Raw genomic sequence first — 54987 nt, 5'->3', positions numbered from 1 at the left:
AGGAACTCTCTCTGCTGCCCAACATGACGATCGCGGAAAACATGTTCCTCGGCCGTGAACCGACCGGTTGCTTCGGCGGAATTGACCGTCGGCGCATGCGCGTGGGTACGAAGGACGCGCTCGCCCGCCTCGGCCTGACGCTCGATCCCGACACGCTGGTATCGGAGCTTTCCATTGCTGAGCGCCAGTTTGTCGAGATCGCCCACGGCATCGACTCGGACGCCGACGTCTTTATCCTTGACGAGCCGACGGCGGCACTGAATGCCGCCGATGTCGAAGTCCTCAACCGGCATATCCGGTCGCTTCGCGAAGCCGGCAAGGCCATCGTCTACATCTCCCATCGCATGGACGAGATCTTTGCCATCTGCGACGTGGTGACGGTGCTGAAGGACGGACAACTGGTGGGCACGCGACCGCTCTCGGAAATGACGCCCGCCTCGCTGATCGCGATGATGGTTGGGCGCGAGCTGGAAGACCTTTTTCCCGAGCGCGGTCAAGGCGAAGGTGCCGCGGCGCTCTCCGTATCCGGCCTTCGGCTTCACACGGATTCTCAGCCCTTCTCCTTCACGGTGAGGAAGGGCGAGATCGTCGGCTTCGCTGGTCTCGAAGGGCAGGGACAACAGAAGGCGGTGCGCGCGCTCGTCGGGCAGTTTGCCCCTGTCGAGGGCACAGCGTCCCGGCGGGGAGAGACTATCCAGCTTCCTGTGCCGAAGGAGAGCGGGGTCCGTCGCTGGCAGGCGCTGGGCGGCGCTTTCGTGCCGGAGGACCGCAAGGATGAGGGCTTGTTCCTCGGCCATTCCGTTGGGCAGAACATCGTTGCAGCCTTGCATGCGGGCCGGCCGACGCTGAAGGCGGCGAAGCGGTACGGCGACGTCATTACCGAAACCATGCGTCGGCTGAACATCAAGGCATCAGGGCCGTCCGCCATTGTCGGTGCGCTCTCGGGCGGCAATCAGCAAAAGGTGCTGCTCGGCCGCTATCTCGCGACCGATGCCGATCTCCTCCTGATTGAGGAGCCGACGCGCGGCGTCGATGTCGGCGCCAAGGCGGAAATCTACCGTATCTTGCGCGATTTCGCGAAAGCCGGCGGTGCGGTGCTGGTTTTGTCACGCGAGACGATCGAACTGATCGGCCTCTGCGAACGCCTCTATGTGATCCACGGTAACACCGCCGTCTCGGAAATACGGGCTGTGGATGCGACTGAACACAGCATTCTCAACGCCGCCCTCAGCGCCTGACGGACTGGACGACTTGATGACATCCTCTTCCTCCACCTTCGAAAAATTGCTTACCAGCCGAGGCAGCCGGCGGGGCCTCTGGCTGCTGCCGCTCGTGATCGCGATCGCGATGGCGCTTTGGCTGGCCGCGACCACCAGCCAGTTCGGTCAGTCGAGCAATCTAGCGAATCTCGTCGCACAAGGCATGCCGCTGCTGATAACGGCGGTCGGGCAGATGTTCGTCGTGCTCGTCGGCGGGCTTGATCTGTCCATCGGCTCAGTCGTCAGCTTTACCACGGCGATCCTGGCGCTCGACCTGCCGGGCTTCGTCACCATTCCCGCCGTTTTCGTGCTCGCCGGCCTCATCGGCGCGACCAACGGCTACTGCGTCACGCGCCTCAGCGTGCATCCGATCGTCGCGACGCTCTCCATGCAGTACATCGTGCTCGGCATCACCCGCGTGCTGCGTCCAGTCTCGGGTGGCGCGGTGCCCGATAGCGTGCGCTGGATGGTCGAGGGTTCGCTCTTCGGCATTCCCCTGCCTGTGTTCTGGGGCATCGTCACGATGCTCGTTGCGTGGAAGCTACTCTACGGGTCGCGCTACGGTCTGCATCTTTTCGCCATCGGCGGAGGCGTCGCCTCGGGCTCGGCTGATGCAGCGCGCAATTTCGGCATTCCTGCCAACCGCAACATCCTGCTTGCCTATGTGATCTGCACACTATTCGCCGCCCTTGCCGGTGTGTTCCTCGCGGGCCGCATCGTCTCCGGCGACCCGAACGTCGGCCTCCTGATGGAACTCGACGCCATTACGGCGGTCGCCATCGGCGGCACCCAATTGTCCGGCGGCGTCGGCAGCCTGCACGGCACGGTCATCGGCGTTGCAGCGCTGGCGCTGCTGTCCAACGGCATGAACCTTCTCAACGTCACGCCTTTCGTGCAGACGGCGATCAAGGGGATACTGCTCATGGCCGTCGTCGCGCTGCAGTCGCGCAAGAAGATAGGACTCTGATCATGTCGGCTCTCGTCAATTCGACCGGCTTCCGGCGCATCTCCAAGGTCCCACCGTCCTATTACCTGCTCGCCATGCTGCTGGTGATCCTGTTCGTCGCGCGCCCGCAGATGCTGAACGCCAATGTCCTCGGTGTCTTCGTGCGGCAGGTCGTGCCGCTCGGCATTCTCGTGCTCGGCCAGCTCCTTGTGATGCGGGTGAAGTCGATCGATCTGTCGGGCGGCGGCGTCATCCTTCTCATCAATTACTGCATCTCGTCCGGCATTTTCCCCGGCGCCTCGCTCGGTTTCTATGTCGCACTGGCGCTGACGACCGGCCTAGTCATCGGCCTCTTCAACGGGGTGATGGTGGCCAAGCGCCGCGTCTCTGCCGTCATAGTCACGCTGGCGCTTTCCATCGTGCTCGTTGGCTTCGTGCAGTATCTTTCGAGCGGCAAGCCACCAGGCGACGTGCCGAAACTCTTTGCTGATCTCTTCAACACGCGCTTTGCCGGCCTGCCGAGCCCGGTCATCCTCTGGATCGCAGTCACCGCGCTGATGGCACTGCTGCTATCGCAGACTGTCTTCGGCCGCTTTGTCGCCGCGGTCGGAGAAAGCATGCCGGCCGCGCATTTTTCCGGTGTTCCGGTGGAGCGCACGGTTATCCTCGCCCACACACTCGCCGGCCTGATGGCCGCTATCGCCGCGCTGGTCCAGACGGCGTCTATCGCCGTTGGCAGCGTGCGTGTCGGGCTCGACCTGCCGGTTCTCTCAGTGGCCGCGACCATTCTCGGCGGCGTCGTCTTCGGGCGTGGTGAGGGTGGCGTCTGGGGACCATTCTTCGGCGTGCTCTGCTTCGCCTTCCTCTTTGTTGCCATGACGACGTTCGGTGTCGGCGATGCCGGCAAGCTCGTCGCTCAGGGCATGATCATCCTGCTCGCGGCCATCTTCTACGGCCTTCGTGCCGGCAAATGACAATCAACAGCCATTCATGGAGGACGTTAATGGTGGAAAAGCGCTCAGTACTGTGCTTTGGGGATTCGCTGACATGGGGCTGGATTCCGGTGAAGGAATCCTCACCGACCTTGCGCTATCCCTATGAACAACGGTGGACCGGCGCAATGGCCGCGAGGCTTGGCGACGGTTACCACATCATCGAAGAGGGGCTGAGCGCCCGCACCACCAGCCTCGACGACCCCAACGACGCGCGGCTCAACGGCAGCACCTACCTGCCCATGGCACTCGCCAGCCACCTCCCACTCGACCTCGTCATCATCATGCTGGGCACGAACGACACGAAATCCTATTTCCACCGCACGCCTTACGAGATCGCCAACGGCATGGGCAAGCTAGTCGGCCAGGTGCTGACCTGCGCCGGTGGCGTCGGCACGCCATATCCCGCGCCGAAGGTGCTTGTCGTCGCTCCGCCGCCGCTCGCGCCGATGCCCGACCCGTGGTTCGAAGGCATGTTCGGCGGCGGCTACGAGAAGTCGAAGGAACTCTCCGGCCTCTACAAGGCGCTTGCCGATTTCATGAAGGTCGAGTTTTTCGCCGCCGGTGATTGCATTTCCACCGATGGGATCGACGGCATTCACCTCTCGGCGGAAACCAACATCAGACTCGGGCACGCGATCGCGGACAAAGTTGCGGCGTTGTTCTGAGCGACGCCACTCCGGCGCCTCGCTGCCGGAGTGGTGTTCTTTTGGCGTCCACGGTAGTCTGACGCTCGCCTACCGCCAGCTACGGAGGTCGATGGCGTCGACCGTCATCGGGCGGAGCGGCGGTCGGCTCCGTCCGATTCAGATCTTGCTGGCGCTCGCGGCACTCGGCGATCCCGAACCGGTCGGCGATCGGGTGTGCGGACACCGCAGTCTGAGGCACTCGTCACGACCACTTCGATTGAACGGTAAATTGCGCGTGCCCTCTGTCGCGACTAGCCGATAGTCTCAAATGATCGCACCGAAGGAAACGCCAATTCATCGGACACGCCGATGGGCGGTACGGTGAAGGGAACTACGATCGCCGCAACGGCACTACGCCGACAGGCGCGCCTCGGCAAAATGGTCGGCGGCTTCTTCCAGCACCTCTTCTGCCCACTGGTTGAGACTCTTTCCCGAAAGCTCAGCAGCAAGAGCTGCTCGGCGATGGACTTCGGGAGCGACACGAAACATCATCTTCCCAGAATAGGGTCGCTGAGGCTCTTTGCCGATTTTCCTGCAGGTCTCAAGGTAGTCATCGACCGCCTCATGGAAGGCTTTCTTGAGTTCAGCGACACTGTCACCGTGAAAGCCGATTACATCGGAGATACCTGCAATCTTGCCGAAAAACACTTCGTCCTCAGCGTCGAATTCGATGCGAGCGTGATACCCGTTGTAGGTCATGGTGTTCATGGCGTTACTCCAATCTGCATCAGGAACTCGCGAGCATCGCGCACCTGATAACGCTTTGCTTCCTTGTCCGGATGAGGTCGATGAAAGCTCGCAATGATGCCGTCTTTTTCAAACTTAACGCGGGAACCGTTCCCCTCAATGACGTCCGCTCCGGCAGCCACAAGCAGATTCTCTATAGCGGCCCATTCAATCGTTCCCGAGGCCGGGTCCTTGAATACGGCCGCGAGGGTCTTTCTCTGCTTGCTGTTCATGCTAGCAAATATAGAGACGCTTGCTGATTATGCAAGCACAAACTCAACAGCATCTTGAATCCATCCCAAAGATCGAATGACTGGGCTGGTGGGGCAATAATCAAGAGTCGGCAGTTCGTATCCGTTCAGCTGCGCCAGACGTACGGGGGTCTCAGGTTCTGCTCCCTTCAAGGCGAGAGATGGATAATCAGTCCGCGTACCGATTGGTAAACCTCGGGCGATTGCGCATCGTCATTTTTCTAGGCTCCTCGTCAATCGATCGACGGGAAAGTGTTCGGCGCTGTTGTGCCCTGTGTGAGATAGAGGTGAACAATGTCTGCAAATTTGCATCACGGTGTGCCCTAACGGCGGCCATAGCTCTCGAACGCCTCGACCAGATGATCGAAGAGTGCCGCGACGCGTGGCAGGCGACGAAGATTTTCGTGCGTGACGATCCATGTCGGCAGTTGCGGAAGTTCTACGTCCGGCAGAACGCGTTCCAGTTCGGGGTACCGCGCAGCCGCCGGAATCTGGGCGACAGCAATACCGAGGCCGGCGCGTGCGAGCGCGAGCTGTGCAGGATGGCTATCCGTCCGCGCGATCCAACTGACGGGGACGGAACCTGCGATCTGTGCGGCTACGGCGAGATCGCCGCGATTGCGGTCCGGCCCGATGAACAAGTGGTCGCGGACCTCGGCCTTGGTGGCGGGGCGGCCGTAGACAGCTAGATAATCGCGATGAGCAAACAGGCCGAGCGGGATAAGCGGTACCTTCTTTGCCACCAGCGCGGACTGTTCAGGCGGATGCATCCGCACCGCGACATCGACCTGTTGGTCGAGCAGGTCGGCGCGTGCATTGCTCAGTTCGAATTCGACGGTGAGTTGCGGGTGCTTGTCGCGCAGGCTGCGAAGCATGGGCGGAAGAACCTCGATTCCCACGAATTCTGAGACGCTGAGCCTTACCCGGCCCGCCGCTGTTGCTGAGTCCGCCGACGCGGCGCGTAGCATGGCCTCCGAGGCGTGTGCCATTGCCCGGGCGGGCGTGGCCATTGCTTCGGCTGTCGGCGTGGGTACCAGTCCATGGACCGAGCGGGTGAACAGCGCCGTACCCAGCGCGGCTTCCAGCCCTTCGATGCGCGCGCGCACAGTGGGTTGAGACAGTCCCATCCGTCGTGCGGCCGCCGACAGACTGCCGGTTTCCATCACCGCCAGAAAGGCCCGCTGATCGTCCCAGTCCACGTTCTTGCTCATAAATTTCTTATAGTCAGATGGAGGCTTATTGGCAATTTTCTTGTGATCCGATTTGACCGAAGCTCTCCTCATCGAAAGGAGATTACTCATGGTTCAGACTGTTTCCACACATGTAGGCAACCGGGCGGCCAACCGGACCGCCCTCGTTCTTGGCGCTACGGGCGGCGTTGGCGGTGCCATCGCTGCCAGGCTCATGCGCGAGGGATGGCAGGTCCGTGCCCTGTGCCGGAACGCCGATGCGGCCAGGTCCGGCTGGCGACATGATTGCCCGGCTCCGCAGTTCGTCACGGGTGACGCCATGGACGGGGCGTCCGTCGTTCGCGCGGCCACGCTGGGAGATGGCGTCGCGGCCATCGTCCATGCCGTCAACCCACCGGGTTATCGAAACTGGTCGTCGCTCGTGCTGCCGATGATTGACAATACGCTGGCGGCCGCTCGTGCGGCAGGCGGCGCCCGTATCGTGCTGCCGGGCACGGTCTATAATTACGATCCGGTGCAGACGCCTGTGATCGACGAAAACACCCCGCAGAATGCACGCACCACGAAGGGCAGGATCCGCGTCGCGCTTGAGCGGAAATTGGCGGAGGCGTCCCCGGAGGTTTCCTCCCTCATTTTACGGGCGGGCGACTTCTTCGGGCCGGGAACACGGGCCAGCTGGTTCGCGCAAGCGATGGTGCAACCGGGACGGCCGGTGCGCAAGTTTACCAGCATGGCTTCGGGTGTACCCCATGCCTATGCCTATCTGCCTGATCTTGCTGCGGCCTTCGCCGGCCTTATGGCAATTCCCGAACGATTGCGCGCCTATGAAACGGTGCAGTTCGCCGGCCATTGGGATCCAACCGGTACGCAGATGCGCGATGCGGTCCGCCGGGCCGTGGCCCAGGATGTTCCGGAACGCGCCTTCCCGTGGTGGATGATGCGTCTTGCCGCGCCCTTTGGCGGGTTTCCGAAGGAAACGCTGGAGATCGAACCGGCGTGGAAACACCCCATGCGCCTCGACAATCAACGTCTCGTTGACCTGCTGGGCGTCGAACCGCATACGCCCCTCGACCAGGCCATCGCCGCGGCGCTGACCGATATGGGCTGCCTTGCCCGATCGCAGAGCCATGCCCGCCTTCGCCATGCCTAACCTTGAAAGACGGAGATACAAGGTGAACTGGAGGACCTATGTGATCGCACGGACACCGGGCGTCGCGGCCTTCAACACGCCCTGCAATGCGGCCTAAACCGCCCCCTCTGGCGTGGCGAGGCGGTGCTGTCGTTCGGCCGGATCGGCGCTGACTTTGCCATGACGCCGATCTGGATCGGCCTGCTCTCCGTGCTGCTGGGCACCCCGTTCATCAGGAAGGCACTGGCCGACGGGCGGATGATCGGCCGGCCGGGCTTCGGCCGCATCCGCTCGCAGCCATAATGCCACCCAATCTGGTCGTCCACTCCGTCCGCCATCGCCCCCTCTGCGCATGATCCTGGCTCTACCACTGGCGCTTACTCTGCCCATGCTCGGCGACGGGCTGCTCACGCCAGTCACCGCAATCGGTAGCCAGTCGGTCATCACCATCGCCTTCAGCCTCGTCATCGTGCCGCTGGTCGCCCATGCCACGATTTCCGATATTCCGGCTGCGCCCGACCTTGATAAACAAGCGAGCGCTTAGCGGACGGCGAGTTGATGGACGGCGGGATAAAGGACTGCGAACCAAGCCCTCTACGTGAACTTCATCGCTTTCAGGCTAGCCAGCAGATAATCCACAAGGTCCTGCAGGGCGGGGTCCAGCTTTTTCGCGACGGTGATGAGCGCGAGTTCCGATGCGGGTTCCGGCAGAAAGCCATCAGTCTCATGCAGCAGCCGATGTTCGGGCAGCACCGCATCGTTGGGCAGTAGGCTGATGCCAAGGCCGGAGGCGACAGCGGCCTGCACGCCCATGAGACCCTGACTGGAATAGGCGATACGCCAAGCTTTGCCGCTGCGTTCCACCGCCCGGATCACTCGCTCCCGATAGATGCAGCCTGAGGGGAAAACCGCAAGGGGAACCGGATCGTTGCCGACGGCGAGCAACGGGTCACCGATCCAGACCAGGCGTTCTTCCCATTTGGCGATGCAGGCGCCGTCCCCCGGCTCACGCTTTACAAGGGCGAGGTCGATTTCTCCTGCCTGCAAGAGCCGACGAAGCTCGAAACTCCAGCCGCTGATCGTATCGAGCCTCGTGCGCGGAGAAGCCCGTGCAAATCCAGAAAGCAGATCAATCATCCGTCGCCCAGCGAAGTCTTCGGGAACCCCAAGGCGAACAGTCTTCGGCGAGGGCATCGATCGACCGAGCGCTTCGTTTGCTTCGGCCGAAACCGACAATATCCGGCGGGCATAGCTCATCAGAAGTTCGCCCTCCTCGGTGGTGCGAACGCTCCCCGTTGCGCGGTCCCGGATAAGGAGAACATGGCCAAGGTTGGTTTCGAGCTTCTTGATCTGCTGGCTGATCGTCGATTGCGTGCGATGAACCCGTTCCGCTGCGCGCGTAAACCCACCGGTCTCCACGACAGCGGTGAAGGCGCGCAGAAGATCGAGATCAAATCCGAAGGTCATTTGGTTTTCCAATGGAGAACATGTCAACATCCAATTTCCAAATAACGGCGCGTTATGTCAATCCTGCTGCCAGTTAAACAGGAGAGCGACATGATCCGTTCTGGACAGCGGCCGGAATGGCTGACTTTTGATTGCTACGGCACTCTCATTCAGTGGGACGAAGGCTTGCTGGCGGCGATGGAGAGGATTCTTGCCGGAAAGAACCGTTCCATCGAACGCGATGCCTTTATTTCCGTATACGACCGGTACGAGCATCGGTTGGAACGGGAGCGTCCGCACCGGTCGTTCAAGAATGTGAGCGCGACAGCCCTTGCGCTTGCGATGGGCGAATTCTCCCTCGATGTATCACCTGACGATGCAGACATCCTGACGTCGTCAATTAGCCGCATGCCGCCCTTTCCGGAGGTGGTCGCCACGCTTACCAGGCTGAAGGCGGCAGGGTTCAAGCTCGCCATTATCTCCAACACGGACGACGCGATCATCGCCGGAAACGTCGCTCAACTTGGCGGTTCGGTCGATCGGGTCATCACGGCGGAGCAGGCCGGAGCTTACAAGCCGGCAAGGCAGATATTCCAGCATGCCTGGAGAGAGTTGGGTATCGAAAAGGAGCAACTGGTCCACATTTGCGCCAGTCCGCATCTCGATCTCGCCGCAGCAAGGGAGCTTGGCTTCCGAACGATCTGGGTCGACCGCGGAACCGGGCGGAAGCCACTTGCCGATTACGTGCCGAATGAAACGGTTGCCCGGCTTGACGAAGTTTGCGGCTTGCTGTCCGCCGCGGGCTGGATGGAATAGGCGATTGTTCTTACGGAGATATATTCATGGCGCATGAACTTAAACGCGGACTGGCTGCACCGGCGATCTTGCGAAACGTCGATCTCGGCGGGGAAGAGATCTGGCAGGCGCGTGTGGATCTGGCTGCCTGTTTGCGGGCGGCGGCGCGATATGGCCTTGAGGAGGGGATCTGCAATCATTTTTCGGCGCTCGTGCCTGGGCATGCGGATGTCTTCCTTGTCAACCGGCTTGGCTGGGCTTTCGAGGAGGCGACGGCGTCCAGCCTGCTGATCTGCGATTTCGACGGCAATGTGCTTTCCGGCGATGGCGAACCGGAGGCGACGGCCTTCTTCATTCATGCGCGTCTGCATAAGGCGGCGCCGCGTATCGGTGCGGCGTTTCATACCCATATGCCGAACGCGACGGCGCTCAGCATGATCGAAGGAGAGCCGCTTGAGTGGGCCGGGCAGACCGCGCTTAAATTTTACGGGCGCACCGTGGTTGACGAGGACTACAACGGCCTTGCGCTCGACGACCGTGAGGGAGATCGTCTGGCGAGCGTTCTTGGCGACAAGGATATTCTCTTTATGAAAAACCACGGTGTCATGGTTTGCGCGCCGAATATCGCGGAGGCGTGGGATGATCTTTATTATCTCGAGCGGGCAGCGGAAGTGCAGTTGAAGGCGATGAGCACGGGGCGGCCGCTTCTGCCGGTCGATCCCGAAATTGCAGCGGCGACCGCCAGACAGATGCGGGAGGGCGATCCGGAGAGTGCGCGGCTGCATCTGGAAAGCCTCAAGCGCAGACTTGACGTTGTGGCGCCCGAATACAGACTGTAGCGTGAAAGGAATGGCGACGGCTCTCGGACATTGCCATTCCTATTGGTCAGGCCGTCAGCGCCTAGTCCTCGGGGCGAGGTTCCGCTTCGCCGACATTGGCGCGGGCGGCGGTCATGGGAGCCATGACGAACCGGTTGCGCAGGGTGCGCCCCGCCAGCTCGTATGGTTCGAACAGGCTGTTCATGGAATTTCTCTCATATTTACTTGGGGGGTCATTGCCGGGGATGCTCGAGTTTGCGTCTGAATTTCCTGCCAAATCGCATCGAGGAAGACTTGCGTCTTTTCTGTCACAGACAACCAGATCTCCCGCTCGGCGGCGTCGCCGTTGCGGATCAGATCGGCGAAGTTGTCGATCATGAGGGCGTGTTGTGATCTTTCGCTCGGCGTCTCGATGAAAGCGAAGTCATTCCGCGTGGCCAGGCCGGAACGATGGATGAAACCCGTTTGAATGTCGGGATTATCGAAGCCGAAGCCGCTCTGCCAGTCGAGGACGAAATCGTCCTGCGTCAGGACGCCGGATGTGCCGGCGACGGTGAGCTCCATCACCGCCGCACCGGCTGTATAACCGACATCGAAGGTTGCGGTCTTGCCGGCGTTGAATTGCAAGACGCCGGTTGCGCGGATGACCGCGCCTGAGTGCGGGTCCCACTCGGCAAAGACCTTGATATCTTCGAGCGCGTCCGGTGCGAGGTATTCGACGACGGCCCGCATCGAATACCAGGCCATGTCGCCCGCCGCGCCCATCGGCTCGTCGATCGGGTCAAAGCGGATGTTCTCCCGGTCGGAGAAGGGGAAATAGAACATAGTGTGCAGCGAACGCGGGGCGCCGATCAGTGCGGCCAGACGCTGACGCATCGCGGATGTGCGCGGATGATGAACGAAGTGGGTGGCGTCCATCAGCACGAGGCCTTTTGACGGGCGAGAGCCGACAGGCGTTTAAAAGACGCCGCCGAATGCAGCGGCTTTTCGATGAGGACATGCTTGCCGGCAGTGAGCGCACGGCTTGCGACGTCTTCCTTCGCTGACGTTGGGGTCGCGATATAAACCGCGTCGACATCATCGCGTGCGATCAACTGATCGGCACCCTCGACGGCGATGGCGCCCGGATAGTTGGCGACAAAGCTTTCGGCCTTCGCAAGTGTGCGGCTCGAAACGGCGTCTAGCCTCGCCTTCTTGGATGACTGGATTTGCGGGGCAAGGATCGTCGCAATAAAACCCGTGCCGACGATTCCGATTTTTGCCTTAGTCATGGTCATGCCTTCTGTCGCCTCAGGCGATCTGTTCGAGGGGGTGGATCTCGATGTGGGCGATCGTTCCGGCGGGCAGTTGCCTGTTGAAGGCGCGGATGGCTTCGCCGGACATGTGCTGTTCCTATACCTGGCGGGAGGCCCATTCCTCGACGAAGACGTAGACGCCCTTTTGGTTGAGGTGTCGATGGAGATGATAGGAGAGGCACCCCGCCTCGGCCCGTGTGGCGACCGACAGTTCCGCCGCATATGTCTCGAATGCGTCTTCGTTGCCGGGTGTGATCATGACGCGCGCCACTACTTTTATACTATTGGTCACTTTTCTGTCCTGTCAGGCTGGTTCCCCGCTTGCGATATGGGCAGCGCCCAAGCCGCTACATGGCGGTGTGAATGATGGTGAAGCATCGTCACCGTTCCGGGAGCGGCGTTGGCCACTGGTCGGGCCGGTTTATTTCAGGCGTTTCAGCAGTTCTGTGGCAACGGCCGGGGCGGAGGCAGGGTTCTGGCCGGTGATCAGTTCGCGGTCGGTCACGACGTTTGAGGCCCACGGCGCCTCATTGCTGACGAAGTCTCCGCCGGCCGCTTCCAATGCCGTCTGCGGATAGAACTTCATCTTGCCACCGTTCAGCAGACCCTTGGCGATTTCCTCTTCCTGATTGCTGATGACGGTCATCTTGTAGCCTGCATAGATCCAGCCCTCGGCCTTCGCTGAACCGCTCGTCTCAAGCTTTGTGGTGAAGGCCGACGCATCGGGCAGGGTCGACAGGAGCGCGATCGGGCCGTGGCAGGCAAGGGCGGTTGTCTTACCCTTCGCATGGAAGTCGGCGAGTAGCTTGCCGAGTTCCGGGCTGACCAAAAGATCCTGCATCGGGGCATGGCCGCCCGGCACATAGACCGCATCGAAATGGTCGTAACCGATCTGCTCGACGCGGGCGAGGCTGAGGACCGGCGAGCTGCTGTCGGATGTCAGCTTGAGCTTGTCGAGCATGGCAATGCTTTCCTGCATTGCGGCCTCGTCACCGCCGAAATACATGTTGTCCACGGAGGATTTGTCCAATGTCGGCGCCGTACCCTTCGGGGTCGCAAAGGTGATGTCGTGCCCGGCCTCGGTGAGCGCCTTTACCGGCTGCATCAACTCGTTGAGGTAGAAGCCGGTCTCGAAAACCTTGCCGTCCTTGAGGTCGAGGTGATCGGAATCGGAAAGAACGACCAGCACGTTGGCGGCCTGTGCGGTAAAGGCACTTGTTCCAAGGACAAGGGCGAGAGCAAAAGTGCGGATGGGTTTCATGTTTTTCTCCAGGCGAAGGCCATTCCCAAACCGCACGGGCAGGGATGGCTGATGATCCGTTATGAGTGATGCGGGGTTATGCGGTCAGCAGGTCGCGTAGAGCTTCGCCGACGCCCGTTGCTGACTGCGGGTTCTGGCCGGTGACCAGCCTTCCATCGACGACAATCTTGGCCGCCCAATCGGCGGCCGGATGATGATGTGCACCGCGGGCGGAAAGCGTGCTGGCAAGCAGGAAGGGAACCGTCTTGTCCAGCTTGACGGCCCGTTCCTCGTCGTCGGTAAAAGCGGCGACATTCTTGCCGGCAACCAGGTGGGCGCCACTGCTCAGGGTGATGTTGACCAGTGCCGCGGGGCCGTGGCAAACGGCGGCGACGACACCACCAGCCTCATAAATATCGCGGGCGACGCTGTTGACGGCCGGGCTTGTCGGGAAATCCCACATAGCGCCATGGCCACCGGCGAAGAAAATGGCGGAGTAGTCTTTTGGATCGACATCGGAAAGACGCGACGTGTTGCGGATGGCGTGGCGGAAGCCTTCGCTGTTCCAGTAGCGCGCATTGACAGCGTCATTGAGGTCGAGGCCGTCGACCGGCGGTTCACCACCGGCGATCGAGGCGAACTCGACCGGGATGCCGGCGGCATCGAGGACGGCGAGGGGATGGGTGACTTCGCCGAGGTAGAAGCCTGTGTATTCGCCAGTTTCGCCTTTGACGCTATGGCTGGTGAGGACGAAGAGAACCGGTTTGAGATCCTGAGTTGCGCTTGTCATGATCTGCTCCTGAAATCGGGATGAGTTGGATCGCATCGATTGCCTTGAACGTATTAAAGCTGCGAAAGTGGATAAATGGGCTTTCGAGGAATTCATTTGTTCGCAGAAGGACAGAATGGTGGCCAATAATACGCTGCCGTGCCACAGGGACGGTTCCGCTGCCCTTCTGTCTGGTTCACCCGACGCGAAATGCCTCAGAGCAGTGCCTTCCCAATCGATGCGCCACAATAAACAAACAGTGTCTGGCCGGTGATGAAACCGGCGTCCTCTGACAAGAGGAACTGGATCGCGGCTGCAATTTCGTCCGGCCTACCGAGCCGATGCATGGGAACACCCGTCAAATACTGGTATTCCCCTTCGCAGTTCGGTTCGGTCGGGCCGGGCGCCACTGCATTGACCGTAATGCCTGTTTGCGCGAGTTCGAGCGCCCACGTCCTGGTGAAGCTGACCAAGCCCCTTTGCGGCCGCATAAGCAGTTCGCTCGGCGATGCCGACGGTGAGGCTGCAGATATTAACGACACGGCTCCGTCCATTCGCTCGCATTCGGGGCAAAGCTGCCTGCACGGCCCGAATGCCAGGATGTAAGTTCAGGCGAAGGATCGCATCGGGAGCGTCGAGGTCGACATCGCCAAGGGCTTGCTGGCCGCACGTGGCCGACATTGTTGACTATCCCGTCGATCCCATACCGCTTGGAAATATCGTGGAGTGCGGCTTTCCACGAGAAACGTACGTTGTTGGGTCATGATGCATGCCTTTCGGTCTTGCTATCAGAGGTGGCGTCTGGGAGCTGACGCGGAATTTGGTCTCCACCCGACAGGGGGAAGGGCTAAAGCACTTTATTGATGCCAAAATCGAGGATAAAGCTGTCCCAAAGAAACTAACTTATTCGCTAGGGGTCAAAATGGGACGGCGGTTTGATCATCTTGGCGATGTGGAGGCATTTATCACCGTTGCCGAAAAAGGCTCGATGACTGAAGGCGCAGTCACACTGTCGACGACGCCGTCGGTCCTCAGCAGGGCGATTACCCGTCTTGAAGCCCGCCTTGGCGCGCAACTGATGCGTCGAACCACGCGACGGTTAAGACTGACGGATGAAGGCCGCGCCTATCTGGAGCAGGCCCGAGCCGCTTTTTCGATGATCGATGATGCGGAGCGGGCGATTCAAGGCCCAACAGGAGCGTCGTTGACGGGTCATGTGCGCATCAGCGTGCCAACGACCTACGGTCACTATCGACTCCCGGCGATGCTGGACCGCTTCACGCAGATCCACCCAGAAGTCCAGGTTGAACTGAGCATCACCAACCGCAATGTCGATCTGGTGGCGGAGGGTTACGATCTGGCGATCCGCCTCGGCCCGTTTCCCGACAGCGGGCTGGTGGCGCGCAAACTGGAGGATGCTCCTTTGCGGCTGGTTGCCTCTCCGCATTATCTCGAACGGGCTGGCGTTCCGCGGAGTGTCGAAGACTTGGCGACACATCAGTGCCTGCCGTTCGTGATGCCGAGCACAGGCCGGTGCGCCCCATGGCTGTTTCGTGTCGAGGGACGTGACGTTGACTGGACGCCACCTGGTCGCATCCGCGTGTTTGACGACGTGCTGGGTGTGGTTTCGTTGGCGGAAAACGGCCTCGGCATCTGTCAGACCTACGATTTTATTGTGCGGGGCCGTATCGAACAGGGGCGTCTTGTCGATGTGCTGGAGCACGCGCGCGGCCGTTCCCGGCCTTTCTCGCTCATCTTCGCCCCACACCGCCGCCTCTCGGCGGCCACGCGGACGCTCATCGATTTCCTTGCCAGTGACGGGTTAGGCACCTGTCTGGCGCTTTCCGGGCCAGGGCGCAGGACATCCGTGAAAGTCTAGCGGCGTCATCGCTTTGCACGGCGCGCGGCACCGTTTCCTCGGCCCTTTTGACTCCCACAGTTCCCGGAGTTCGAACGATCCGTAAGCCGCGTTCGTGGCGCGCGAGATCGTTGATCATCGACTTCGCCGAATGGATTTCAACGAAAGATTGGCGGAGCGACAAAAAAGGGCGCGGCGTTGCTCGCCAGCCCAGCAAAGATTTTCGCCTCTACTGTCCTGGACAAGCTTTGGAAGAGGGTGACGAGGGGCGGCAATCTTGTCGATCTCGACGACGAGGCCCGCCATCAGCTGCGGATAACGGCAAAGAAACTGCGCTATGCGGCGGAGTTTTTCAGCCCTCTCTGTATGGGCAAGGCGGAAACCAAACGCCACAAGCGATTTATCACGGCGATGGAGGGACTTCAGGATCAACTCGGTAGCCTGAACGATCTTGCGACCGCTCCCGATATGCTGTCGAAGCTCGCTCTTTCGGGCGTTCCGGGAGCGGGGGACCTTGTCAGTGCTGCCGATAAGGCACGCTTTTAAACGCTACCGCGGAAGCGGATGATGCCTTTGTTGACGCGAAGCGCTTCTGGCGCTGAGGCAGGGGAAAACAGTTGTCGCGGCAGGATTTGGATCATTTCTTCTTTCGGATCGTGTGATCATCCCGCCGCTGCGATGCGCTCAGAAACCATACCGAATGAGGCGCCCCATAGGATAAGGTATGGTGCTGAAGAGCTGCAGCGCCACCTGGGCGGCGGGTGACATCCGCGCCACCTGGCCGACGTCCCAATCCGAACGATCCTCAATGAGCTGTAGCCCCGGTACCTGCCGCTCCAGCTCTGCCGGGTCGTCGACCGCCCATTGGAGACTGGCACCGGTGGCTCGGATCGCCGGATTGAAGCGCAGTAGCCGTATCGCAGTACTGCTATAGGCATCGAAAGCTATCTCGCCCTCGGGAAAGTGCCCGGCGATCCGGCGCAGAACCTGCGAAACCTCATGATCTTCCAGATACGGGAGAACACCCTCGGCGACGATCATCGTCGGTTTGTCGGCGGGAAGTCTCTCAATCCAGCCACGCTCGACAATCGAGCAGGCAATCGTTGTGCAGCCCGCACGGCCGGGATAGATCCGTTTCCGCAAGGAAATGACATCAGGGACATCCAGTTCGAACCAGCGAACTCTCGGCCCGGGATCGATCCGGAAGATGCGACTGTCGAGACCGCAGCCGAGATGCAGAACAGTGGCCTCCGTGCAGCGCTGGAGGAATGCCTCGGTCCAGCGATCAAGCATATAGGCCCGCAGCGCGATGCCGATTGTCATGTCGTGACCAATCTCAAGGTGCCGCCCATCCGGATCAAGACGGTGCAATGCATCTGCAGCAAAGCGGTCGCGAAGCAGCGAATCCGGCATGGCGCTTTCGGCTGCCTTGGCTTGGAGCGTAATGAGCAGGGTTTCCGTTGCGCCGGTGAGGCGGACTTGCTTCGGTTGCATTGCTTCCTCCAAAGTGCCGGATCAAGAGGGTACCCTCTCCGCCGCATCAGCAGCAACGATCATCTTATCCTTGCCAAGCATTGAGAGCCGGAGTCGAGGTAAATTCGACTGACAAACCGCCTTAGCGGAACCAGCGTCCATTTCCCCGGGTTTCGACGGAAATGGGCAAGGCACGTGATTTTTGTAGGACAAGGCAGCGGAACTAGAATATTGTGCAGTGCAGCAACAAGAGGCAATCTGCCGCGTAGCACCCATGATCGCCTGGCGGCGACAGCGAGGAGGCGACATGCGATCCCTTTCCGATACACTGGAGCGACTGGCCAGATTTCGTAAGGACAAGAGTGGCCACGCCGCTACCGCAAGGTCGAGGCTGTCTCGGTTGCAACGGTTCGGTTCAAATCCCGGAGCTTTGCAAGCTTGGTACCATGTTCCTGTCGGCCTGAAAGAGTCACCGGCCTTGGTCGTTGTTCTCCATGGATGTACGCAGAATGCTGCCGGTTATGATCACGCATCCGGGTGGTCGAAAATCGCTGAAGATTTCGGGTTCGCGGTCCTTTATCCGGAGCAGGTTCCCGCCAACAACCCAAATGTGTGCTTCAACTGGTTCACCCCAAGCGATATTAGGCGCGGCCAGGGAGAGGTCCACTCGATACGGCAGATGGTGGAGACCATAATTGTCGAATATGGCATCGACCGTCGTCGGGTTTACATCACCGGGCTATCGGCGGGAGGCGCGATGGCCAACGCGGCGCTTTGCGCCTATCCGGAGATCTTCACCGGCGGCGCGATCATCGCTGGCCTCCCTTTTGCCGCTGCTACGACAGTACCAGAAGCCTTCGATCGCATGCGGGGACACGGCATTCCCGATGTGGAAAGCCTGCGAAGCCGGCTGTCCGGCGCCTCGCCCCATGCCGGTCCATGGCCGACCATATCGGTGTGGCACGGCACAAACGACCGGACCGTTGCGGAGGCGAACGCCAAAGCGATCATCGCTCAATGGAGCGGCGTCCATGGTGTCCCATCGAACCCTTCGTCGGTCGAAACGGTCGACGGGCACAAAAGGCTGGCCTGGCGAGACCGATCCGGTAGGGACGCGATCGAGCTCTACCTCATCGAAGGTATGGGCCATGGGACACCACTCAAGGTCGCATCTGGCTACGGACACACAGCACCATATATGCTGGACGTGGGAATTTCCTCTACCCTGCACATTGCCCGCTCATGGGGCCTTACGCCGTTGTCCCGCCGCCAGCCGGAAAAAGCTGGTTCCGTACAGCCCGCGCCGCCACATCAGGCTGCGCACCGATCACAGTGGGATCGGCGGGCAGACATTCAGGCGGTAATCGAAAGGGCACTGCGCTCGGCGGGACTAATGCGTTGACAGCCCCGCATCAGTGACACCCCTGATCCCCCTGGCTCAGGGTGGGCTGACGCTAGGAGCCCTGCTTACCCTAGGTCCTCCGAGATCTTGAGGATAACCGTCTCCTCAGAATTCACCGGGCGCCCGTCTTCTGTCAGCACATCGAGGCGTATGGGTCGTCCGGTCGATCGTTCGACGAGCTTCGAGCGCTTCTCGTTGGGCGCGAAAAGATGGCGCTCGCCGAACTGTCGCAACGCCACCATGACGGGGAAGAGATCACGCCCCATTTGCGTGAGACGATATTCCTGGCGCGCCCCACCTTCGGATATGGGCACCGCCTCCAGGATTCCGCGGTCGACAAGGGTGCGAAGACGGGCGGTGAGGATGTTCCTTGCGATCCCCAAGCTCTTCTGGAACTCGCCGAAGCGCGTCACGCCGTCAAAGGCATCGCGGACGATCAGCAATGACCACCAATCGCCGATCACGTCGAGCGATCGGGCGCTCGGACAATAGTCTGAGATGTGACTCTTGCGTCGGACCATGCATGCTCGTTCAGTTTCCAAAATCAGTTGCAATATTAAACTTTCCGCGATATCCGTCAAATAGTTTAATGTTGCAACTGTCGAAGGGCCTCATGTCGATATGTGAGATCGAATCCACGGCTATCGCACCGGCATGCGATACCACGTCGGGAAAGCGTTCGAAGCCAGGGTTATCTCGGTCGTTAACTCTGCTCTTCGCGGCAGCGAGCGGCCTCGCTGTCGCAAACGCGTATTTCGCGCACCCGCTTCTCGATGTGATCGCCGACGATCTCTCGCTGCCGCGGGCGACTATCGGGTTCGTGGTCGGCGCCACCCAGCTCGGCTACGGACTGGGTCTCGTCCTGCTTGTACCCGTGGGGGATCTGGTCGACCGGCGCAAGCTCGTCATCATCCAGTCTCTCCTATCGGTTCTGGCATTGCTCTGCGTCGGCTTTGCTCCGACAGAAGAGGTGCTCTTCCCGGCGTTGATTGCGATGGGCTTTTTCGCCGTGGCTACGCAGGCATTCGTCGCCTATGCGGCAAGCCTCGCACGACCCGAGGAGCGCGGCGCAGTCGTCGGTACGGTGACAAGCGGAATCGTGCTCGGCATCCTGCTGGCGCGGACGGTGGCCGGCGCCGTCGTCGACATTGCCGGCTGGCGCGCGGTCTATCTGCTGTCGGCTGCGTTCACGCTCGCTATCACCGCAATTCTCGCTCGTGTCGTGCCAGCGCAGCCGAAGAGCGGTCCGGCGGTCTCTTATCCGAAGCTAATCGGATCCCTGTTCACGTTGTTTCTGCAGGAGCCGGTCCTGCGTGTCCGGGCGATCCTCGCGTTTCTGATCTTCGCCGATGTCACGACGCTTTTGACGCCGCTCGTCCTTCCCTTGAGCGCCCCGCCTTATTCGTTGTCGCATGCTGCGATCGGTCTGTTCGGATTAGCGGGCGCGGCGGGCGCGCTGGGGGCTTCGAGGGCGGGACGTTGGACCGACGAAGGCTTCGGCCAGCGCGTTACCGGCGTGGCGCTCACGCTGATGCTCTGCTCATGGATTTTGATCGGGCTGCTTCCTTATTCGATCCTTTTCCTCGTTACCGGGGTGCTGCTGCTCGATTTCGGGCTCCAGGCCGTTCACGTGGCGAGCCAAGGCCTGATCTACCGGGTGAGACCTGAAGCCCAAAGTCGCCTCACCGCCGCCTATATGGTATTCTACTCGACCGGATCTGCTCTCGGCTCCTCTATCTCAACCCTGGTCTATGCCCGTTGGGCGTGGACGGGAGTAAGCATGCTTGGTGCCGGCATTGCGGCGGCGGCACTCCTCTTTTGGGCGATAACGCTTCCCAAGCGCATGGCCTGACTAAGTGTTAGAGCAAAGCTGCATTCTGCGGCGTCTGACCACGACTATATAACTTCCCCCGGCGTTCAAGGCGCGGCCGGCAGGTGAGTCTCGCCACCGAACCTCAGGGCCTGAGTTGCTTGTGGCTTTGAGGGCATAGTTTTGAACGTCGCCGGTTGTTCGGCGATGATGAGCCTATCTTACTCCCGCGAAGCTCCCCGATAGTTCCAGCTCCGGTAGTAGTCGGCCGGCTTGTCGCCCGCGGTTGCGCCGCCGGTAAGTCGACCTCGTGTTCTGGCCAACGCACTAGAGGAGCCGCGCAGGCTCAGGTAGCCAGGCCGCTAGCATCCTCTCCCACTTCCCGCACAATCCTTTCGACCGCGCGGGCCAACGCGACGGAGCCGCGGCGCTGTTGGGCACCTTCTTCGTGCTCGACCCTGCCGTTGGCGATGCCATCATACACGCCGAGCAGCGCATCGGCGACTTTCGCGGGGACTCCTTCCTGGGCGAGAACCGCAGCACGAGCCCCTGGCGGAACGAATGCGGTCACCACATTGCGATCGAGTACCCTGCCGAATGCGGCCGCAACATCGTTCGCGCTCCAGTCTTGCGGACCCCGCAGCTCAACGATCCGCTTGCCGCTGAATTCGTCACTGAGCAGACAGGCGGCGGTGCGCCCTACGTCGATTGTGCTCACCATCGGGATCTTCTGAGAGGGTTCGAGAAAGCTCGGAAGCACGCCGTCGGCGATCACTGCCGGTGCTATCTCGCCCCAAGTCTCGACGAAATAACCCGGCCGCAAGAAGGTAGTCGACGGCGCTACCTCCGCGAGATGCTTCTCGAGGCTATTGAGCGTTGCGATGACACCTGTACCCGTTTGGTGCTGGGCACCGACGGAGGACAAGGCGACGACCTTTGACAGCCCAGACTGTCGCACCGCTTCTGCAAGTGCGCTGCCGATCTCGTCCGCGCGCTTGTAGGGATCGCCGCTCACGGGCGGGGGAGAAAGCAGGAAGGCGCCCGAGGCTCCGCTCAATGCTGCGGCGAGGCTTGGCACATCCTCGATGCTGCTGATCGCTACACTCGCTCCGAGCTTCGTCCATTTTTCGGCCTGCTCCGGCCGCCGCAGCACGACTCGGACGGGTTTGCGCAAATCGATCAGGGCGTGAGCGGTCTCGCTGCCGGCTCGCCCGTTTGCTCCAAGCACTACGTACATGTCGGTTCTCCTTGGTTGACGACCTGGATACTAGCGTTCACATTGCCATGCGTCGAATGCATGGAGTGTATAGAAGCGATGCGCGAAGTGGATTTAAGGCATGCCGACCTCAACCTCTTAGTTGTCCTTAATGCACTGCTGGACGAACGGAGCGTTACCCGAGCTGCGATGCGGCTTGGCATGAGCCAACCCGCTGTCAGCCGGGCGCTTGCGCGCTTACGGGCACTCTTCTCCGATGCACTTCTGGTGGACGGACCGGGTGGATACCTGCTGACCTCGCGCGCGGAGGATCTGCGTCCTCTACTACGCAACACCTTGGCAGGCGTCAGCGAACTTCTCGACGGCAGAACATTCGATCCGATGCAGGCGACCGGGTCCGTGCGCCTGCTGATGTTGGATCTCGAAGCTGCAGTACTCGCCCCGCGGCTGATCGCCAGTCTCGCGGTGCAAGCGCCGGCCGTCGATCTCCAGGTTGTGCCGCCAGGGCTGCGGCCGCTCGAGGCGCTTGAGGCCGACGCTGTGGATGCCCTCATCGGCGTCGTCGAGGACGCACCTGCGGGAGTCAAAAAACGCAAGCTCTACCAGGATAACTTCGTAACGCTGATGCGCGCCGAGCATCCTACCGCGGCCAGGAAGCTCACTTTGGAACGGTTTCTTGAACTGGATCATGTCGTGGTCAGCATCACCGGGACCGGCCGAGCATGGGTCGATGAAATCCTCGCTCGCTCGGGCAGAAAACGCCGGGTGAAGGTACGGGTGCCGAGCTTCTTCGCGGCAGTCGAAATCGCCGCGCGTTCCGACCTTGTCATGACGCTGCCGTCCAGCCTTGCGCGAACTGCCGCTGACATGCGGCGGTTCGTCATGGCGTCGCCGCCGCTCGACCTGGGTAGCGTGGTCATAAGCCTCGCCTGGCATGCGCGCCATCAGGATGCCCCGAGACATGTCTGGCTGCGCAGAACGATCGCCGCGGCCGTTGCCGATATCGGCCTATAGCGTTCCCGCAGCCGCTGCAGACCAGCGGCGCGAGTGCTCCGGATCGAGCATGCCAATGAGGCGTCTCCTCTCGTTTGGGATCGCAATTAAGTGCCGGAAATCTCTGGCAATCGGCCAATGTGACAAGGCCCGGGATGGGGCCAGGTGTCACTTGCATGGCCTCAGTCAAGATAGGGCGGCCAATTGATCGAATTGTCGGCTTCGGTAAGTCAGCATCCGGCGAGCGGATCGCTACAATCAACTAAACAAGCCGCTCGCCTCGACCAGGCGCCTTCCTCAATCAATACCTCGGTGACCTGGACGCCTCCAACGCGTCGATGAAGACAGTCGCTATAGGCGCGATGGTTCCAGTAGCAGGCACGCCATGGAAGCAGCGTGGGCCAGTGGCCACTATGGCGTGCTCTGCGAGCTTGCTCGGGCCTTGGCCCGCAGAGTAGCCGTGCGAAACGTGCAGGGCGGGATAGGTCTCGACAGAAGCGCCCTAATCCTGGCCGCTTCCGATCCTGTTGGCCGTTCCTCCGCCGGCGTCGCCATGTTTGGCTGCGGCGTCTTGAATTATGCTTCGAGCCCACGAGATTGCCGGCTCTTGCAAGGCGGAGATACCCCAAAGCAACGAAAGCTGTGATCGTCGGGGTGGGTCAAGGCGAATGAGCCGGAGATCAGGATGGCGACAGATCAGCGCTCGGGCGGAACGGTCCGGCATCGATGCGATCAGATCCGTAGCCTCGAGCACATGCCCCAGGGCGGCATAACTCGGCACGGAGAAGGCAATTTTGCGGTGCTTTCCAGCTCGCGCCAGTTCCACATCGAGGTAGTTCTGTGACGTCGGCCAAGGAACCGGATAGATGTGTTGCTGCGCCAGGTAAAGCTCGGTCGAAATGCGATCGGAACCGGCATGGAGCGCCGAGCGCGGGCCGGCCAGAACGACAAGCTCATCCTCCCACACGACGGCAGCATCGACGAGTGCTCCGGTAGGTGTGGCGCCTCCGACAGAAAGCACAAAGTCGACCCGGCCTGTGGCGAGATCGATCTCGTAGCTGCGACGCTCGAACGGTTCGATTGTGAGCGACCAATGCGGCGCGCGGCTTCGCAATATTGCTGCTAATACTGGCAGGAGCGAGATCTCCAGAGCTCCTGGAGAAACGATCCGAATGTCTCGCACCGACTCGCCGGGCTCGAATGTCGCGCCCGGCGCGCTCACTCGACCGGCCTCCAGCTCGACGTCCAATACTGCTTTCAAAAGAGAAAGCGAGCGCTCAAGGCTTTGTGCACGCGCGGTTGGCAACATTCCGCCGCCCGTTCTGACGAACAGAGGGTCTGAAAACATCTGTCTTAGCTTGGCGAGCGCATGACTGACTGCAGAAGGGGAAACAAAGAGGCGTTCGGCGCAGCGAGCGACGCTCCGTTCTTCCAACATAACTGCCAGCACCTTGAGAAGGTTGAGGTCGATTCTGCGCCAATCCACGTGAACTGAATCCTGTTCAGTTTAAGATGAGAACCTATCATTTGGCTCAGTTTCACCGATGTGGCAATAGCTCTGGAGCACATCCTCCAAACTGGTGAAAGTATGCCAAAAATCGTTAGCTTGACCGCTGCGCTCGCAGTTTTTGCAAGCCTCGTCCCAACTCAGTTGATCGCGAGCGGTTTATCTGATCGGGACCGTCTTCGCTCTGAACTCACGGCTCTCGCCAACGCACATCCTGGGCGAGTAGGCATCTGCGTGCGGGATGAGGCGTCGCCCGCAATCTGCGTGAATGGTGAGCAGCGTTTCTCACTGCAGAGCGTGATGAAGGTCGTCGTGGCCGCGGCCGTGATGCAGGCGGTCGACGACCGTCGCATCGCGTTGGGAGACCGCCTTACTATTCGGCGTGGCGATCTGAGCGTCAACATCCAGCCCATCGCCGATATCGTCGCCGAAAGGGGCTCCTTTGAAACCAGTATTGGGGACTTGGTCAGCCGCGCGGTGGTGGAAAGTGACAGCGCCGCGACTGACGTCCTGATCTCGCACCTGGGAGGCACGAAGGCGGTGCAGGCGTTTCTCGACGAAGCAGGGCTGCAGGGAATCAGGATCGATCGAACGGAGCGGGAGCTTCAAACCGAAACGGACGGGCTGACCTGGACACCGGAGTTCGTGTTCCCGGAACGCCTCGAGCAGGCTCGCAAAGAGGTTGCCGATGCCAGGCGTCAAGCCGCATTCGAAGCGTACCTCAAGGATCCGCGCGACACCGCCACGCCCATCGAAATGGTTGGTTTCCTGCACAGACTGGCGACGGGCCAACTCCTTTCCGCATCCTCGACCGCGCACCTTCTCGAAGTCATGAATAGGACTGTAACTTTCCCCGACCGCCTGCGTGCCGGCGTGCCTTCAGGCTGGACGATCGGGCACAAAACAGGCACGAGCCAGACCCGCAACGGTATCAATGGCGTGACCAACGACGTCGGCATTCTGACTGCCCCGGACGGCACTCACGTTGCCGTAGCCGCATTCGTGGCGGAGTCTCGTGCTGGCAAAGATGAGCGCGCCGCCACGATTGCCGCAGCGGCCCGAGCCATTACGGCAGCTTACAAGTAGTCGCTGCGACGAGGGATGATTCATTTCATCTCTTGCAAGCTGAGTGGTCCGGACAGACCGTAAATCTCGCCGATTTGTGGAGGCCTCGGATCCTCACATAGCCACTTATGCCGTCTCGGCCTTTGACGGCGACCCCTGAAGAGCCACTACAAGAAAGGAAAAAACGATAATGACGACCTTGATTTCGCGCCGGCGCGCGCTCGCAGGAGCGATCTTCGCCATGCCTGCGCTTGCCACCGTTTCGACTATCGCCCGGGCAGAATTGCAGCACGCACTTGAGGCAAGGCTTGCTGAGCTGGAAAGGCGCCATGGTGGCCGCGTCGGAGTCGCCGCGCTCAATCTTTCGACCGGAGCGCGGGTGGGGCATCGGGCGGACGAGCGATTTTTGATGTGCAGCACGTTCAAGGCACTTGCGTCGGCAATGGTCCTCGCGCGCGTCGATAAAGGAGTTGAAAAGCTGGATAGGCGGATCGTCTTTTCGAAGGAAGTCCTCGTCTACTTCTCACCCGTCACAGAAACGCGTGTCGGCGGTGAGGGAATGTCGGTCGCGGAACTCTGCATGGCGACCTTGACGCAGAGCGACAATACGGCAATAAACCTTCTGCTTGAGAGCTTCGGGGGGCCTCCAGCCCTAACCGAATTTGTCCGTTCCTTCGGCGACGAATTAACGCGCCTCGATCGTTTCGAGCCCGAATTGAATGAGCACGACGGTCCGGACGATTTACGTGACACCACCACACCTGGAGCCATGATGGAGACCCTGCGCAAGCTGATCTTCGGTGAGGTCTTGTCCAGGTCTTCCCGTGCGCAACTCGCCGGATGGATGGTCATGAACAAGACGGGGGACTCACGGCTGCGCGCTGGTATGCCAGAGTCATGGATGATCGCGGATAAAACCGGTGGCAATGGAAACCAGCACGCCAACAATAACGATATCGCAGTAGCGTGGTCACCGAACCGGGGTGCAATCGTTGTGGCTACTTACTGTGAGATTCCCACCATATCCGCCGACGAGCGAAACGCGGTCGTCGCTGAGGTCGGGCGCCTAGTGGCGGAGCTGGCATGAGCTACACGAGCCGCAGGATCTTGCGCTCCTGCGGCGCTGTCTAGGAGCGGACGGTCCTCGCAGCGATGAGGAGCGGCAGTGCCTGAATCATGACAATCTTCGCTTTCTTTGCGGCGGTAGTCGTTTGAAGGTGGTGGCCGTCGCCCAAGCGGTCCTCTTCCGCCGGATGCGCGCCGTCATGCTGCGCCCGCATGATAAAGGGCTGATCGCCACCACGCTGAACTTTGATTACGAGGTCCGCAGCGCCAAGGAGGCCTTCAAAGAGATCCCCGACATCAAGATTGAGGCCGATATGCCCGACTTGGCGAGGCACATCATTGGCATGAAGAAGGGCACATCCTCAGCCGAAGAGTGCGATGATCGCTACGAGCCACACTCGCCGAGTTGATCAAGGCCAAGCTCGAAGGAAAATCCCTGCCGAAGCGTGCACCCCGAAGGTTCAAGGGCCAACGATCTAAGAATCTTTGAAAGACAGTATAGCGGCGCGCGGTCGGGTGCTGACAACTGTCCGGCCTCTGATGCGGCCTTCCATTTGCCGCGTGCCCGTATGAATGGCTGCCGTGCTTGAAGGGCGACCAGGGTTCGCAGGTCGGCGAGGTATCCCGCGCCCTCCGCTGGCTTGCCGTTGGCAGCGATTACCGGGGAAAACGAAAACGATCGTCCCGGTTGATGGGCCTCGGTGCGCGCAAATAGCTCTTCCATTCATACAGATTCAACGGTGTTTGAGGCGCCCCGTCTCTACCTCGCGATCATCCAGGAGGTCGTTCATCGTGCGATATTCGTCACAGAGCTTGTTGAAGCTTCAGCCCGTCGCACGGTCTCTTCATTCTCGAAGGAACTCGCCGACAATAATCGGCTACGCTCAACCATCCTGTCGGTACATTGTCTTCTGCCCCTCCGGCAGTATGCCTATATGCGCGGCCGTTATTGCGTCGGCCCTCTTGCAACGAACCTGGCGGTCGCGTGCCGTGTACCAGAAGAACGCGTCGTGAAAGACAGCAACGGAGCCCATTCCCAGACGGAGACTCCGCCACGCTCATGAAGGATCAAAGGCTTGCATCTCCAATCGTTGGGAGCGTCGTTTTCTCGACTCCCTGCGGCTGGCGACGGCAGAATTATTTGCAGGAGGGCGCGCTGGAGGCGTATTTCCGCGGTTCAGAAGAGCGCAGTCATAAGTCGGCGGTATTCCGCCTCCGGCTTGCCATAGGCGTCCCGCGCGAACTCTTCGAGGGCTTGCCTGTTTCTGATAATAATGTTGCCCCTGTTCGAGCGAATGAAACCGTTGCCTTCAAGGACGTGGAGCGACGTTGTGACGCTTGGACGGCGAACCGCGAGCATCAGCGAAATGAACTCGTGCGTCAGAGGAATCTCGTCGCCTGATACACGATCGTGACACATCAGAAGCCATCTGGCTAATCTCTCGTCCACTCCGTGCAACGCGTTCGAAATCGCAGTGTAGGTAAGCTGAATCGAGAAGGCCTCAATGCATCGGATCATCACCCTGGCGAAGTTCCGGTTGCGATCCATCCATTTCCGGAATGCGCTGAACTCCATCCGGTAGGCGTTTCCTTCGATCTGCATGATGATGTCGTGCACACTGAGCTCTACGCCCATAGCAGCAGAAGTCGGGATATAACCTTCACTCCCGAAGATACCCGCCTCCGCTTTGTTACCCTCAGGCGTCGAGGCGACCAGGGAGCCAATCCCGGACGTGAGATAATAAACATGGTCTATGGGGGCGCCGGCCGTAGCAATAAGAGCGCCTCTAGTCACTTTGACATAGTCGAGGTCGGGCGCAATCTGATTATAGTCAGGCTCCGGAAGCAGGTCCAGCAACTGGTTGTCAACCGCGGCTTCGGGTGGAATCGCCATTGCCTTCCCTTAATGGGAGCCGGGGGTGCCGCGGCTCTGTTGGCAGCTTTCTGCCAAGTATTGCGGATCGGTATTACATGACTCTAGCATGCCGGCTGCCCATCGACTATGTGCAAGTCAGCAACATTCTGAGGCCAGTCGTCTCCAATCGGGCGGTGACCGTACGGTTCCGGACCCTTTGTCCTTGGGCGCAGTATTGACTCGCCATGTAGACCAAGGCGCGTAGACTTTCCCAATCGAGGCGATCGCCAGGCCGGAGGAAGAGCTAATGAGACCCCAAAGAGTACCCACCCTTGATCCACTAGGGCCTGACGAGCTCGAGATGATCGAGGGCGTTTTTCGTCGCGAACTGGAATTGCGAGCATTGCCACTGAAGTCCGAGGAGGCTGCAATACTCGCAGCGAGGCTGATCGGTGCCTATCAGTCCGGAATACGCGACGCTGTCGGCCTGACCGCGGCGGCGGAACGTTTGTGAGGCAGCACCTCCCGATCACCTTGAAGCGCACCTGCGCGCCTGCGTACTCACAAGCGTTGCAGGTTACCTGGAGCGGTTCCTCAAGGGCACGCCTTATCGCGAGGATGTTCACGTTCCGTGCTAGAAGGATGGCATAATGTATCGAACAAGAACCTGCATAATTTATCGTCAGGAACTGTCGGCCATCGGAGAAGGTGAATTCTGACGACCCGTATCAGGAGCGACGTCCCCAACTGTTTACAATGATGACTCCGGCAAGAGCCAGTGCGCCGCCAAGAATGGTGTTTGCCTGCGGAATTTCACCTAGCAGGAGCCACGCCAGTCCAACAGAGGACGGTGGAACCAAATAGAGAAATTGACCTGCCCGCGCGGCACCGAAACTCTTGCGTGCGTAGGTCCAGCAGCTTTGACCGATAATGCCCGGACCGACGGCCAGGAACATGATCATCAGCCAGGTGTCCGGACGCGCGCGCATCAATTGGGAGACGCCGGCCGGTAGCCAGGGCGTGAGGGCGAGAGCGCCGGCAACGATGACGAGCGCCCGTCACGTCGAGCGGCTCGGCTCTGGCGAAGAGAGGGCGCTGGAGGATGGAATAGGCCGCTGCACAGGCTGCGGCGAGCACGATCAACGTCGATCCCGTCCCGAACGACAGACCCCCGGGCTGCCCCGAGGCGATCAGGGCCACTCCGGAAAAGCCAACTATCGTTCCAACCCAATTCCAGCGACCGAAACGCTCTTTCAAGAAGAGCACCGCGAGCAGCACCATGAAAAGCGGCTGTGTGTTGACGATGAAGCCGGCAGCGCCGGCGGAGACGGCTGCCTGCCCTAAATTGAGGAGCACGTTGTACGCGGCAATGCCAAGGAGGCCGCTGATTGCCAGAACGACGAAATCCCGGGGGAGGAACCATCGCGGACGCCGCCAGGCAATCCACGCAATCGCGAAGACCGCCGCCAGCGCGAAGCGGATAGCTGCCAAGGGCAAGGGTTCCACTTCGCGCAATGCATAGCCGATCGCCGCAAAAGAGAAAGACCAGGTGATGACTGTTCCTGCAATCGCAAGTGCCGGCAAGAAGGGCGTCATGGGGATGTCAGCTGCATTTTTGTTCATGCGAGCTGTGTGCCACACAAACATCTGTTGACATAGAATGCGCGCCGACATTCAGATGTGCTCATGACGCACAACGATGAACTGCCGCCGCTCGAGGCGCTTCAGGCCGTCCTGTCGGCTTACCGCCTCGGCTCGTTCTCGGCTGCCGCGGCTGCGCTTGGCATTAGCCATGGCGCCGTCAGCCGACGTGTCGCAGCGACGGAACGCTGGGCCGGTCTCCGTCTTTTCGGCCGTCACGGGCGAGGCGTGCGAGCGACACTCGACGGCGAGCGCTTCGCCGCACGCATAGAACTCGCCTTGGCGATGCTGCACGACAGTCGAGGCATGGGTCGTTCGGATCATGGGCTCGATACCGTTCGTGTCGGCCTCGTGCAGTCCTTTGCGCGTCTTTGGTTGACACCGAGACTGGCAGCCCTCGAAGGCACGCCGCCCGACCTCAGGATCGAGATGGACATCGACAACGCACATATGGCGCTTTCCGACGCGCGCATTGCCATTCGGCTGGGCCGTGGCGGCTAGCCAAATGTCGTCTCGGAGCCTTTGTTCGACGAAGGTCTGCAGCCTTTTGCCTGCCAAAGGATTGCTCTTGAACTGGGCCCTGACCCGGCTGCCAGGGATCTGCTGCGTTATCCACTGATCCACGATGCGTCCGAGGCTGGTTGGCGCCTCTGGCTGGCCGCGCAGGATCTGGTATATCACCCCGAAGGCAAGGATCGGACCTTCGGCGGCCACGATCTGGCTTTAATAGCAGCGGCTTCGGGCATGGGCATTGTTTTAGGGCGCAAGCCCTACGGTATCGAGCAGCACGAACGGATGGCTTGCTTCCGTTCATCCGGCTGTGGTGGATAACGTGGAACGGTTTCACGTCGTTACGCGATCAGGTGCGCGGCACGGGGCGATCGACAGACTGATCCATCGTCTGCGGAGCCAGGCTCGTCAGTCGCAGCCTAGAGCGGAATGAGAAAATGCGTGCGCGGCTTTCAGCCCGCATTCCGCTATGGCGGTTGCAGTTAGGAGAGAGTCGGTGCGCTTTATGTCACGCTGCCGCGCGGGGATCTGTCGATGACTGAGCACGCGGTAATCATTGCGGGAGGAGGTCCGACAGGGCTTATGCTCGCTTGCGAGTTGACATTGACCGGGATCGATGTTGCCATCGTGGAAAAGCGCGTCAGCCCGGCCATTGTGGGATCGCGTGCGGGCGGTCTCCATTCCCGCACTATTGAGGTTCTCGACCAGCGGGGCATTGCTGACCGGTTCCTCTCCGAAGGACAGGTGGCCCAGGTCACGGGTTTCGCCGCGACCAAGCTCGACATCAGCGACCTCCCGACGAGGCACCCCTATGGGCTGGGGCTGTGGCAGAACCACATCGAGCGCATACTTGCCAGCAGGGCCGACGAGCTGGACGTCACGATATATCGCGGAAGTGCGGTATCGGACTTTGAACAGGACGACATCGGCGTAGACATGAAGTTGTCCAACGGTCAATCGCTTCGGGCCGAATATCTCGTCGGGTGCGATGGCGGTCGCAGCCTTGTTCGGAAGAAAGTAGGGATTGAATTCTCTGGATGGGAATCGACGACAAGCAGCCTTATCGCGGAGGTCGAAATTACCGAACAGCCGCCGATGGGCACCCATCACACCCCTCTTGGGATCCACTCTTTCGGCAGACTGGAATATGAGATCCGTGATGGCGAGGTTGTCTATAAGGACGAAGGACCGGTACGCGTTCTGGTACCCGAACAGCATGTCCGCGGAGCGGCTGGCGAGGCCACCCTGCGCGAACTTAGCGCCGCGCTGATCGCCGCGTGCGGAACCGACTACGGCGTGCACAGCCCCACGTGGATTTCGCGATTCACCGACATGGCCAGGCAAGCAGCATCCTACCGCAAGGGGCGGGTGCTGCTGGCAGGCGATGCCGCACACGTTCATTCGCCGGTTGGTGGACAAGGGCTCAATACCGGTGTGCAAGATGCCGTAAATTTGGGGTGGAAGCTGGCCCAAGCGGTCAGTGGAACATCACCGGATACCCTACTGGATACCTACCATTCAGAGCGCCACCCAGTCGCAGCCCGGGTGCTGCGCAACACGTTGGCGCAAGTCGCGCTGCTGCGCCCTGACGATCGCACAGAGGCCGCGCGGAGCGTCGTGGCAGAACTGCTGCAAATGGACGAGCCGCGCAAGCGGTTTGGAGCCATGATGTCAGGCCTGGATATTCACTACGATCTCGGCGAGGGACACCCGCTGCTCGGACGCCGGATGCCCGATCTGAACCTGGTGACCGCCAGTGGCCAAGTACGGGTTTACACCTTACTGCACTCGGCGCGGCCGATACTCCTCAACTTGGGCAAGCCCGGCGCGTTCGATATCAAACCCTGGATTGATCGGGTCCAGCTCGTCGACGCGCAGTATGCCGGCGCGTGGGAGCTTCCAGTGTTCGGAAAGGTCACTGCTCCCGGCGCTGTGCTGGTCCGACCCGATGGCTATGTCGCCTGGGTCGGAGATTCAACCCGGCGTGGATTGGTTGACGCATTGTGGACATGGTTCGGAGCGCCAGCGGACTATAGACCAGGAGCTCATAACGAGGGCAAGCCGCTATAGGTCTACTGGAACAGCGCTGTTCGATTTTCGATACGCGTGCCGGATCAACGGCGCTGCGCCCCAGGCGCATCAGGGGAACGGAGGAGATGCGTCGCCGTCGCATTCTTATTCTTTGCTCCGCACTCACCCAGGCGGTGAAACTGGCGGGAAGCGTTTGAGGGCGCAGCACCGGGGTTCAGAATCGACCTCCTGCGCGCGTAAGTGGGCTTTGGCCGGAAGCGGCTTCAGTCAATTGCCTCCTGTTGAAGGGCAGCACAAGCAGCGCTGCCACGAAGGCGATCCCAACAACAGCGACGGAGACCATCGGCCAGCCGAATGCGCCGGCAAGGCCGCTGGCGGCGGCAGGACCGATGATGAGGCCGAGGTTATTGCCTTGCATGGCGAAGCCGATGGTCACGCCGACGAGTTCAGCCCCCGGGGCTTGACGCGGCGCGCTATCAAAAATGACGACGGGGATCAGCCCGCCGGCGAAAGAGAAGACGACACAGAGCGCATAGGAGGCGATGGCCCACAGGGTATGGCTGAAGATCCCGATCCCGCAAAGGGCCATGATGCCGAAGCTGAAGTTCAACAGGCGCGCCGGCTGGAAGCCGCGGGCGAGTAACTGTCCGCACACGAGGTTGCCGACGCCGCTCGCCGCTATGGCCAGCGCGCTCAACATGCTCGCCGTCTCATTGCTTATCCCGAGGCGTTGAGAAAGCAGCGGTGGCAGAAGGCCGAATACGGCAAAGAAGATCGCCGAGAACGCCGTGAATAGACCTCCCAGCACCCAGGGTCCGGGCGAAACAAGCGCCTCACCGATGTCTTGATGGATCTTGCGGTACGGTCGCGGGTGGTTGGGTGGCGGGTGCAGGCCCCACCTGAGAAGCATCGCGTAGCTGACGAGGATCGAGGCATTCAAGAACCAAAACCCGCGCCAAGTGACGATGCTCAGCAGCGGTGCGGCGAGCATGATCACTGTTAAGCCCACTGGCATGAAGCTTGCCCACAGTGCCATCGCCCGGTCGCGGATCTGGATCGGGGCTAATCCGGCGATCAGGGCGGGGGCGGCAACAACAAGGCAGAGAAAGCCGAGACCTTCGATCACCCTTGTCGCGAGAAGGGCAGTAAAGCCAGGCGATAGCGCGCCTAAGGCCGAACCAGCAGCCTGAAGAAGCAGGCCAAGGGAAGCCATTGTTCTGGCCCCGATGCGGTCGACAGCCAGTCCGATTGGAGCACCGGCCAGAGCGCCGAGGATGGCGAAAGCTGAGATGAGCCACGACGCCGCGGCGAGACTGAGCGCCAGATCCCCCTGTACCGCGGCAAGTGCGGCCGGCGCTTTACCCACCTGGAAGGCAGACACCACGCCCGCGCCCACGACGAGCGAAATCCGGGGCCATGCCGATCCGCCCGATGTGAATTGGGAGACAATCAACGGACCAGCTCCGGCTGAAGGTGACTGCGACCGAGCTGCATGGCAGCTGCGACCTCGGCGACGTGCCTGCCCTGAAACCGTGCGCCGTCCAGTTCATTGGCGCTCGGGCTGCGGTCGCGGTGGTTTTCGTCCTCAGCCAGCGTCGAGGCGCCGTATGGCGAACCGCCGGTGATCTCGTCCATACGCATCTGGCCTTTGAAGCTGTATGGTAAGCCCACAATCACCATGCCGAGGTGCAGCATGACGACGTGCGTGGAGAGGATCGTCGACTCCTGTCCGCCGTGTTGACTGCCCGTAGAGGTGAAGACGCTGCCAACCTTCCCGACCAGCTTGTTTTCGGCCCATAGGCCGCCGGTCTGGTCGAGAAAATTCTTCATTTGGCTCGCCATGTTGCCGAAGCGAGTCGGCGTGCCGATGACGATTGCATCATAGTCGGCAAGCTCGGCAACGGTTGCGATGGGCGCTTCCTGGCCGAGCCGGTATCCTGAACTCCTAGCGACCGCCTCCGGCACGAGTTCCGGCACGCGCTTGAGCGCCACGGTGGCGCCCGCCTGCTTGGCCCCATTTGCGACCGCTTTCGCCATTGCCTCGATGTGACCATACGAGGAATAGTAGAGCACGAGCATCTTGGTCATCTCTTCGTCCTGTCTTGTTGCGGGTGACCGGACGCGGACGAGGTTGCCTCCGTGCCGGTCAGCACCGGTTGCCTTCTGCCAACCAATAGATGAAATGGGCGAGTGATCAGGGTAATTGTGAAAAAATCGGCCAAGTCGATCTATGGAATAGATCATGTTGGATGCCCTTACGCTCGACCAGATGCGCATCTTCGTCGCCATAGCGGAGACGGGGAGCTTCCGCGCGGCCGCTGCGCGCCTCTCCCGAGTTCAATCCGCACTCAGCCATGCGGTTGCCAATCTGGAGGCGGAGCTCGGGGTCAGCCTCTTCGACCGCTCCGGGCACCGGCCGGTGCTAACGCCGGCGGGCCGCTCGTTACTGAGCGATGCGCGCGCCATCCTTCTCAAGACAGACACAATGCGCGCGCGTGCTCGCGGACTTGGCGGGGGAGTCGAACTTGGGCTGACGATCGCGCTCGATCCGCAATTTCCGCCCGGTCTCGCCGGTGCTGCACTGGAGGAAATGCACCGGGACTATCCCTCGGTCGCCATACGGCTACTCACGGCATCTCTCGGAGAAGCAGTTCATGCGCTACGGGAGCGCCGCTGCGCTGTGGCCATCAGTGGCATCGATCTTCCCGATCCACATATTGAACGGCGGGCGCTCGCCCTTGTGCCGCGCGCCGCCGTCGTCGCTGCGAGCCACCCACTCGCTGTCTTGGCTGCAGCGGGGAATCCGGTCACAGCCGCGGATCTGGCGGACCATGTGCAGGTCGTTGCCGAGGATCCATCTCCGCTGACACGAGGCCGCGACTTTAACGTTCTGTCTCCTGGAACATGGCGGGTGGGTGACAACATGACAAAGCATGCGCTCATCCTCGCCGGAATCGGCTGGGGAAACTTGCCGCTCTGGCTGGTCGAGCGCGATTTGGCGGAAGGCCGGCTCGTGCGGGTTCCCGCCGCGGAATTCGGTCCGCAAGGCGAAACGCTGACAAATGCCTACCTGATGCATAGGACCGACGAGCATCTCGGCCCCGCCACACGTGCATTTTGCGACGCGTTGCTGCGCATGGCCGGCCACCGAACGGTGCCGTGATGCCACCTTCTCGCCTGTGGCCAGAATGTACTACGCAGCCTCGATGACGATCTGCGGCGCCCACGCGATTTCCGAGGGCGGCCGAATGGTGCTTGGGGCGCAGGCTGGCAAAGTAGGCCCGACCGGGTGTTCCGCAAAGCCGGAATCACCCATTTTCAGAGCGCGATAGAAACGCCGTTCAACCTGATCCTCGAAGCACGGCTCAAATCTTTCGGCAGATCAACGACTACGTCCGCAGCGGCATCGTAGTAGTTCGCCAGATCGGTGCCACTGCCGCCGTCGAACCGGTCGGCGTACCGAAACCTTCCTTGCTCAAGTGAGTTCGTTGGTGAAGCGTCCGCACTAGAGTCTCTTCTCACCGGATTGAATGCCATGTAAACGGCGCCTATGGGAATTAAGAACTATCTGATCGAAGGCGGCTCCGGCACTGGAAAGACGTCTGTCGCTACCGAACTGGAGCGGCGGGGCTACCATGTCGTCCATGGTGACCGGGTCTTGGCCTATGTCGGCGATCCTGAGACAGGCCAGGCGCTCGCAGGACCACCCAAAGGCGCGGACCGCATCGTTTGGGGGTACGCGCACTGGATCTGGCCTGTCGACAAGGTCCGCGTTATTGCTGCCGACACCACCTATCCTGTCACCTTCTTCTGTGGTGGCTCGCGCAATTTCCACAAATTCCTCGACCTTTTCGACAAGGTTTTCGTGCTCGACACAGACGTCGAGACGTTGAACCGACGATTAGATGGGCGGCCAAATGAGCCGGGCTTCGAGCCGGCAGAGCGCGCGTTGGTACTCCGCTACCATGATACCCGGGAATACCTGCCAGCCGGCATCAATATCGACACGGCGGGCACCGTCCAAAGCGTCGTCGACGGTATCCTCGCTCAACTCACTTGAAGCCCGAAAAGTATTGTGAATGGGATGGAAAGCACTCGAATATTGCAGGAAAGACCCTAGCCGCTTGGAATGGCTCACTGGCGGAGTAGCCAATGATGTTTGAAGCGCACAGGGGTGGCTTGCAGTCGCCTGCCTTGGCACGCCGAGCGACGCTGATCTGGCTTCGGCGACCGGCAGCTTTCGGAACGACGAACCGGCTTGCCAAACGGCCGGAATGAGGGCGCGAAGCGATCTTTCAGTAGATTGAACCTTTATGTCTGCAATTTGCCGGAAGGGGCCGTACCTCACGAGCCCCGTGCACGGCTTGTTGCGAGGATGTTCACGTTCTAGGCTTTAAAAGATCGCGTAATGTATCGAGTGGAACGCCATCGTGAGCCTGCCGCACGCGGCAACACGGAAGTCTCACAATAGGCGCCCTGGTAGCACTGCCATCCTCCGATCACGACGCGGTGAACGATTACTGCTCACTGCACCGCAGCAGGCGGGCATTCTTCTGCTGGAAGCTCATTCGGTCCCCCGAGAAATAACTGAAGTTCGACATCCTTAGCTTTTCCGGCCGGGACGAATTGAGTCGGTAGGCGACAGCTGCAGATTAATCCATCTGGATGTTGGCGTCGCGGACAACCGGGATCCATTTGGCAAGCTCGGCTTTGACGTGGGCGGCGAGCTCCTCGGGCGTCGAACCCACGATCTTGGCGCTGAATTCCTCCATGCGTTTCTGCACCGCTGGATCGGCCATGGCCTTCTTCGCAGCTTCGTTAAGTCGGGCGATCACCGGCTGTGGCGTATTGGCCGGAGCGAAGAGCGCATTCCAGGTATAGGTCTCGTAACCGGGAATGCCCGACTCAGCGATGGTCGGAATGTCCGGAAAGGACGACGCGCGTTCTGCCGTCGTGACAGCGAGCGCGCGAAGGGTGCCAGCTTTGATGTGACCGGATGACGAGGGGAGGTTGTCGAACATGATCGGCACCTGATTGCCGAGAACGTCGTTCAGTGCCGGGCCGGAGCCCTTGTAGGGAATATGCTGCATCTCGACACCAGCCATCTTCTTGAAGAGCTCGCCGGAAAGATGTAGCGGCGTTCCATTGCCCGAGGAGGCGTAGGCGTACTTCTCGGGTTCAGCTTTCAAAAGCGCCAGCAATTCCTGGACGGTCTTGGCGGGCAGCTCCGGGTTGACCACCAGGACGTTCGGAACGACGACCAGGAGTGAAATCGGTGCGAAATCCTTCTCGGGATCGTAGGGCTTGGTCTTGAGGATCAGGGGGTTCAGCGCATGGGTCGCGACTGTCGCCATGAGGATCGTATAGCCATCCGGTTCGGCGCGCGCGACATTGGCTGCCCCGAGGTTACCGCCGGCGCCGGCGACGTTCTGAACGATGACCTGTTGGCCGAGATCCTCGGACATTTTCTGCGCAATGATCCGCGCGACAACGTCGGTCGAGCCGCCGGCAGCAAAGGGAACGACAAGCGTAACGGTCCGATCGGGAAAGTCCTGCGCTTTTGCGGGCGCGCCAAGCGCGAGCGCGGACCAGAAAGCAAATCCGGCGGCCATGGCGGCGCGGCGGGTCAAGCTTGGAAATATCATGCGAAAATCCTCCCGATCTTAAACACAAGGTGCTGGCGTGCTGCCGGCTGTTCTAACAATAGGGCCGACTTCCTGTCACGCAATGGGCGGATACGATTCGCCGTGTTTGGCCGGTGAAATATGGGGTTCTTCAGTGTTCTCCCGTTGGCCCCTTGAAGCACGGCCGACGGCTTGCTAACCGAATCGGTCGCCGAAGGCACATGGCGATCATGGTTCTCTCTAAGATCCAGGCAAACCATAGCCACTGCGGCTGGCCGAAAGCCGTGATTTACGAACTTAACAAACTTGACGAACTGTCCCATCCTGCCTAAGTTATAGCGCAGGAGGCCGAAGACCATGCCCGCGACGAAGACTCTAGCCAACGAATCCCGAAACGATTCTTCGAACATTGCGCTCTCGATGAAGCTGCCCCGGAAAGCCGATTTCGAGAAGGCGCTGATCAGGCAATACGCCAAGGCGGTCAAGCTGAGCCGAAAGGCCGGCCATCAGGTCAGTTTCCGCGTCGTCGTGGATCCGCTAGCCGGCGCGCAGACGATTTCAGTCGTTGAAGAAGAGCCGCTGTGTCATCAGGATACGTTTCCGGTAGAAGAGGTGCCAGAACCGGATGATGAACTCCAGGCAGCGTTGGCTGCCGCACGGGAACGCGGCCGGCGTCGCGCGGCGGAAATTCTCGCGGAGGGCGATATGCTGAGCGCGGAAGCGTTCGCGGACCTGCTCGGCGTTTCGCGCGTCACCGTCAACACAAAGCGCCATAACGGGCAGGTTCTCGGTCTCGACGGCGCCAAGCGGGGCTTCCGTTTTCCGTCATGGCAACTCGATCGGGACGGTCGACCCTATGCTGCGCTTCCAAAGCTGCACGAGGTCCTGGGCGGTGCATGGGCGGTTTATCGCTTCCTTGTCACGCCGCACGGCGCTTTGAATGGCCGGACGGGCCTCGACGCATTGAAACGCGGTCAGGACGAAGATGTGGTTGCAGCGGCCGAGGGTGTCGCCCGCGGTGACTTTCGCTGAATGGCCGCATCAAGCCGCCCCCGGGTTTCGAGAATTCCCCGCTCGATATCGAGACCGTTCGTGCCGGTCGTCGATTTGGACGAATCTATGCGAGCGCCTTTCCCGATCCGTTAGGATATGGAAAGACGCCGAGCCGGTTCAGTGATCCCCGCCGGCGTGACCCGGCAAGGCGGTTTGGTGTTGTCTATTTGGGCGACACACTCAAGGTCTGCTTCCTGGAAGCGGTCTTGCGTGATCGGCGCGATGGCCTCATGGGCGATCTCCCGATCGATGAGAAGGAGATCTATGCGCGGCGCTACGCAGAGATTGAGACGATCGCGGATCTCCGTCTTGTTGATCTGCGCGAGGACACGCGATCAGGATGGGAGTGCCGACGGATGTCGCAAAATCCTCCCGCCAATCCCTCGGGCGGGCGTGGTCGCTTGCTTTCCATGAGCACCGGTCCGTGCCGGACGGCATCATCTATCCTTCCCGCCTGAACGGACATACGAATCTCGCGATCTTTGACCGCGCCATCTCAAAACTGTCGGCAGTACGTCGTGCCATTAATTGGAGCACCGGGCCTTGCCACCATCATCAACGATCTTCGTGTGAGCCTCGTCGACATCATTTAGACCAAGGCCATGAAACTCAAACCGGCCGCACTTGCCAGCGTTGGACCTCGCGGTGTCGAGCGCACGAGGCCGCCAATTCCGCGTTGGCCGCCTAAGTCGCGGAGTTCGCTTTCAGCGCGCGGTTCATCTCGGGCTCCGCTCGATAGTTGATCTGCGTCACAGCGCCCCCTCAGTCGAATAATCATGGCATTGGGTGGGCGGCTTCACCAGCCAAGACCACCCGTCGTTCAGTTCTTTTGAAGCTGGGCCGAGTTTGCCGGACCGCCAGCGACACCACGTCCAATCCCGAACGGACCAGCGTTGTCTCATCGGGAGTACGAAGCTGTTCAGGGCGAGTCAGGGGGACCAGTCGGGCAATCCGGATTTCTCGGCCCACAGCTCTAGGAAGTCGTCTGGCGACAGCGCGCGGGGAAATAGCTACTAAGGTCCATGCGCTGAGCATGAGACGCGCGGGAATCCGTGAGACAAGATGCGAGACTTCCTCATCTGATTATCGAGTGCGGTCTTAATGTGATAGAAGGTGGCTGTAACGTGGTTCGTAGGCCAACGAGGAGGTCACCATGCCGCCGAGAAAAGGCACCAAGGATTACCAGAACGAAATTATCAGAGTGTACTACGGCATCAACAACCAAACGCTTGGAGTACAGTCAGTGTGGGAGACGCGCGGCGGTAAGCTGGCCTCGATGTCTGCCGGTCACCACTTTAGGCACCAATGTGTTGCTGGAAATATCGCTCACTCGCACGCGGTGTCCGTTGCCTTCGACCTTACAGGCGTTTTCACGCTGCCCGTGGATGTTGAGAACCATCCACTTGTAAACGAGCTTGAAGAGAAGGCCTCGATCATGCGTGCCCAACGAACCCACGACGCCTTCCGTGAGGTCCTCTCGATTGTCGGTGTCAAGTGAACCACCGCGCTGCTCTACGCTGAACGTCGTCGCGGCACCCGTTAGGGCGTCAAATTTGTCAGTTGGACGATATGCGCGAAGGGTGTCACCGGCCACTTGCCGTTTTCATCCTTTGCTGCTCTGTAAATCATGACGCCTCTATCCATGGTGAACGTGGCCTGTGCATACTTCCGTTTCAGGATCTCTGTAACGATCACGAGAGGTCGTCTTGGTGCCCGTATTCAATGGTCAGACGCTCTTCCTAAACAGAACGCGCGCGCTCCAGCGAGAAACGTGCGTGCTTTCGTCAGACGGGTGCCGTCGAAACTCGGCCATCAGAAAACTGCAACGTCTTGAGCACCTTTCCTCCGCGGAATCTCAAACTCGACGCAAACGGCTTCGTCTTCGCATCGAAGGACGCACTTCGGCCTTGCTCAACGCTGGGACGATCTCGTCGTCATAGTCGCGCATCGTTTTATCCGGCGCTTTTTGCAACGTAATGAGAACCCGTAGTGCCCGTGCGGCATTCGTGGGGTTAAGCTTCCTGCCATTGTCCAATGGCCTGTTCTTACTGTCTCCCCTGTGAAGAGGTGGTGGATCGTATAGGTACCGTCTCCTTCGAAACGGCGGTCATATTGATAGAATTGTCCAGATCTGTCAGGCGCCCCGCCTTCAGACTCCCATACGCTGAGGGCGAGCGCGTGCTCCTCGTGTTTGCTCTTCAACTTTTGGCCCTCCTCGGGCTTGCTCTTACCGCGAGCGGCGATCGTCAGTGAGGGGATGCCATGCCCCATTCAATCGGTTCGAGATTGTCTTCCCCGCTGACGCGTTCCTGGCCGAGTTCGTCATTGCGAATGCGATACTGGGGCCAGTTGGATGTCCACGGCAGTTTGGCCGTGATGCGATAGGTCTCTGCCGCGCCGGGCGAGATATACGTTCTGTCTTTGAGGCGCACGGACAGACCGATGGGGAAGGTATGGTCGCGCATTGAATTTGCCTTCACAGGTTGGATGACGCTGCCGCATCGCGCTGATCGAAGGCTATGAGGCCTTCGAGCTCCTCTGGATCGATCGGCACAAGGCGCATTCGGTACTTGTTCTCGGTTGTTGCCGGGAGCGTGATGAACGTTGCTACGCGACGATAGGCCGACCAGGAGAGACCTTCGATCAGCTCCTCTTCTTCATCGACTACGTAGTCGCCGGCAGTGACCATCTCAGATAGTCCTGATATCCAGAATGGCTTATCAAAATGAACCGTTCGGTGTTTTGTTCTGGCGAACATGATTTGTGTCCTCTGCGGGATTTAAAAGTGGGTCGGATCGGCAGTTTTTTTAGATCGGGGAGTTTTCCGTCCCGACTCGCTTCTAGAAACAGAAACTCCCGCCGATATCAATGGTAAATAAATACACCGACATTGAGGCATTACTAAGTCACGAGACAAGAAGTTACAGAGAGGACGGAACAAGACGTTTATTTGTTCCAAATTAAATGTGCGGGAAGAATTTGATTCTTCTCGGAATTGGCGGTGCGGTAGCGTAAAAATGGCATCGAAATAATAGTATTTTCACATTTTTATCTTTAGGGAGCAGATGAAAAATCTGGATTGCAACTGTCTTCTGGTTAAAGAACAGGCCCCCATCGATCTCGATAACCGGTTAGAGGGAATAGCACTGACATTCGAACAGGGCCTTGAACGGACAAAACCCTATACGATCGGCCTGGTGGTGGGAGGTTTTGCTGCACCCATCGTCGGGTTCAATGCGGGATGGATTACTACCACGACGGCCAGCGCGCAGGCGGCCGAGACACCCAGAGTGGATGCGCTCACGGGCATTTGCTCGAGTGCCGCAGGGCGAATGGCAACCGCCCGCAGCACAGGCCTGGCCACCCTCGAGGGCTACGACAATCGTGCGAAACGCGACGAGCGCGTCGCGGTCATTATGACCGATATTCAGGTTCCGGCGGACATCCTCGACAAGGTCAGCACGAGCTGTAGCCGCTCACTATCTTGAAGCAACGCGAAATGCCATGCTTTGGGCATCTCAGAATTCCGCAATCAGGAGGGCGAAATGAAAAGCTCGTTCACGCTCGCTTCTATACCTACGGTTTCACGCGTTTGGTCGCGATGATTGCCTTTACTCTGACGATTGCCGTAAATTGTCTATTCGGTCCTTTCCGGAAGCATTCTATAGGTGCCGATTATGCGTGCATCCGTTCAATGAAGCTGGAAAGCATCGTGGACCGGCGTTGGGAGTGCCGAGCCATTGAATGAAGCCGACAAGTTATCCCGACATTAGCTCTTCAGGCGAGTAAAATGGAGTCGACATCGAAAGAGTTCGTCGGATCCTAGAGATGACACAGCCTCAGGCTTTCGCATTCGCCATTCTGATCGGCCTGATGATCGCTTTCATATGGGGACGCCTCCGCTACGACCTCATCGCCGTTCTTGCGTTGCTCGCCGCAGTTTTCACCGGCATCGTGCCGCATAAGGTAGCGTTCTCCGGCTTCGGGGACGACATTGTCATTATCGTCGCCAGCGCACTCGTCGTAAGCGCCGCGGTTGAACGCAGTGGTGTCATAGAGGCATTCCTTCATCGCGTGGCGCCCCGCGTGACTTCTGTGCGGGATCAGGTTGTTATTCTCGTGGCGGCAGTCACGGTTCTTTCCATCTTCATCAAGAATATCGGGGCGTTGGCGATGATGATTCCGGTCGCGTTCCAGATGGCACGCCGCTCGAAAGCATCCCCTTCGTCATTTCTTATGCCGATGGCGTTCGGCTCCTTACTCGGTGGGCTCATCACCCTCGTCGGCACATCACCCAATATTGTTGTGTCACGGATGCGTGAGGAACTGACGGGCCAGCCTTTCAGCATGTTTGATTTTACGCCTGTCGGTATTGGTATTGCCGCAGCGGGAGTGGTTTTCCTGGCCTTCGGCTATCGGCTGCTTCCTCGAGACAGAGAGGCGGTGCCTACGATGGAGAAGGCTCTGAGTATCAAGGACTACATGACCGAAGCTCGCATTACCGGGAATTCGCAGGTCGTCGGCAAGTCGATCAGGCATTTGTCGGCTTTGCTGGATGACGAGGTCATGGTCACCGGGCTCGTGCGAAATCAGGTCGAGCGCCTTCTGCCACTGCCGGATCTCGTCCTCCAGGTGGACGATATCGTCTTGCTGGAAGGAGATCCTGAAGCACTGGAGCGAGGTATAAGGCGCGCGCGCCTGGAACTGGAAGGGCACAACCGCCCCACCGAAGCAAAAGGAGTCGACGAAGAGATTGCCGGAATTGAAGTGGTAGTCGGTCCGAGATCAGTCCTGATTGAGCAAACGGCCAAGCGCTTGGCGCTGCATAACCGGTTCAACATCAACTTGCTCGCGGTAAGCCGGAGTAGCCAGCGCTTCACCGAACGTTTGCGCGACATCGTATTGAGATCAGGTGACGTTCTCGTTTTAAAGGGCGATCTCGTGCTTCTTCCGACCAAGCTGATGGAACTCGGTCTTCTTCCTTTGGCCGAACGGGAGATCCGACTGGGCAATCCGCGAGAACGCCTGATGCCCGTGCTGATCCTAGCCGGCGCAATGGCGTTCACCGCATTGGGTGTATTGCCCGTTGCCACCGCGTTCTTCGCCGCTGCTGTTCTGACGGTTTTGTTCGGTGCCCTCTCGCTCAGAGAAGCTTACGAAGCTGTCGACTGGCCTATTGTGATAATGCTCGGCGCTCTCATCCCAGTCAGCGAGTCCATCCGTACGACCGGTGGTGCCGATCTTATTGCCGGCGCCCTCGCTCAGCTCGCTGGCGCCTTGCCCGTCTTCGGCGCGCTTGCAATGATCATGGTGGTCGCAATGGCCGCGACGCCGTTTTTGAACAACGCCGCCACCGTTCTCGTCGTCGCCCCAATCGCGGTTACCCTTGCTCACCGCCTTGGCTACAACCCGGACGCCTTTCTGATGGCAGTCGCAGTAGGGGCAGCCTGCGATTTTCTCACGCCCGTCGGACACCAGTGCAATACTCTGGTTCTGGGACCTGGTGGTTATCGCTTCGGCGACTATTGGAAGTTGGGGCTACCGCTCTCGTTTATTGTGGTCGTGCTGGGCGTGCCTTTGATCCTGTTGTTTTGGCCGACAGTTTAGTGCGTCGCGCCGATGCAGCGCGTCTGTCGCGCGATAGAGATAGCCGGCGGGAGAAAGCGGATCGGCATTCTGCGGCGGTGTCCTATCCCCATCATAACGGTTCCAGGCGGTGGACGCAGAATACGGATGCGTCGCTAGGAACGCCGATGGGCGCCTTCACTATCGTCTATTAGGAGACGTCAGTAAGGTCAGCGCCATAAAACCGAGTGCGGCCGATATGACGGAAGCGCCGAGCACACCGAGCTTGACGGGGATCAGAAGCTCGGGCTCGAAAGCAAGCTCGGCAATGAACAGAGCCATGGTGAAGCCGATCCCGGTCAGCAGACTGCCGGCCGCCAACAGGCTCCAGGATAGCTGTTCCGGACGACTCGCGAGGCGAAGTTTCACGGCGAGGAAACTGAAGAGCACAATGCCAGCCGGCTTGCCGACCACGAAGGCGACGACAATTGCGATCGTGAGGGGAACGTCGAAGTTTGCATCCTCTATCGGGATGCCCGCGTTGGAGACGGCAAAGAGCGGCATGATTGCGAATGCGACCCAGGGATGGAGGGCGATCTCGAGACGCTCGATCGGCGACACTGCTTCGCGGGTCGCGACGCCTGCCCGATGAAGGTCGCTGCGTGCCGCCGTGTCACGGCTGCGATGGTCGCCGGGGGGATGGGCGATCACCCGGTCGAGTATCGCGTGGAGGCGGATCTCGCTTACCCACCTCCGCGCCGGCGTCATCAAGCCAAGTATCACTCCGACGAGCGTCGCGTGAACGCCCGATGCGTCGAATGCCAGCCAGATGGCGCTACCCATCGCGAAATAGACCGGAATGCTGCGGATGCCCAGAAGCGCAATTCCTGCGACGAAGGCAAATCCGAGTCCTCCGGTTCCGAGTGCCACCCAATTCAACGGTTCGCCATAGCCGACCGCCACGATCAATATTGCGCCGATGTCGTCGAAGATCGCAAGAGAGAGCAGGAACAGTCGCAAGCTACCAGGTACGCGGGAACCGAGCAAAGCAAGGCATCCGATGACGAACGCCGTGTCCGTGGACATAACGGTGCCCCAGCCGCTCGCACCCGGCCCCCCGCCGACAAGCAGCAAATAGATTCCGGCCGGCGCAGCCATTCCCCCGAGAGCGGCGGCGACGGGTAGGGCGGCCATGCGCGGATTGCGCAGCTCCCCCAGCACCAGCTCACGCTTCAGCTCAAGGGCGATGACGAAGAAAAAAAACGTCATCAGCCCGTCGTTGATCCAGTGCTTCAGCGAACGATAGATCCCGATGTCGCCCAGTCTGACACCCGCGGGCATCTCCCAAAAGGCGAGAAACGACGACGACCACGCGGTATTTGCGAGGCCGAGCGCCAAGAGCGTGCTGAGCAAAAGGATAATGCCCGCGGTGGCCTCGATCCGGAGGAACCGCATAAACGGCTTGGTAAGCCGATCTGCCGGTTCCCTGGGAAGCCGTGAGAGACTGTCGTTCATGCCGTGAACCACTCCTGCGGTTTTGACCGCGACTGGCAAATGTCTCCAGCGACTATTGCGACGCCTGCACCACATTAAGTCCACACCCGGACGACTTCAGGTTGGGCGTCCCGAAAGACTTGATGAGGGTGACATCGGCCGCATCACGGCCTTGTGCCATCCATTGTCACGAACACCTCCATTCAGGCATTGGAATCCATCGGGTCGACGACCGCCTTCGTCCTCGATTGTGGCATCGCCACGTATCGTCATTTCACCGCCGGTGCTACAAGCCGCCGGCACCGGTGACCCAAGAGATCGCTATTAGTGATGTCGGCACATCGGGGGCGGTCAATGTCGTTTCAGGAACGCGAATATCGGCCGCCGTCTCGTAGAGCGCAGCAGGCCTACGAGCGCGGATCAGCCTCTGGATCCATCCTAGCGGAAATGGGCGGCGGTCAGTGTGTAACAATCGCGACGGCCGCCCGAGTAGGCCTTCCGTGCGACATCATAGACGGACGAGCGCAATGCGTCGAAAGCAGAAAGGAGCTTCGATTCAGAGACTTTCGATCTGCCGAGTTCGGCATCGGCCACCACGAGCGCGTCAGCCTCGACGAAGAACCGCACCTCAAACATACCCTCGTGGCCAAGAAAACGGACGGCGTTTCTTTTTTCATCGAAGCTGCGGCTCGAATTTGGAAATATCAGCGTCATAATCAGCGTGCCTCTGTTTCGCACGACGCTGAAGGCGCGGGTGCAGATTAGGCTGCCCCGCCGCCTCCAGCGTTCCGTATGCGAAGGTTATCGTCGACACGCGCCGGTGAAGTGGGCGGTGCCTACGTAGAGCAGGTTTGAACGAAGCGACTCTCCACGCCCGCGCGGCGCGAGACCTCGCATCCTAATCGTGGTGAATAGAAGGTCCTTGAGGCGGCGAACCCAAACCTCAGCCAGATGAACGAGTTGTATATATGTGCCTGAATTGGGCTTTAAACAAGGCGCTCGGGTCTTCCGGACGCCGAATCCGCCTGATTGTTCCGCCTGTGTGAAGGTCGCCAAGACCAGAGACGGCGATAGCGCTCGCGAGGAACCAGGAACATCCAGACGCACGCAGCGTTTTGTTTCCGAGAATTCATGCACTGGGAGGTGATGATGAGAAAGCGCTCCCCCAAATTATCGCCTGAGGTGCGCGCGGCGATCAGCGCATTTTTGAACGGGTGTCAGAAAGAAGCCCGGCCATTTGCGACCTCTGAAGCCCTTGGCGCCGTGCGGCGCATGTTTCCTGACCTGGATATATCAGATACAGATCTCATGGCCGCCATCAGCAGCGAAGCAGCTTCCGCGGGCTTCGACGTAGACACCCCAGAACCAAAGTCTGCGCCGCGCATGAGGGATTCGCTTGAAGAATGGGACAATGAAGGCGGCGCAGTCGACAAATTGCCGCGCGGCGAAACTCAAGGCAGGCGTGGCAATGACACGGACGGCAAAGGGCGGCGGGCAAAAGCGACCAAGGATAGAAATGAGCTTCTCTAGCACGGCACAGCGAGAGGCTCAGAAGTTCGGTATGGACAATTCGCGAACCTCAACCCCGGCGCAAGCCGCTTTTTTGAGGCCTGTGTAAGGTGAGTCTCTGCGAAGGAATCCGCTCGCACCGCTGAATAGTCCTTCAGGAAAGCCGGTGAGGGAAGAAGCGCCCATGCCTTTCCTCATCGCGCTCATCTTGGTCCTTCGGCGGGACCCACCTGGTGCCTCCGGCACTCTTGACCCTCCGATCAATCGCGTCTTTACGAATGAAACGCAGACGATTGCTATTTGCATGGCCAAGGCGCAGTGTGCCGAACTTCGGTAGCAAATATTACGGGCGCTGCTGTTTGAGGGCTAGCAGGCCCTGGCCCCAAGGAAAGGAGGACGTCATGTCTTCCATCGAAAACAATATCTCATCTGTCGATTTTGAGATGATCCGGTCCGTCTTGGACGATGCCGGCTACGATGCCAGCGTCCTTGTCGAGGATCAGTGTTTGTTCGACACGGCGGCGTTGCTCGTGACCAAGCTGTTCCTCTCGGGTGTGGACTCCCGGTCGGCACTAGCCGCGAAGCTGGAGTGTCAACTGGGCAGAGCCGGCACGCACAGGCACAGGCTGTCGCTGTCGCTGTGGCGCTACGCAATTTAAGGTTTCCGCTTGAGTCACAGGCGAACAAGTCATAAGCGGTGGCTATTTTGAGGCTCTTCGACTGCCAACGAGTGTTAGCTTGCTTAATCGAGCCAAGGTTCATCGGCAGGCTCCGGAAGTGATTGCGAAGTTGCAAACCGTTGAATAAGGAGTGCACGCAATGGCACCAAGTAATGAACGAAGTAGAGAAGACCGGATCCGCGAACGTGCCCATGAAATCTGGGAGCGCGAGGGTCGCAAGGATGGTGATCACGAGCGCCATTGGGACGAGGCGGAAAAGGAAATGAGAAAGAAAGAATCCGGCATAGGTCCCTCCGCGAACCCATCGGGGCCGGGCGATCACACCGGCGAATGAGTGTTCCGAAGAAACGACTACAATAGTCCGAAAAGCCCACATCAGCGCCGCTCGGAAGCTTGCGACGATTCTGTTTATATTCTGTGCTTTGCGTGGTTCAAATAAATCGCGCCAATTCTATCTCCACAGGGCGACATCCGGGGAAACGAACCCCAACCGCGAACTGGTGCACGCTCACGCCCCAAGGGGACCAAATCGCAGCGACATTATGTCTTGGTCACAAAGCAAGCGAGGTGCCCCATCGCCAGGGCGCACCGCTGCTGGCTGTGCGCCAGCGCCCTGAGAGGCTGCCTCAAAAAGAATTGAGTGATTTCAGCCAGTTGTGATTCCGTCGGATTTGCAAAGATTCGATGGAGATCACGATGGCCTGGACTGAAACCACCCGGCGCAATTATGTCCGGCGGACGAGCGGATATGCAAGCGATGTCACGGATCGCGAATGGGATTTTGTTGCACCGTTCATGCCTGCGCCACGGCGTCTGGGTCGTCCGCGCAAGACTGATTTGCGCGATGTTTTAAACGCCCTTCTCTATATCGCTTCGACAGGCTGCCAGTGGCGGATGCTGCCGAAGGACTTTCCGCCCTGTTCGACGGTGCAGCGATATTTCTATGAATGGCGGGCAATGGGTCTTTGGCCACGGATCAACCATCACCTCGTCATGGAGGCGCGGGAACTGGAGGGGAAAGAAGCCTCGCCGACAGCGGGCGCGATCGACAGCCAAAGCGTTAAAACGACGGAAAGCGGCGGTATTCGTGGCTTTGATGCAGGCAAGAAGATTAAGGGCCGCAAGCGCCACATCATTGTCGACACGCTCGGGCTGATGGTCGGCCTCATGGTGCACAGCGCCGATATTCAGGATCGCGACGGCGCTCCCGATCTCCTGAAATCCATCAAAAACCGGTGGCCGTGGTTGCTTCATGTCTTCGCTGATGGCGGCTATGCGGGCGACAAGCTCAAAAAGCGGCTGCAGAAAATCGGGAAATGGACACTCGAAATCATCAAACGTTCCGACAAGGCCAAGGGTTTTGAAATCCTGCCACGCCGCTGGGTCGTCGAGCGGACCTTCGCCTGGCTGGGTCGATGCCGCCGACTGGCCAAGGACTTCGAAAAATCCGTCGCTTCAGCAGAAGCGTGGATCACCATCGCCCACATCCGCATGCTCACCAGACGCCTTGCAAGATATGGATATCGTTGAAACCTTTTCGAGTCCGACTCTGAGTCGGTAGTCCAGGCAAACATTATTTTTCGCATAGTCGACGCCGGCCGGAATAGGGCTGGTAAGTGCAATCCGAAGGGCGGAAGGAACGATAGCTGCGGGAGCAAGCTGTAATGTTGCAGGATTGCGGTACGCCGTGGCTGTCGACAATCGTGCCCTCCGGCCGCTCAGGAATTGGCGCAGGCGCGGCCATGGCCTCCCGCATGAAGTCCCGCCAAATATGCGCTGGCAGGTCACCACCGGTGACCCCCTTCATCGGCGTGTCGTCGTCATTGCCTACCCACACGGCGGCGATGAGCGGCTCCGTGAAGCCTACAAACCAAGCGTCGCGATTGTTTTGGCTGGTGCCGGTCTTGCCGGCCGCGAATGCGCCCGGATCGGCCTCGCGCCCGGTTCCGCGCTCGACTGCTAACTGCAGAAGCCCAACAAGGTCGGACTGGTAGGCCGATAGATCAATGGCGGGCGTGGTATGTGAGCCAACCCGAAACGCCCTCGGCTGCCCGGCCGCCTGAAAGTGGACAATGCCCCAAGGCTCTACGGGTGCCTTGCCGAAGCGGACCGACGCATAGGCGCTCGTAAGTTCAAGTAAGCTTACTTCCGACGTGCCGAGGGCCAGAGACGGTGTACTAACAAGGGGTGCATCGATTCCGAACTCGCGCGCAGCGGCGATCACATTGTCGAGCCCGACTTCTTGGGCAAGCGCCACTGTCGGTGCATTCAGCGACCGCGCGAAGGCCTCGGCAATGGAAACCCAGCCGCGATATCGGCCGCTAGAGTTCTCCGGCGACCAGCCATTGACGTCGATCGGCGCGTCGAGGACCCGGTCAGTTGGAGTGAACCCGGCCTTCAGCGCTGCATAGTAGACGAACAGCTTGAAGGTGGAGCCAGGTTGCCGCATCGCGGTGACCGCACGGTTAAACTGGCTTTGCTTGTAGTCGCGGCCGCCGACCATGGCAACTACCGCTCCATCCGGCGTCATGGCAACCAACGCGGCCTGGGATGCGCCGACAGCCCGTCCTTCAGTATCCAAGGCATTTCTTACCACTCTTTCAGCGATCTGTTGCAGGTGCGGAACGAGCGTCGTGCGTACCGTGGTGGTACCCGGTGAGGGACCGGCAATCTCGCTCGCCCGTGGCGAGATCCAATCGGCGAACCAGCTTCCGGAGCGTGGCGTCGGCATCGTCGGATTTAGCGTGGCGAAGCTTTCCTTGACTCGTTCTGCGTCGGGCGCGGTGATTTTGCCGTTGGCCACCATTGTGTCGAGAACGACGGCGGTGCGTTGCCGGGCGCCTTCCAAATTGTCGATCGGATTCCATTGGCTTGGGGCCCGCAACAACCCCGCTAACATCGCGGATTCCGGCAGGTTTAGCACGTCAATGTTCTTGTTGAAGTAGACGCGCGCGGCTGCAGGCATGCCTGTCGCGCCGGCGCCGAGATAGGCGCTGTTGAGATAGCGCGTCAGGATTTCCTTTTTGCCGAGTTTCAACTCCAGCCAAAGGGCGATAACGAACTCCTGTATTTTTCGTTTTATCGTGCGGTCGCTGTCGAGGTATTGCAGCTTGATGAGCTGCTGGGTGATCGTGCTGCCGCCCTCTATAACCGAACCAGCTTCGAAGTTTCGAACGAGCGCCCTTCCGATGCCTCGGACATCGATACCGAAATGATCCATGAACCGCCGATCCTCAATTGACAGCACGGCATCGATCAGATGTGGCGGGAATTGGTTATATTGCGCGTAGGGGCCTTGATAGGGGCCCTGCCTTACCAGCGGTTCTCCGTCCGCTGTTTCGAGCACCACGACGGGTTTCAGGGTTCCGTTGCGAATCTCGTTCCAGGGCACGTCCTTCAGCGCCCATACCATTACAGCTCCAATAAGCACGATGCAGGTCACGAAGGTCAATCCGACAGTGACTTTCCACCCGCTGGTATTTTGCCATGCGTATCGGCTGAACTTCAGAGGCCTTGTCAGATAACGAATACCTCGTCCTGTGTTGGCCACAGCAGTCGCAGACCATTGGCTGATATTGTGAATGGTTGGTAAATCAGCCTGTCGGCTAGATTTGTTGAACTTTGCCTTTAAAGAGGAAGCGGCCGCCTTGGCACTAACCTTCGTCGAGATGGAGATTGCATGCAAATCATGGCGCAACGCCTGCAGTAACTTGTGCGCTGCCAGTCTGCTCTGCTCAAATGGTCTAGGGGGCTGTTGCGGCTGGTCAGCTTGGATGAATGCGCTGGCTTCTCCTTCGGAGCTCGAAAGGGATTCCGCCCCTGCGTGGTCACCCGCGAAATTCGGCGTTGCTTCCGCTACGCCGCTACCTTTATCGGAGCCACTGGCACTTCGACATTGGGTTTTAGAAGGGCGTGGCATTGGTTACCGTAAAAGGCTCCAGAGCGACTTGGAAAGCTTGCAGCGTAGCACAGCGACGCGGCGGCTGCCGGGTGGCCCGTCCCAGCCACGACGAGATCCAAGGTGACGCGGGACCTGGGGCAAAGCGATAAAATCAGTGAAGGGCTTCTTCGTATGGTTTAATTGACGTCTGCTCATTCCCGGCCCCCTCGCGTTCCAGTGGGCTCGATCGGGGAGATTTGTCCCTTTGCCCATTCGGAGGCGGCAATGGCAGAACCAAGCAACAGCACGGGCAGTGCCAGTGCGACAAGGAACCTGAGCACCTGAAGCCGTCGGATGCGTCTTCCCTCCCAATCGTAATCCATCGTCTCTCCGCCTGGCGTGTGCGCATCGCAGAGTAGCCAGTAAGACAGAAAACCAGAGAGGGGTCGACCGGTCGAGTCTTTTCAACGTGTTCAGGCCGGGAATCCATTTCCCCTCGCTGAATTTTTCGCGCTCGTCGTATGGTCATAGGACCTTAGTCCGTCAAAAAAACGGGCAAAGGTCCTACACCGTTCCGAGATTACAAGGCCGGGCACACACCAACTGCCCGAGGGAACTACGCTGATCATTCATCCAGACGTTTCTTTGGAGTTTTACGCTGTGCCTTCTCGCAAACGATGGAGACATAGGGCAGCCGCGTTCGCTTGGCGGACGATTCGCCGCTATCGGGGCTCGGGCACATCTCCTGCGATGCAGAAGATCAACTGTACTGTCCGCAATGTGGCCCACTATGTCCGACGTTGCAGCCCCCGTCGCGCAGGTATGGTGACCTGCTCCACCTCCGGCATGTCTCTTATGGCTGAGAGGCAATCAGGTACGATTGACCCTTCACTCAAACGAGCGAAATGTATTCGCCTCAAGTTAGCGCTGCTACTGTCGCGTTTGACCGGAGCCGTCAGCTCAACACCCGGGAGAGCCTGAATCCTATTCAACAGGCGCTCGCGTTCGTCGACACTCATGCCGATGCGGATCGTGAATATGATGTCAGTCATTGGTGCCTATGCCGGCAATCAATCGTTCCAGGTTTAAACGACCATACCCGAAATCGGGGGTAAAGTCTTGTTCGCCCATCGCGGGCACCTTGTCAGCACTGGCCGTAAGGGCGCTTCGGATCGCCGCGGGGTCTCTCTTGCCTCCATTTGCGATGTAGAGTGCCGCAGCCGCTGCAACGTGCGGGGCGGCCATCGAAGTACCGGGCCAGGCGTCGTAGTCCGTTTCGCGGATAGCGGCCTTTCCTTGCCACCAATGGCCATCCGGGCCCCTTTCTGCCCTCCAACCTATTTGGCCCGGGTAGGTCGGGAGCGTTGACCAGATAGCATCGCCCGGCGCTGCGATCGTTATGTGGTTGCCCCTGTTGGAAAAATTCGTGATGCGGTCCTGGAGGTTTGTCGCTCCCACAGCGATAACGCCTGGCATTGCGGCAGGGTATGAGATTGGGCTACCGTCGCGTCGTTCGTTCCCCATTGCCGCAACAATGGTGCTTCCGTTGGCCAGCAAAGCCTCAAAGGCCGCACTTTCTGTCGGATCCGGCGCCCCTCCGCCACCGATCGAGAGATTGATGACATCGATGCCCTGATCCACGCAGTCGAGCAGCGCACGTAGATACATCACCGGATCGACAAAGTATGCAAATTCCGCTGTTCCATCGGGATGCGTCAGCAAGTCAGGGCGATCGTCGAAAATCTTCCACGCATGGATCCTCGCTCGCGAAATGCCGTTGATGCCTACGTCGTTGTTGATCGTCGCAGCAATCGTACCTGCCACATGAGTACCGTGTCCTATCAGATCTTGATCTGAACTCGCCCCCGGGAGGTCCGGGTGCTCATATATGTATCCGGCGACCTGGTCTTTGAGGTCAGGGTGACCAGCATCAATTCCCGTATCGAGGACCCCGACCTTGATCTCGCTCGCGTCGTTGAAACCATTCAGGTCCCGCGCTTCCTGCCAATTGATTTTGCGGAGATTCCACATTGTGTGCGACGGTGGCGGCGCCGCGGCGCTTCGCTCCCGGCCGACGGCTGATGCTTTGGACGGGTTTCGCGGCTTTTTCGCTGTCAAATAGCGCAGCGGAACCCGTGAAACGGACGCGACGCTTGGATCGCCAGCAAGCGCGAGCTGAAGCTGTCGCACGTCGGCAGCGCTTGCCAACTCGAGGAGACTCGCTGCGCCGCCCGGGGTCCGTTCGTCCATCGCAGCACTTAAATTGAGGGCAGACGCAGACCATCCCTCCGCTTCGTTTCCCGGAGCCCCAAGAAGCTCCGGCATGACACGGGCGTTGCGAACGGAACTGACGAGCATTCGGCTGGCATAGTGCGGTGCCTCCTTCGAGAGAGGTGTCACGCGTTTCACCAATCCGGCCCGTTCATAGTAGGCCAACGCCTGGAGACCACTGCTCAACGCAGAACGCGCTGCGGTAAATGTCGCCTCGAAACTTGCTTGGCGTTGCTGGGGCCGCATCCGCACGAACAACATCGCCTCGTGGTAAAGGGGAAACCCCGAATTCCTAAACAATGGCCCCATAGGCACATCCTCCGCCTCGTCTTACCTCCGACGATACTGGCAACTGAACTGGCCGACAATTTGGGTTTATTCGGTGTCGGTCACATCCTTGCTGCGTCCCTCTGGAGAGTGGCCCAGGCAAGCCGCCATGCCCGCGGAGACATCCCCTTCCAGGCCATGAAAGCTCGAGTGAAGTGCGCAGGGTCGGTTTATCCGAGTTGACAGGCAATCTGCGAAATCGAGGAATCCGGTGTAGCGAGCATGCATCTCCGCCTGACGCTCGAGGACCGCCTTTAGTGTAGCCTCAAAGCTCATGCCCTGCTCGGCCAACCTGCGCTGTAAGGTACGTCTCGACATCCCGAGCCGACGACCCATCCGGTCAATTGTGGGGCGATCGTCCAACAAATCGAGCAGGATCAGGTGTTCGATACAAGACAGGAGGTCATCTCCAATTTGCCGAGTGCAGCTAACGGCGGACGAAGGTTGTGCCGACCTCATCGGCCTCGACGTGTCAAGCTGGTGGCGTGGAAAATAGAGAGCAGCCTCCGTGCTGAGCGACAGATCAGTGCCCAGGATGAGCTCGGCTTCCGATTTTGCTTCTATCTGCGATCCTGAAACCATAGCGCGGAGCGGTGCCCAGGTCGGCCCCATG

At 59.9% G+C, this 54987-nt stretch carries 54 protein-coding genes and 7 pseudogenes (2 of these 61 only partly in view); 32 read left to right on the top strand and 29 right to left on the bottom strand.

Going from position 1 to position 54987, the window contains the following annotated elements; all coding sequences use genetic code 11:
* The 4 genes in view from PZL22_RS26575 to PZL22_RS26560 are tightly spaced (at most 29 nt apart) and all read left to right on the top strand, a layout consistent with a single transcriptional unit that may run on beyond the window.
* Nucleotides 1–1238: the 3' portion of a sugar ABC transporter ATP-binding protein gene (locus PZL22_RS26575; protein ID WP_010968049.1), read on the top strand. 256 nt of this gene lie to the left of the window's left edge; 1238 of the gene's 1494 nt are visible here — the last part of the coding sequence; its start codon lies off the left edge, out of view; its stop codon occupies nucleotides 1236–1238.
* Nucleotides 1239–1254: 16 nt separating this feature from the next.
* On the top strand, nucleotides 1255–2226 hold the full coding sequence (locus PZL22_RS26570) for an ABC transporter permease (RefSeq protein ID WP_010968048.1): 972 nt from the start codon (nucleotides 1255–1257) through the stop codon (nucleotides 2224–2226).
* Between the two features lie 2 nt (nucleotides 2227–2228).
* Complete coding sequence (locus PZL22_RS26565; RefSeq protein ID WP_010968047.1) at nucleotides 2229–3179, top strand: ABC transporter permease; 951 nt, start codon at nucleotides 2229–2231, stop codon at nucleotides 3177–3179.
* A 29-nt stretch (nucleotides 3180–3208) separates the two neighbouring features.
* The gene (locus PZL22_RS26560; RefSeq protein ID WP_010968046.1) at nucleotides 3209–3865 is read left to right on the top strand and encodes an SGNH/GDSL hydrolase family protein; all 657 of its coding nucleotides are present in this window, start codon (nucleotides 3209–3211) and stop codon (nucleotides 3863–3865) included.
* Between the two features lie 372 nt (nucleotides 3866–4237).
* Here PZL22_RS26560 and PZL22_RS26555 read toward each other — a convergent pair whose 3' ends face one another.
* The 3 genes from PZL22_RS26555 to PZL22_RS26545 all read right to left on the bottom strand — a co-directional run bounded on the left by PZL22_RS26555 (nucleotide 4238) and on the right by PZL22_RS26545 (nucleotide 6074).
* Nucleotides 4238–4594, bottom strand: a complete 357-nt coding sequence (locus PZL22_RS26555; protein WP_003530441.1) for a type II toxin-antitoxin system HicB family antitoxin — start codon at nucleotides 4592–4594, stop codon at nucleotides 4238–4240.
* Entirely contained in the window at nucleotides 4591–4845 is a 255-nt protein-coding gene (locus PZL22_RS26550) for a type II toxin-antitoxin system HicA family toxin (protein WP_017264738.1), read from the bottom strand. The genes PZL22_RS26555 and PZL22_RS26550 overlap by 4 nt, the downstream gene beginning before the upstream one ends.
* A 341-nt stretch (nucleotides 4846–5186) precedes the next feature.
* Nucleotides 5187–6074 (bottom strand): LysR family transcriptional regulator, encoded by an 888-nt coding sequence (locus tag PZL22_RS26545; protein WP_014528000.1) that lies wholly within the window; start codon nucleotides 6072–6074, stop codon nucleotides 5187–5189.
* 88 nt (nucleotides 6075–6162) lie between these two features.
* On the opposite strand from PZL22_RS26545, the gene PZL22_RS26540 reads away from it, so the two are divergent.
* From PZL22_RS26540 to PZL22_RS26530, 3 genes are all read left to right on the top strand, one after another.
* Nucleotides 6163–7203, top strand: a complete 1041-nt coding sequence (locus PZL22_RS26540; protein ID WP_010968044.1) for an NAD-dependent epimerase/dehydratase family protein — start codon at nucleotides 6163–6165, stop codon at nucleotides 7201–7203.
* Nucleotides 7204–7326: 123 nt separating this feature from the next.
* Entirely contained in the window at nucleotides 7327–7485 is a 159-nt protein-coding gene (locus tag PZL22_RS26535; protein WP_017276730.1) for a hypothetical protein, read from the top strand.
* An 85-nt stretch (nucleotides 7486–7570) separates the two neighbouring features.
* Nucleotides 7571–7726, top strand: a complete 156-nt coding sequence (locus PZL22_RS26530; RefSeq protein WP_017264742.1) for a hypothetical protein — start codon at nucleotides 7571–7573, stop codon at nucleotides 7724–7726.
* Nucleotides 7727–7776: 50 nt separating this feature from the next.
* Here PZL22_RS26530 and PZL22_RS26525 read toward each other — a convergent pair whose 3' ends face one another.
* Nucleotides 7777–8649 (bottom strand): LysR family transcriptional regulator, encoded by an 873-nt coding sequence (locus tag PZL22_RS26525; protein WP_010968043.1) that lies wholly within the window; start codon nucleotides 8647–8649, stop codon nucleotides 7777–7779.
* A 90-nt stretch (nucleotides 8650–8739) separates the two neighbouring features.
* Here PZL22_RS26525 and PZL22_RS26520 point away from each other — a divergent pair, with 90 nt between their 5' ends.
* Entirely contained in the window at nucleotides 8740–9444 is a 705-nt protein-coding gene (locus PZL22_RS26520; RefSeq protein WP_010968042.1) for a haloacid dehalogenase type II, read from the top strand.
* A 26-nt stretch (nucleotides 9445–9470) separates the two neighbouring features.
* Complete coding sequence (locus tag PZL22_RS26515; protein WP_010968041.1) at nucleotides 9471–10262, top strand: aldolase; 792 nt, start codon at nucleotides 9471–9473, stop codon at nucleotides 10260–10262.
* A gap of 61 nt (nucleotides 10263–10323) precedes the next feature.
* On the opposite strand, the gene PZL22_RS26510 is transcribed toward PZL22_RS26515, so the two are convergent.
* From PZL22_RS26510 to PZL22_RS26480, 7 genes and pseudogenes are all read right to left on the bottom strand, one after another.
* Nucleotides 10324–10446, bottom strand: coding sequence for a hypothetical protein (locus PZL22_RS26510; protein WP_014990290.1), 123 nt, complete (start codon nucleotides 10444–10446; stop codon nucleotides 10324–10326).
* Nucleotides 10443–11159 (bottom strand): Gfo/Idh/MocA family protein, encoded by a 717-nt coding sequence (locus PZL22_RS26505; RefSeq protein ID WP_234842983.1) that lies wholly within the window; start codon nucleotides 11157–11159, stop codon nucleotides 10443–10445. The genes PZL22_RS26510 and PZL22_RS26505 overlap by 4 nt, the downstream gene beginning before the upstream one ends.
* Nucleotides 11159–11512, bottom strand: coding sequence for a Gfo/Idh/MocA family protein (locus PZL22_RS26500; protein ID WP_234826198.1), 354 nt, complete (start codon nucleotides 11510–11512; stop codon nucleotides 11159–11161). The genes PZL22_RS26505 and PZL22_RS26500 overlap by 1 nt, the downstream gene beginning before the upstream one ends.
* A 19-nt stretch (nucleotides 11513–11531) precedes the next feature.
* Nucleotides 11532–11795: pseudogene (locus PZL22_RS31470) on the bottom strand (putative quinol monooxygenase).
* Between the two features lie 162 nt (nucleotides 11796–11957).
* Complete coding sequence (locus tag PZL22_RS26490) at nucleotides 11958–12797, bottom strand: type 1 glutamine amidotransferase domain-containing protein (protein WP_010968037.1); 840 nt, start codon at nucleotides 12795–12797, stop codon at nucleotides 11958–11960.
* Nucleotides 12798–12873: 76 nt separating this feature from the next.
* On the bottom strand, nucleotides 12874–13566 hold the full coding sequence (locus PZL22_RS26485) for a type 1 glutamine amidotransferase domain-containing protein (protein ID WP_127625043.1): 693 nt from the start codon (nucleotides 13564–13566) through the stop codon (nucleotides 12874–12876).
* 194 nt (nucleotides 13567–13760) lie between these two features.
* Nucleotides 13761–14272: pseudogene (locus PZL22_RS26480) on the bottom strand (SDR family oxidoreductase); the annotation flags it as partial.
* Nucleotides 14273–14467: 195 nt separating this feature from the next.
* Here PZL22_RS26480 and PZL22_RS26475 point away from each other — a divergent pair.
* Nucleotides 14468–15424 (top strand): LysR family transcriptional regulator, encoded by a 957-nt coding sequence (locus tag PZL22_RS26475; RefSeq protein WP_014990286.1) that lies wholly within the window; start codon nucleotides 14468–14470, stop codon nucleotides 15422–15424.
* Nucleotides 15425–15601: 177 nt separating this feature from the next.
* The gene (locus tag PZL22_RS26470) at nucleotides 15602–15949 is read left to right on the top strand and encodes a CHAD domain-containing protein (protein WP_014990285.1); all 348 of its coding nucleotides are present in this window, start codon (nucleotides 15602–15604) and stop codon (nucleotides 15947–15949) included.
* Between the two features lie 138 nt (nucleotides 15950–16087).
* Here the strand turns inward: PZL22_RS26470 and PZL22_RS26465 are convergent, their stop codons facing one another.
* Nucleotides 16088–16897: a class I SAM-dependent methyltransferase gene (locus PZL22_RS26465; RefSeq protein WP_010968032.1), complete on the bottom strand. Its 810-nt coding sequence runs from the start codon at nucleotides 16895–16897 to the stop codon at nucleotides 16088–16090.
* Between the two features lie 286 nt (nucleotides 16898–17183).
* On the opposite strand from PZL22_RS26465, the gene PZL22_RS26460 reads away from it, so the two are divergent.
* On the top strand, nucleotides 17184–18278 hold the full coding sequence (locus PZL22_RS26460) for an extracellular catalytic domain type 1 short-chain-length polyhydroxyalkanoate depolymerase (RefSeq protein ID WP_010968031.1): 1095 nt from the start codon (nucleotides 17184–17186) through the stop codon (nucleotides 18276–18278).
* A gap of 65 nt (nucleotides 18279–18343) precedes the next feature.
* Here PZL22_RS26460 and PZL22_RS26455 read toward each other — a convergent pair whose 3' ends face one another.
* Nucleotides 18344–18799: a winged helix-turn-helix transcriptional regulator gene (locus PZL22_RS26455; protein WP_010968030.1), complete on the bottom strand. Its 456-nt coding sequence runs from the start codon at nucleotides 18797–18799 to the stop codon at nucleotides 18344–18346.
* A 92-nt stretch (nucleotides 18800–18891) separates the two neighbouring features.
* Between PZL22_RS26455 and PZL22_RS26450 the strand changes: the two genes are divergently transcribed.
* Entirely contained in the window at nucleotides 18892–20130 is a 1239-nt protein-coding gene (locus PZL22_RS26450) for an MFS transporter (RefSeq protein WP_026030104.1), read from the top strand.
* A gap of 304 nt (nucleotides 20131–20434) precedes the next feature.
* Here PZL22_RS26450 and PZL22_RS26445 read toward each other — a convergent pair whose 3' ends face one another.
* Nucleotides 20435–21325 (bottom strand): NmrA family NAD(P)-binding protein, encoded by an 891-nt coding sequence (locus tag PZL22_RS26445; protein ID WP_284718779.1) that lies wholly within the window; start codon nucleotides 21323–21325, stop codon nucleotides 20435–20437.
* A gap of 78 nt (nucleotides 21326–21403) precedes the next feature.
* Here PZL22_RS26445 and PZL22_RS26440 point away from each other — a divergent pair, with 78 nt between their 5' ends.
* A complete protein-coding gene (locus tag PZL22_RS26440) occupies nucleotides 21404–22318 on the top strand; it encodes a LysR family transcriptional regulator (RefSeq protein ID WP_010968027.1) in 915 nt (304 codons plus the stop codon).
* Nucleotides 22319–22799: 481 nt separating this feature from the next.
* Here PZL22_RS26440 and PZL22_RS26435 read toward each other — a convergent pair whose 3' ends face one another.
* Nucleotides 22800–23783, bottom strand: a complete 984-nt coding sequence (locus tag PZL22_RS26435; protein ID WP_010968026.1) for a LysR family transcriptional regulator — start codon at nucleotides 23781–23783, stop codon at nucleotides 22800–22802.
* A 102-nt stretch (nucleotides 23784–23885) separates the two neighbouring features.
* Between PZL22_RS26435 and bla (PZL22_RS26430) the strand changes: the two genes are divergently transcribed.
* The 3 genes and pseudogenes from bla (PZL22_RS26430) to PZL22_RS26420 form a co-directional block, all read left to right on the top strand.
* Nucleotides 23886–24890: a class A beta-lactamase gene (gene bla / locus PZL22_RS26430; protein ID WP_010968025.1), complete on the top strand. Its 1005-nt coding sequence runs from the start codon at nucleotides 23886–23888 to the stop codon at nucleotides 24888–24890.
* Between the two features lie 169 nt (nucleotides 24891–25059).
* Entirely contained in the window at nucleotides 25060–25956 is an 897-nt protein-coding gene (gene bla / locus PZL22_RS26425; RefSeq protein ID WP_015445499.1) for a class A beta-lactamase, read from the top strand.
* Between the two features lie 112 nt (nucleotides 25957–26068).
* Nucleotides 26069–26446, top strand: a pseudogene (locus tag PZL22_RS26420) (Ku protein); the annotation flags it as partial.
* Nucleotides 26447–27111: 665 nt separating this feature from the next.
* On the opposite strand, the gene PZL22_RS26415 reads toward PZL22_RS26420, so the two are convergent.
* A complete protein-coding gene (locus tag PZL22_RS26415) occupies nucleotides 27112–27828 on the bottom strand; it encodes a Crp/Fnr family transcriptional regulator (protein ID WP_010968022.1) in 717 nt (238 codons plus the stop codon).
* 268 nt (nucleotides 27829–28096) lie between these two features.
* Between PZL22_RS26415 and PZL22_RS26410 the strand changes: the two genes are divergently transcribed.
* A complete protein-coding gene (locus PZL22_RS26410) occupies nucleotides 28097–28303 on the top strand; it encodes a hypothetical protein (protein WP_013845721.1) in 207 nt (68 codons plus the stop codon).
* A 214-nt stretch (nucleotides 28304–28517) separates the two neighbouring features.
* On the opposite strand, the pseudogene PZL22_RS26405 reads toward PZL22_RS26410, so the two are convergent.
* Nucleotides 28518–29412: pseudogene (locus PZL22_RS26405) on the bottom strand (DMT family transporter).
* A 63-nt stretch (nucleotides 29413–29475) separates the two neighbouring features.
* On the opposite strand from PZL22_RS26405, the pseudogene PZL22_RS31465 reads away from it, so the two are divergent.
* A pseudogene (locus PZL22_RS31465) lies at nucleotides 29476–30373 on the top strand (LysR family transcriptional regulator).
* 101 nt (nucleotides 30374–30474) lie between these two features.
* Nucleotides 30475–32010, top strand: a complete 1536-nt coding sequence (locus tag PZL22_RS26390) for an FAD-dependent monooxygenase (RefSeq protein ID WP_284718778.1) — start codon at nucleotides 30475–30477, stop codon at nucleotides 32008–32010.
* 175 nt (nucleotides 32011–32185) lie between these two features.
* On the opposite strand, the gene PZL22_RS26385 is transcribed toward PZL22_RS26390, so the two are convergent.
* Nucleotides 32186–33424, bottom strand: coding sequence for an MFS transporter (locus PZL22_RS26385; protein ID WP_010968018.1), 1239 nt, complete (start codon nucleotides 33422–33424; stop codon nucleotides 32186–32188).
* Nucleotides 33421–34059, bottom strand: a complete 639-nt coding sequence (wrbA, locus tag PZL22_RS26380) for an NAD(P)H:quinone oxidoreductase (RefSeq protein WP_010968017.1) — start codon at nucleotides 34057–34059, stop codon at nucleotides 33421–33423. Before wrbA ends, PZL22_RS26385 begins: the two co-directional genes overlap by 4 nt.
* A 154-nt stretch (nucleotides 34060–34213) precedes the next feature.
* Between wrbA and PZL22_RS26375 the strand changes: the two genes are divergently transcribed.
* The gene (locus PZL22_RS26375; protein ID WP_014527976.1) at nucleotides 34214–35134 is read left to right on the top strand and encodes a LysR family transcriptional regulator; all 921 of its coding nucleotides are present in this window, start codon (nucleotides 34214–34216) and stop codon (nucleotides 35132–35134) included.
* A gap of 4 nt (nucleotides 35135–35138) precedes the next feature.
* Nucleotides 35139–35383, top strand: a pseudogene (locus PZL22_RS26370) (hypothetical protein); the annotation flags it as partial.
* Here PZL22_RS26370 and PZL22_RS26365 read toward each other — a convergent pair.
* On the bottom strand, nucleotides 35290–35508 hold the full coding sequence (locus tag PZL22_RS26365) for a hypothetical protein (protein ID WP_080590601.1): 219 nt from the start codon (nucleotides 35506–35508) through the stop codon (nucleotides 35290–35292). The pseudogene PZL22_RS26370 and the gene PZL22_RS26365 overlap by 94 nt on opposite strands.
* 13 nt (nucleotides 35509–35521) lie before the next feature.
* Between PZL22_RS26365 and PZL22_RS26360 the strand changes: the two genes are divergently transcribed.
* Nucleotides 35522–36031 (top strand): DEAD/DEAH box helicase family protein, encoded by a 510-nt coding sequence (locus PZL22_RS26360; RefSeq protein ID WP_010968015.1) that lies wholly within the window; start codon nucleotides 35522–35524, stop codon nucleotides 36029–36031.
* A gap of 592 nt (nucleotides 36032–36623) precedes the next feature.
* On the opposite strand, the gene PZL22_RS26355 is transcribed toward PZL22_RS26360, so the two are convergent.
* Nucleotides 36624–37616 (bottom strand): Bug family tripartite tricarboxylate transporter substrate binding protein, encoded by a 993-nt coding sequence (locus PZL22_RS26355; protein WP_003526811.1) that lies wholly within the window; start codon nucleotides 37614–37616, stop codon nucleotides 36624–36626.
* Nucleotides 37617–37952: 336 nt separating this feature from the next.
* Between PZL22_RS26355 and PZL22_RS26350 the strand changes: the two genes are divergently transcribed.
* The 3 genes from PZL22_RS26350 (at nucleotide 37953) to PZL22_RS26340 (ending at nucleotide 40146) form a co-directional block, all read left to right on the top strand.
* Nucleotides 37953–38627, top strand: a complete 675-nt coding sequence (locus PZL22_RS26350; protein WP_010968014.1) for an XRE family transcriptional regulator — start codon at nucleotides 37953–37955, stop codon at nucleotides 38625–38627.
* Nucleotides 38624–39106: an RES domain-containing protein gene (locus tag PZL22_RS26345; protein WP_122103028.1), complete on the top strand. Its 483-nt coding sequence runs from the start codon at nucleotides 38624–38626 to the stop codon at nucleotides 39104–39106. The genes PZL22_RS26350 and PZL22_RS26345 overlap by 4 nt, the downstream gene beginning before the upstream one ends.
* 695 nt (nucleotides 39107–39801) lie before the next feature.
* Nucleotides 39802–40146 carry a hypothetical protein gene (locus PZL22_RS26340; RefSeq protein ID WP_127700820.1) on the top strand — a complete coding sequence of 115 codons (345 nt, stop codon included), beginning with the start codon at nucleotides 39802–39804 and terminating at the stop codon, nucleotides 40144–40146.
* 748 nt (nucleotides 40147–40894) lie between these two features.
* On the opposite strand, the gene PZL22_RS26335 is transcribed toward PZL22_RS26340, so the two are convergent.
* Nucleotides 40895–41113 (bottom strand): hypothetical protein, encoded by a 219-nt coding sequence (locus tag PZL22_RS26335; protein ID WP_014527965.1) that lies wholly within the window; start codon nucleotides 41111–41113, stop codon nucleotides 40895–40897.
* Between the two features lie 11 nt (nucleotides 41114–41124).
* The gene (locus PZL22_RS26330) at nucleotides 41125–41406 is read right to left on the bottom strand and encodes a hypothetical protein (RefSeq protein ID WP_010968011.1); all 282 of its coding nucleotides are present in this window, start codon (nucleotides 41404–41406) and stop codon (nucleotides 41125–41127) included.
* A 388-nt stretch (nucleotides 41407–41794) separates the two neighbouring features.
* On the opposite strand from PZL22_RS26330, the gene PZL22_RS26325 reads away from it, so the two are divergent.
* Nucleotides 41795–42136 (top strand): hypothetical protein, encoded by a 342-nt coding sequence (locus tag PZL22_RS26325; protein WP_026030101.1) that lies wholly within the window; start codon nucleotides 41795–41797, stop codon nucleotides 42134–42136.
* A gap of 340 nt (nucleotides 42137–42476) precedes the next feature.
* On the top strand, nucleotides 42477–44255 hold the full coding sequence (locus tag PZL22_RS26320; RefSeq protein ID WP_127700822.1) for an SLC13 family permease: 1779 nt from the start codon (nucleotides 42477–42479) through the stop codon (nucleotides 44253–44255).
* Nucleotides 44256–44414: 159 nt separating this feature from the next.
* On the opposite strand, the gene nhaA is transcribed toward PZL22_RS26320, so the two are convergent.
* Together nhaA and PZL22_RS26310 are read right to left on the bottom strand one after the other, a co-directional pair.
* Nucleotides 44415–45728, bottom strand: a complete 1314-nt coding sequence (gene nhaA / locus PZL22_RS26315) for a Na+/H+ antiporter NhaA (RefSeq protein ID WP_041169998.1) — start codon at nucleotides 45726–45728, stop codon at nucleotides 44415–44417.
* Between the two features lie 417 nt (nucleotides 45729–46145).
* Nucleotides 46146–46421 (bottom strand): DUF1488 family protein, encoded by a 276-nt coding sequence (locus tag PZL22_RS26310; protein WP_010968007.1) that lies wholly within the window; start codon nucleotides 46419–46421, stop codon nucleotides 46146–46148.
* 417 nt (nucleotides 46422–46838) lie between these two features.
* On the opposite strand from PZL22_RS26310, the gene PZL22_RS26305 reads away from it, so the two are divergent.
* The 4 genes and pseudogenes from PZL22_RS26305 (at nucleotide 46839) to PZL22_RS26290 (ending at nucleotide 49426) form a co-directional block, all read left to right on the top strand.
* The gene (locus PZL22_RS26305; RefSeq protein ID WP_017269715.1) at nucleotides 46839–47237 is read left to right on the top strand and encodes a hypothetical protein; all 399 of its coding nucleotides are present in this window, start codon (nucleotides 46839–46841) and stop codon (nucleotides 47235–47237) included.
* 380 nt (nucleotides 47238–47617) lie between these two features.
* Nucleotides 47618–47910, top strand: a pseudogene (locus PZL22_RS26300) (hypothetical protein).
* A 125-nt stretch (nucleotides 47911–48035) separates the two neighbouring features.
* Nucleotides 48036–48230 carry a DUF2934 domain-containing protein gene (locus tag PZL22_RS26295; protein WP_080590597.1) on the top strand — a complete coding sequence of 65 codons (195 nt, stop codon included), beginning with the start codon at nucleotides 48036–48038 and terminating at the stop codon, nucleotides 48228–48230.
* 362 nt (nucleotides 48231–48592) lie between these two features.
* On the top strand, nucleotides 48593–49426 hold the full coding sequence (locus PZL22_RS26290; RefSeq protein ID WP_013851057.1) for an IS5-like element ISRm4-1 family transposase: 834 nt from the start codon (nucleotides 48593–48595) through the stop codon (nucleotides 49424–49426).
* Nucleotides 49427–49469: 43 nt separating this feature from the next.
* Here the strand turns inward: PZL22_RS26290 and PZL22_RS26285 are convergent, their stop codons facing one another.
* The 4 genes from PZL22_RS26285 to PZL22_RS26270 all read right to left on the bottom strand — a co-directional run.
* Nucleotides 49470–51815, bottom strand: a complete 2346-nt coding sequence (locus PZL22_RS26285; protein ID WP_127700824.1) for a PBP1A family penicillin-binding protein — start codon at nucleotides 51813–51815, stop codon at nucleotides 49470–49472.
* A gap of 749 nt (nucleotides 51816–52564) precedes the next feature.
* Nucleotides 52565–52828, bottom strand: coding sequence for a hypothetical protein (locus PZL22_RS26280; protein ID WP_017277692.1), 264 nt, complete (start codon nucleotides 52826–52828; stop codon nucleotides 52565–52567).
* Nucleotides 52821–54356 (bottom strand): S8 family peptidase, encoded by a 1536-nt coding sequence (locus tag PZL22_RS26275; protein WP_014531322.1) that lies wholly within the window; start codon nucleotides 54354–54356, stop codon nucleotides 52821–52823. Before PZL22_RS26275 ends, PZL22_RS26280 begins: the two co-directional genes overlap by 8 nt.
* Nucleotides 54357–54422: 66 nt before the next feature.
* A protein-coding gene (locus tag PZL22_RS26270; protein WP_026030282.1) for a helix-turn-helix transcriptional regulator crosses the window boundary here: on the bottom strand, nucleotides 54423–54987 show its 3' portion. The gene runs 23 nt beyond the window's last position; 565 of the gene's 588 nt are visible here — the last part of the coding sequence; the start codon falls outside the window, past its right edge; its stop codon occupies nucleotides 54423–54425.

The organism is Ensifer meliloti, assembly GCF_030064585.1.
In the GTDB taxonomy this organism is placed as follows: domain Bacteria; phylum Pseudomonadota; class Alphaproteobacteria; order Rhizobiales; family Rhizobiaceae; genus Sinorhizobium; species Sinorhizobium meliloti.
This window is presented reverse-complemented; position numbering and strand designations above follow the sequence as displayed.

Coding starts and splice junctions, on each gene's coding strand:
- PZL22_RS26290 (WP_013851057.1), top strand. CDS start 48,593: ATGGCCTGGACTGAAACCACCCGGCGCAATTATGTCCGGCGGACGAGC.
- nhaA (WP_041169998.1), bottom strand. CDS start 45,728: ATGAACGACAGTCTCTCACGGCTTCCCAGGGAACCGGCAGATCGGCTT.
- PZL22_RS26450 (WP_026030104.1), top strand. CDS start 18,892: ATGTCGATATGTGAGATCGAATCCACGGCTATCGCACCGGCATGCGAT.
- PZL22_RS26440 (WP_010968027.1), top strand. CDS start 21,404: ATGCGCGAAGTGGATTTAAGGCATGCCGACCTCAACCTCTTAGTTGTC.
- PZL22_RS26320 (WP_127700822.1), top strand. CDS start 42,477: ATGACACAGCCTCAGGCTTTCGCATTCGCCATTCTGATCGGCCTGATG.
- PZL22_RS26490 (WP_010968037.1), bottom strand. CDS start 12,797: ATGAAACCCATCCGCACTTTTGCTCTCGCCCTTGTCCTTGGAACAAGT.
- PZL22_RS26360 (WP_010968015.1), top strand. CDS start 35,522: ATGGGAATTAAGAACTATCTGATCGAAGGCGGCTCCGGCACTGGAAAG.
- PZL22_RS26310 (WP_010968007.1), bottom strand. CDS start 46,421: ATGACGCTGATATTTCCAAATTCGAGCCGCAGCTTCGATGAAAAAAGA.
- PZL22_RS26285 (WP_127700824.1), bottom strand. CDS start 51,815: ATGCCACGCCCTTCTAAAACCCAATGTCGAAGTGCCAGTGGCTCCGAT.
- bla (WP_010968025.1), top strand. CDS start 23,886: ATGCCAAAAATCGTTAGCTTGACCGCTGCGCTCGCAGTTTTTGCAAGC.
- PZL22_RS26305 (WP_017269715.1), top strand. CDS start 46,839: ATGCACTGGGAGGTGATGATGAGAAAGCGCTCCCCCAAATTATCGCCT.
- PZL22_RS26295 (WP_080590597.1), top strand. CDS start 48,036: ATGGCACCAAGTAATGAACGAAGTAGAGAAGACCGGATCCGCGAACGT.
- PZL22_RS26570 (WP_010968048.1), top strand. CDS start 1,255: ATGACATCCTCTTCCTCCACCTTCGAAAAATTGCTTACCAGCCGAGGC.
- PZL22_RS26355 (WP_003526811.1), bottom strand. CDS start 37,616: ATGATATTTCCAAGCTTGACCCGCCGCGCCGCCATGGCCGCCGGATTT.
- PZL22_RS26510 (WP_014990290.1), bottom strand. CDS start 10,446: ATGAACAGCCTGTTCGAACCATACGAGCTGGCGGGGCGCACCCTGCGC.
- PZL22_RS26460 (WP_010968031.1), top strand. CDS start 17,184: ATGCGATCCCTTTCCGATACACTGGAGCGACTGGCCAGATTTCGTAAG.
- PZL22_RS26475 (WP_014990286.1), top strand. CDS start 14,468: ATGGGACGGCGGTTTGATCATCTTGGCGATGTGGAGGCATTTATCACC.
- PZL22_RS26275 (WP_014531322.1), bottom strand. CDS start 54,356: ATGGGGCCATTGTTTAGGAATTCGGGGTTTCCCCTTTACCACGAGGCG.
- PZL22_RS26375 (WP_014527976.1), top strand. CDS start 34,214: ATGTTGGATGCCCTTACGCTCGACCAGATGCGCATCTTCGTCGCCATA.
- PZL22_RS26390 (WP_284718778.1), top strand. CDS start 30,475: ATGACTGAGCACGCGGTAATCATTGCGGGAGGAGGTCCGACAGGGCTT.
- PZL22_RS26550 (WP_017264738.1), bottom strand. CDS start 4,845: ATGAACAGCAAGCAGAGAAAGACCCTCGCGGCCGTATTCAAGGACCCG.
- PZL22_RS26280 (WP_017277692.1), bottom strand. CDS start 52,828: ATGACTGACATCATATTCACGATCCGCATCGGCATGAGTGTCGACGAA.
- PZL22_RS26500 (WP_234826198.1), bottom strand. CDS start 11,512: ATGACTAAGGCAAAAATCGGAATCGTCGGCACGGGTTTTATTGCGACG.
- PZL22_RS26465 (WP_010968032.1), bottom strand. CDS start 16,897: ATGCAACCGAAGCAAGTCCGCCTCACCGGCGCAACGGAAACCCTGCTC.
- PZL22_RS26410 (WP_013845721.1), top strand. CDS start 28,097: ATGAGACCCCAAAGAGTACCCACCCTTGATCCACTAGGGCCTGACGAG.
- PZL22_RS26350 (WP_010968014.1), top strand. CDS start 37,953: ATGCCCGCGACGAAGACTCTAGCCAACGAATCCCGAAACGATTCTTCG.
- PZL22_RS26545 (WP_014528000.1), bottom strand. CDS start 6,074: ATGAGCAAGAACGTGGACTGGGACGATCAGCGGGCCTTTCTGGCGGTG.
- PZL22_RS26520 (WP_010968042.1), top strand. CDS start 8,740: ATGATCCGTTCTGGACAGCGGCCGGAATGGCTGACTTTTGATTGCTAC.
- PZL22_RS26560 (WP_010968046.1), top strand. CDS start 3,209: ATGGTGGAAAAGCGCTCAGTACTGTGCTTTGGGGATTCGCTGACATGG.
- PZL22_RS26540 (WP_010968044.1), top strand. CDS start 6,163: ATGGTTCAGACTGTTTCCACACATGTAGGCAACCGGGCGGCCAACCGG.
- PZL22_RS26565 (WP_010968047.1), top strand. CDS start 2,229: ATGTCGGCTCTCGTCAATTCGACCGGCTTCCGGCGCATCTCCAAGGTC.
- PZL22_RS26330 (WP_010968011.1), bottom strand. CDS start 41,406: ATGTTCGCCAGAACAAAACACCGAACGGTTCATTTTGATAAGCCATTC.
- PZL22_RS26530 (WP_017264742.1), top strand. CDS start 7,571: ATGCTCGGCGACGGGCTGCTCACGCCAGTCACCGCAATCGGTAGCCAG.
- PZL22_RS26505 (WP_234842983.1), bottom strand. CDS start 11,159: ATGGACGCCACCCACTTCGTTCATCATCCGCGCACATCCGCGATGCGT.
- PZL22_RS26365 (WP_080590601.1), bottom strand. CDS start 35,508: ATGGCATTCAATCCGGTGAGAAGAGACTCTAGTGCGGACGCTTCACCA.
- PZL22_RS26555 (WP_003530441.1), bottom strand. CDS start 4,594: ATGAACACCATGACCTACAACGGGTATCACGCTCGCATCGAATTCGAC.
- wrbA (WP_010968017.1), bottom strand. CDS start 34,059: ATGACCAAGATGCTCGTGCTCTACTATTCCTCGTATGGTCACATCGAG.
- PZL22_RS26340 (WP_127700820.1), top strand. CDS start 39,802: ATGCCGCCGAGAAAAGGCACCAAGGATTACCAGAACGAAATTATCAGA.
- PZL22_RS26515 (WP_010968041.1), top strand. CDS start 9,471: ATGGCGCATGAACTTAAACGCGGACTGGCTGCACCGGCGATCTTGCGA.
- PZL22_RS26415 (WP_010968022.1), bottom strand. CDS start 27,828: ATGGCGATTCCACCCGAAGCCGCGGTTGACAACCAGTTGCTGGACCTG.
- PZL22_RS26455 (WP_010968030.1), bottom strand. CDS start 18,799: ATGGTCCGACGCAAGAGTCACATCTCAGACTATTGTCCGAGCGCCCGA.
- PZL22_RS26335 (WP_014527965.1), bottom strand. CDS start 41,113: ATGCGCGACCATACCTTCCCCATCGGTCTGTCCGTGCGCCTCAAAGAC.
- PZL22_RS26445 (WP_284718779.1), bottom strand. CDS start 21,325: ATGTACGTAGTGCTTGGAGCAAACGGGCGAGCCGGCAGCGAGACCGCT.
- bla (WP_015445499.1), top strand. CDS start 25,060: ATGACGACCTTGATTTCGCGCCGGCGCGCGCTCGCAGGAGCGATCTTC.
- PZL22_RS26485 (WP_127625043.1), bottom strand. CDS start 13,566: ATGACAAGCGCAACTCAGGATCTCAAACCGGTTCTCTTCGTCCTCACC.
- PZL22_RS26525 (WP_010968043.1), bottom strand. CDS start 8,649: ATGACCTTCGGATTTGATCTCGATCTTCTGCGCGCCTTCACCGCTGTC.